Raw genomic sequence first — 45,114 nt, 5'->3', positions numbered from 1 at the left:
AACCCATGGCCTTTCTCCATGACGATTGAACCGGCGATTCAACTGCAAATGCTCGGAACGGGTTCCGCGCAAATTGAGGCGGCCCGCACTCCCGGGACAGTACGGTGTCCGGTAACCGATACATTCGCGTTCGCAACATGTTCGACTCCCGGCTGGCATTCAGGCGTTCGCCGTTGCATTGTTTGTCCCCATGGAGACGCGCGAAGACTACCTGCTTAAGCTAGCGACGGTTTTGGATGACGTCGGGCCGGACCAGAAATTGATAATTCGGGACCGCTACATCGAGCGCGCGTTTGGCGGCACGCGTGCCATCGCGATTGCAGAGGCGGGAGTCTTTGCCCAGGCGCACGGCTGCACGTTTCGTTACGACCGCATCAAGCGCCAAGGGGAGTTCACCCGTGCATATCCGGCAGGCGGCAGGGCGTGAGGTGGCTCGTCGAGAGCGCGGGCTACTGCCGCTCGTGGGTGTGGGAAAAGCCGCCAGCCGGCGGCTGAAGCGGAGGCACGAGGCCCGCCGGTTCACGCTGGCGGGCCTCTACCCCGAGGAAAGACTCGCTGACAAAGTTGGTTTGGGATAGCTTGCCCGAACTACGTTCATCGCGACGTGACGGCTGTTTGAAAATGCATATTGGAGCAGCAAATGTCGATTGTGAGAGCTTTTGCCCTGTTCGTAATTCTCGCATTCGGTGGCGCCGTGATCGCCGCCGGGTTCATGACATCGCCTGCATCGGCTAACAAAATGGATGGCAAGCCTGGGGGCTATGGCGGACGTAACTCAGCCAATTATGGTACCCCGAAGGGCGGCACAGCGAAGCCGCCGACTTCCGTGAAAAAACCACCCGCGCAATGAACGTAGAAAAAGCGGCCCGCCGGTTCACGCTGGCGGGCCTATCGACCATCACAGAATAGCGTCGAGTGGGATGACACAAATGGCGGCGCCATCATCATCGATCACAAAGATCGAATAGCCTTTGCCCACTAGTTCTGGTCGGGTCTCGCGTAGCGAACGAGCGAGCTTGATAGCCTCTATTTGGGCCTCCGTTTCGCTGGGCAAATCATGCGCTCCGAAGCCCGAAACGAAATGCGTATCGATGAGCTTGTAGGTGAAAAGAGGCATAGGGGATTGCCTGAGCCGATGCCAAAGCAAAACCCCCGCCCGCCTAGGGCAAGCAGGGGCTCGCGGATGGATGGCGCGAGGCTCGCGAATGAGGTGTCGCCCCAAGGACCCGCATAACTCAGAACAAACAACCGGCTTAGTAGGCCCGCCGAAACATTGTGCAAGGCGCGCAAATAAGAGGCCCGGTGCTTTCTTGTCCAGAAATACCGGGCCCCCGTCCGATCCGCCAGGGATACGCCGTGCAAATGGCGTGCCGCGGGGCCTCGCCTGAGTGGCGTCCAGGAGCACCTTGACTTGGCTCGCCGTCGCGCCCGGACCAAGGACAATCCCTTTTTTGCGGCATATGCCATTGCTCACGCTCAAAGGAGTGGCTCACCCACTTTGCGCGCCGAGCAGAACTTGACGGATCGCAGATTGCTGATGGCCGACGGGGCTTAGCCTGCGAACAGTCGACCTCAGCCGTAGGCCCCGCTGATGGCCGGCGAGGCCTGGTGGCAACTGCCGCACTCCCAATCCTGTCACCAGGCCGCCCATGTGCGCGGGCCTGTTTCCGACCTCTAGCGATTTTGGAAATGTCCTAATTCACTAAAAGAACAATTCCGGGTCGGCTTCGTTCTCGTCGTATGAAACGGTACTATTTTGACATACGAGAGGGTGATGAGATCATTCCCGATGAGGAAGGTCTCGAACTCTCCACCATAGAGAAGGTGCAAGAAGAGGCGGCTCGCTCGCTGGCGGATATGGCCCGGGATGCCGTCCGCAAGCGGGTGGATGGAGGGTCTCATGGGATGGCCATCGAGGTCCGTGACGACAGTGGCCCGGTGCTGCAGGTCAAATTCACATTCGAGGTCGATAGGCGGAGGCATTGAGCCGCCTCAGTTGGGGGCTCGCTTTCTTGTCCGCATCAAGGGACGGCTGCGCGGGCGTAAGATAGTCCTGGTGGAGGCAGGTTGGTCGTGCGCACCCATCGAACAGCACCGTGATGCCGGTGGTGCGAAGGCTAACTTCGATGACTGTGCCGGTCTTGTTGGTCAGATCCGGGCACCGCAGGGCACCGAGCTTACTAATTTTGAAGCGGGTGCCGACGACAAACCTGTCGCTTTTCTGAGCAAGCATTTCATTAATCCGAATTATGAAATACGCACGCTTGGTAAAGTGGTCAGCATACACTCCCTATGGCCATCTGCAACTTGGCCGTGAAGTCATTCGAAAACCCACGTGTTCCGGGAACTCGACTTCCTTGGCAATAGTCTTTGATTACATTTCCGTAATTGAATTGAATATCAGTGGCTTACGATTATCTCTAGGTTAGGCGGCAGCGTAACAAGCCGCTCCTCAACTGACCTTGCCCAACAGCCCCGGAGCTGGGTCCTTCTTATTCATCACAAGACGTGGCCCGCCTCATTGGTCTGAGAGGCAACGAAGATGGCTGTCCGCACGTATAACCACCAGCGCTGGTCCGAAGAGGACGACAAGCTCTTGCGCACCATGACCGAAACCGGGAAGAGCCTTACGCTGATGATTGTGAAACTGAAGCGGCCTATCGCCTCTATCAGGTCTCGCGCCATCGAGCTGGGGATTTGCCTTCCTGGAACTCGTATCGGCCTAAGACGCAAGCCCAAGGCAAGGCAACGGGCCTGATGCCCCACCACCGTACGGGGCATTATCGCCAGCGGTTTCCATCCCAAATGGAAAGCGCAGACGGATCAATCCTGGTCACATCATTGAGTTGCCAAAATAGCAAAATGAAAACAAGGCTCCGCGCGCATCTGGGAGACTAGGGGTCGGAGGTTCAAATCCTCTCGCTCCGACCATTATTTTCTTAGATAGACCTCAGTCTTGCACGATCTCGGATCGGCAAGTGATCTCCTGTTTTCGGAACGATCCGGTTCCAGCGGCGGACAGTTGGCACGCGCTGCGTGGACACGGCTGCTCCGGAATGGTCTTGCCACGGGCCCACGTCCGAACGGCAAAGGCGAGTTGATGCTTTCCCATCGCGTCGACGATAGAAGCCTGCGCGCTCTCAAGGCGCTCGGTGAACCCGCTGGCGTTTAGGTCCAGTCCCGCATCGACCGCCAAGACGGATACCGAGACGAGCGCAATCGCTGCGGCGACCGTCATTCCCTTCCATTCTGGTGACTGCATCAGCTAACCTTATCAGGTATTCCTCCGCTTGCTCGGATAGGTGGGGCTTTTCCACCGGGTTCAACCCCTCGATGGGCTCACGCACGCGTTCTTGAAGTGCGACAAATCCGTAACAAGGTCGCGCGTGGCGTCCTCGCGGTTGCAGACTGATCCAGCTGGCCGAAGTTCAACTTGACGCCATTTTGTCGGTGGGGGCGCATGTGGCCCTTTGTCGAACAACGAATGCTACGCCGCTGGCCGCAAATACCCCACCACCATCCGCGTCGTCTCGTCCACCAGCGTCCGCACCGTCTTCTCCGACAGCATCTCGGCGTGGTTCAGCACCGTGTTGTGCGCCACCGCCTCGATCGCGCTGACGCAGATGAAGGTGGCCAGCCCCGGGTCGATCTTGCGGATCTCCTTGCGGCGGCTTTCGAGGTAGGCGCGCACGAGGGTGTGGACCTCGCGGTTGAAGGCTTCGACGTCCTTGAGCTGGCCGGTGCGCGGGATCTGTTCGGCGAGCACGCGGTGGAGCCTCGGGTTGATGCGGTGGGCCTCGATCGCGACGGTCACGAGTTTTCGCACGGCCTTGTCGATCGGCAGGTCGGCGACTTCCGCGAGCGCTGCGCGAACGATGGCCATGATCTCCTCGTTGTGACGATCGATCACGGCGGCGACGAGCGCCTCCTTGCTGGGGAAATACTGGTAGAGCGAGCCGACGCTGACGCCGGCGATCTCGGCGATGCGGTTGGTGCTGGCCTTCTCAAAGCCTTCCTTGACCAGAATGCGAGCAGTTGCCTCGACCAATGCGTCGACAGTGGCGCGGGATCGCTCCTGCGAGGCATTTTTTCGGGGTTTTGTGGGCGATTTGCGGGCCACGGCCTTGTGATCTGAATGCGAGTAGGAAAAGCGAGTGAATGCTCGCATTATAGCGGGAAATGGCGGCGGGTCGGCAAGCCCCTTTGTCGCCGTGTCGAAAGAGCCAGATGGGGATGTGGCCATGAGCGTTGCCAGGATCGTGTCGGCCTTGCAGTTCTGTCCGGGCGGCTGCGTCTTCAGTGCGCCGGCCCGGCGCGATCCCGCACCAAGCCTGCAAAGCCGCGTCTTCAACATGCTGCTCGGGCTGCTTCCGTTCAAGCAGCAACTGGCGTCAGCCGAGGCCGTGCAGGCGCATGTGCGCAAGCTCGCCTTGCAGCCGGCCTCGCACGAGCCGACCGGGCTGGGCCGCGGCGTCGAGGCGACCCTGACCAAGATGGGTGGATGGCCGGTCTACTACACCGCGCCGTCCTCGGGCCATGAAGGCTGCAACTACGTCATGTTCCTGCATGGCGGCGGCTTCATCAACGAGATCGTGCCGGCGCATTGGCGCTTCGTCGGCCGGATGACGCGCGAGGCGGGCGTCGTTTGCGTCGTGCCGATCTATCCACTCGCACCCCGCGCGACCGCAAAAGACCTCGTGCCGGCGACGGCCGAACTGCTGCGGATGCTGCTGGAGGATGCCGGGTCCGCGAAGGTCACGGTGGTCGGCAATTCGGCCGGCGCTGGCCTCGCACTTGCCGCTTGCCAGTGGCTGCGCGATCGCGGGCACCGGCAGCCGAATCGGCTGGTGCTGATCTCGCCGGCCGCGGATGCGTCGATCAGCCGTCCGGAGCAGGTCGCGATCGCGGCGCGCGATCCCATGCAGGACATTCCGGGGATCGTCGAGGCGGGGCGGCTCTATGCCGGCGAGCTCGATGTCGGCCACCCCTTCGTCAGCCCCTTGAACGGCGCCTTCCGCTCGCTCGCGCCGATGCTCATCTTCTCCGGCACGCGCGACCTGCTCTATCCCGACAGTGTCGATCTCGCGGAGAGGGCAAGGGCCGCAGGCGTGCCGGTCGAGCTGCATCTGCGGCGCGGCCAGCCGCACAATTACGCGCTGATGCCGACGCCGGAAGGGCGGCAGGCGCGTGCGATGATTCTGCGTGCGGTAGCTTAAGGGGATAAGGTGTGATCATTGTCACAGAGCGCGCCGCCGCGATGGGGTCTGGCGCTGCGAGCCCGAGCGGAGCAAAGGGCGGCCCCGGGCGTTTCCTCAGGTAACGTAGTTTTGCGGGGCCTTAGGCGTGGCCCTTGATCTCGTAGTGACCCGGCACGCATTTGTAGCGCTCGAGGCGCCAGTTGGCGTGATAGATCGGATGCTCGCCCATCCACTTCGCCAAGGGTGCCTGTGCGCCGATCGCACACTGCATCATCGACATTTCGGGCGTCATGTTGCTGTCGGTCACGATTTCCTCGACGCAAGCGCCCGAGGCAGATGCACCAAGCCGGCAGAGCACGGCTACGACGGTCACGAACATTCCTGTCACCTCATCGGTAGTTTCTGACCACGAAGAGGATGCAAGCGGAGTGCCAGAGCCTGTGACACAAACAACACGCTGGCCTGGCCGACTCGACCCAGCGTCCACCCCCATTTGACGATTCGGATTGTAAAAAAATTGCCCCTAACCCGAAGCCGGACAAATACGGGAACCGGAGGGGATGACCACAGGAATGATTGATTGTGAGGGCAGCGCCGCGCCGGGCAGGCCTTCACACGCCCCTCGCAACCGGTAGGCTCACAGGCTGTGGATACCCGCCAAAAGAGCGGGGCCGCCACAAGGGCCACGGAAACGCGAGGGCAGACCATGACAGCACGACCGACCGGCGTGATCCCGCCGATGACGACGCCGTTCCGCAAAGAGGGCGAGATCGACTTTGGGCTCGTGGCGCCTCAGGTCGACTGGATGATCGGCGCCGGCGCGCATGGCGTCGCGGCCGGCGGCTCGACCGGCGAGGGCCACACGCTCGATCACGAGGAATATCGCGACCTGATGGCCGCGACGCTCGAGGCGGTGAGGGGACGCATCCCCGTGATCGCCGGCATCATCGTGGACTCCACGCGCGATGCGATCCGCCGCGGCAAGCTCGTGCGCGACATGAATGTCGCAGCCCTCCAGGTCACGCCGGTGCATTATCTGTTCAAGCCGGACGACGAGGCGATGGTGGCGCATTTCCGCGCCATGGCCGACGAGACCGGCATGCCCATCATCATCTACAACGTGGTGCCGTGGTCCTATCTGTCGCCGGCGCTGCTGGTGCGGATCATGACCGAGGTGCCGCTGGTGGTTGGCGTCAAGCAGAGCGCGGGCGATCTCAAGCTGTTTGCCGACCTCATGATGATGGCACCGGACAAGCTGATCTACAGCGCGGTCGATGCCCTGATGTATCCGTCCTACACGCTCGGGGCTCATGGCTCGATCGCCGCGATCCTGACCGCGGCGCCGCATGCCTCGGTCGCGCTGTGGGATGCGGTGAAGGCGGGCGACCATCCGCGCGCGCTCGACCTGCACAAAAAGCTGCTGACGCTGTGGAATGCCGTTATCGCCGACAATCTGCCGGCCTGCACGCGTTACGCCCAGACGCTCCAGGGCCTGCCGAAAACCTATCCGCGCGCACCGATGCCGGAGGCCTCGCCGGCGCAGCAGGCCGCCATCCGCAAGGCGCTGGAGGCTCTCGGCGCGTTGAACGGGGCGCGCGTCGAGGCGGCCGAATAGTCCGCGGGCCGAAATAACTGACGTGAAGATGGCAGCGCCCATCCGCTTTTACCCGCGGATGCGGTGCTGCTACATTTTGGGTGCGGCTCGCTGAGGTCGCGCAGCGACGAAGAAGCATACCGACAAGGGGAGGGACCGAAGTCCCATGAAGGATTTTGCAGGAAAGATCGCCGTCATCACCGGCGGCGGCACGGGCATGGGGCGGGAGCTCGCGCGGCAACTGGTCGCCGAGGGCTGCAATGTCGCGATGTGCGACGTCTCGGAAGCCGCGATGGCGGAGACCAAGCGGCTGTGCGAGGTCGAGAAGCTGCCGCAGGGCCTGCGCGTCACGACGCATGTCGCCGACGTCTCGATCGAGGATCATTTGAAGCGCTTCCGCGACGAGCTCGCCGAGCAGCAGAAGACCGACCGGATCCATCTTCTGTTCAACAACGCCGGCATCGGTGGCGGCGGCAGCCTGTTCACCAACACGCGCGAGCAGTGGGAGCGCACCTTCAACATCTGCTGGGGCGGGGTCTATCTCGGCGTGCGCACCTTCCTGCCGATGCTGGTGGCGGCCGACGAGGCCCACATCGTCAACACCGCGAGCGTCAACGGCTTCTGGGCCTCGATCGGCATGAACCAGGCGCACACTGCCTACAGCTCGGCGAAGTTCGCGGTGAAAGGATTTACCGAAGCGCTGATCAACGACCTCCGCCTCCACGCACCGCACGTCAAGTGCTCGGTGGTGATGCCCGGCCACGTCGGCACCTCGATCGTCTCCAATTCGCGCAAGGTCCAGAGCAGCGACGGGTCCGACCGGCTCAACGCCGACGAGGTCGCGCTGACCCGCAAGCGCATGGTCGCGGCCGGCGTGCCGGATGCTGACAAAATGTCCGACGACGACATCCAGGCGGCGTTCGCCGAGCGCGCCCGCAGCTTCCTCGAGGACGCGCCGACGACGGCTGCCCAGGCCGCGAAAATCATTCTCGACGGCGTGAAGGCGGAGCGGTGGCGCATTCTTGTGGGCGAGGACGCAAAGCGCCTTGACGAACGCGTGCGCGCAACGCCCGAGCAAGCCTATGACCGGACCTTCTACGAAAGTTTTACGCAGGAGGTCGGCTGGCGGCTTGGCTGACATCGTCAACGAGCGCGCGCGATATGGGTATGATGATCATCATGGCAAGAGGTGCGCAGACAATTTTAAGTGCCACCTCTTGCCAGTGCTGGCCGCCTTATGACGATTTGGAATGTCACACATGCGGCATGCTCCATCGTTCAAGCAATGTTCAAGCGATGGTGATCCTGAACGGGTCGCATTTGACGCAGGGCAGCTTGGTTGTCGAACTAAAATAGTTTAGTCAATTAGGAATAACGCGACGATAGAGCGTAGCTTCCGATGATGCCCGCATGCCTCTCCGACGACTGGATCCTCTGCCCGGAGAGAGAGGATATCTCCGCTGAATTCACCCGGCTGCTCACCGCAGCCCAGGAGGGCGGCGCCGCCATCGCGGAATGCCTGATGATCGCGCGACATCTCAAGCGCGGCGACGAGCAGTCCTGGCACCGCGAGTGGAAGAAGCTGGCGCGGACCAACCGGCACCGTGCCGAGGCCGCGTTCGCTGAAGGCCACATGGCGACCGCGCAGCGCAACTGGCTGCGTGCGATGAACTACTACGGCGCAGCCGCAATGCCGCTCGACCAGGCCGACGAGCGCCGCTGGGTCGCGGTGCTTGCGATGCAGGATTGCGCCCGCCGCTTCCTCGCGGCGCGCAGTCCGGCCGGCGAAGTCGTGACAGTGCCCTGGGCCGAAGGCCATTCGTTGCAGGGCTACTTCCTGCCCGCGTCCGCGAACGGGCGGGCGCCGACCGTGATCTGCATCGGCGAGCCCGGCCACCGCAAGGAGGAATTCCTGTTCAAGCTCGCGCCGCACGCGCGCGAGCGGGGATTCTCGATGCTGGCGCTGGACCTGTTGGGCGACCAGCGCGACGACTATGTCGACGTGCTGCTCCAGCGCCGGGATCTCGAGAGTTCGATCGCCAGCGTCATGGATTATCYGGAAACGCGTAGCGACGTCGATTTCGGGCGCGTCGCCGTGCTCGCCGACGGTTGGGGCTCCTCGTTCGTGGCGCGCGCGGTGTTGCAGGAGCCGCGGCTCGCTGCGGCCGTCTGCGACGGCGGCCTGTGGGACCTGCACGAGCGGGCCTTCTTTGCCAGCCGCTTCGCGATGAGCGACGTCAGCATCGTCCCGGTGCCGCATGCGCCGCTGATGGCCTCGAGCATCGAATGTCCGGTGCTCATTACGCTGGGCGAGGACGGTTGGCTCAAGGCCGACCGGGCGCGTCAGATCGTGCAGAAGTCCCGCTTCGGCAGCTCCGAGATCATGCTGAAAGTGTTCACGGCGGCGGAAACCGGCGCGGCGCAGTCCCATGCGGACAATCCGAGCCTTGCCAATGAATACATCTTCGACTGGCTCGAATCGCAGCTCGGCGCCGCCGGCCGCATCTGAAGCGCTCGCCTCAGAAGTCCAGGGTCAGGCGAACGCAGGCCTTCTCGAGCCGGGTCTTCAGCGTCGCGAGCTTGGTGGTGAATTCCGTCAGCTCGTCCTCGTCGAACTCCTGGAAGACGAATTCCTTGATCGTCTTGTACTGCTCGTTGAGGCTCGCCAGGTGCTTCTGCGTCTTCTCGGTCAGGGACAGCCTGACCACCCTAGCGTCGGTCGGCGAGGGCCTTCGGCGCAACAGGCCTTTCTTCTCCAGCAGCTTGGACTGGGTGGTGACGAAGGAGGGATCGACGTGGAGGAGCTTGGAGACCATATTGACGGGAATGCCGTCGTCCTTGTCGAGGTCGGAGATGGCCATCAGGATCAGCCATTGCGGACCGCTGATGCCGAGCGTCCGGGCCCAGAACTGACGCAGCTCCTCCAGATACATGTTGATCGACGATATCTCCCAGGTGAAGCGCCTGATGATATCCAGATTGCCGATGGAGCGGAGGCGCGCTCCTTCTTTCCTCGTCGCGGACACAGCGTCACTCCCGTGATCTGATTCATTCCGATCGGTGTGGTGCAAGGCCATAGTCCACGCAAGCCTGCTCTGACGCAAGTGCAGAGCAGGGTAATTTTGTCACTAAAATTACAAACATGATCTTCTCAGCCGTTTGGCCCGGCCCGGGTGTTGCGCCAAGGGCACAGGTTTAGTGAAACCACAAAGCTTACCAAATAAACTATTTTGATTAGTGGAACGGCGCAGGCATATTGGCCCGTGACGGTGGGGGGTACTCATTCGTCCCGTTGCAGGTGGTTCGCTCACGTCCCTCGCGTCTCAAGCGGGTGCGTCCGAAAGCGCGAAGCGGCCGAGCGGATTTCAAGAGACGGGGATCTGGGGGGCCTCACGGTCCAGTCTCCGCAAATGAGCAACTTGGAGGTTTATATGAAAGTGGTGAAGAGCCTTTTGCTCGGCACTGCGGCGGGTCTGATCGCCGTCGGTGGAGCTCAGGCGGCTGATCTTCCGGTCAAGGCCAAGGCGGTCGAGTACGTGAAGATCTGCTCGCTCTACGGCGCGGGTTTCTACTACATCCCGGGCAGCGACACCTGCATCAAGCTGGGCGGCTATCTGCGTGCCGAAGTCGCCCTCAACGCCGGCGGCAACTACAGCGCCCAGTACAACGGCGTGTTCGCGGCGAACAACCGCCTGACTAACTACTACTCGATGCGCGCTCGTGAAGACCTCAACATCGACACGCGCACCGCGACCGAATACGGCGTGGTCCGCACCTATTTCGATGCGGTCTTCACCTGGACGACCGGCAACTATGTCGGCACCGGTTCGGGAACGGGCGCCACCCAGTACAGCGGCACGCTCGGTCTCAACGCTGCGGGCACGGGCCTCGTCGGTTCGGGCAGCGGCAACGTCAACGGCACCGACGGTAACCTCTCGGGCGGTTCGCTCGGCGTCTACTACGCCTTCATCCAGTTCGCCGGCTTCACCATGGGTAAGTCGGTGTCGCAGTTCGATGCGCCCTGGATCAACTATCCCGGCAAYAACTTCGACCAGCTGGTCGGCGGCAGCGGCACCACCAACGGCGTCACCCAGTTCACCTACACGGCCGATTTCGGCCAGGGCGTGACGGCCGCGTTCTCGGCGCAGGATCAGACTCAGGTCTTCCAGACCAACATCTGGAATACCGCCGGCATGACCACCGCCAACGTCCTCGGCGGCGCCTACGGCTCGAACGACCTCGGCGGCACCCGCTCTCCCGACCTCGTCGGCATGGTCCGCGTCGACCAGGCCTGGGGTCTGTTCCAGGCCTCGGTTGCCGCGCACGACAACCATGTCGGCTACTACGGCGCGAGCGAAGTCACGGGTCACCCCGAAGACAAGTGGGGATGGGCCGTTCAGCTCGCTCTGCAAATCAAGAACATCCCGACCGGTGCCGGCGACGTGATCAACGTCTCGGGCGTCTACACCGACGGCGCGAGCCGCTACAACTTCCAGGAGCTGGCAGCGACCAGCTACTCGATGTTCGGCAGCTCCAGCGGCGCGTATCAGAGCATCGGCTTCGCCGGCGTGTCTGACGCGGTGTTCGCTCCCGGCGGCGGTCTCGAGCTGACCAAGACCTACGGCTTCCGCGGTGCCTACACCCACAACTGGAGCCCGTACTGGAACACGGCGCTCTACGGCGCGTGGGCTGCGGTCAACTACAGCGGCACGGCGAAGGGCCTGATCTGCGGCAGCGCTGCGTTCGCGACCCTGACCGGCACCTGCAACCCGGACTTCAACATCGGCCAGGTGGGCGTCATCACCCGCTGGACGCCGGTGAAGAACCTGACCTTCTCGGCCGACTTCACCTACAGCCATCTCGACCAGAAGTACTCGGGCGTGATCACGACCCCGGCGCTCACGAGCGTTGCCAAGCCTGCGGCCACGTATGAGCTGAAGGACCAGGACACCTACAGCCTGCTGCTGCGCGCCCAGCGCAACTGGTAAGCTCGGGGTCTTCGGACTTGACCAGGCCCCGGCGAGAAATCGCCGGGGCTTTCTTGCGAGGAGGGGCCTTCGGAAAACCCGGCGGCCCGTGCAGACGACGAAGACGAGCTATGCGATTCGATCGTCCTCAAGCTTATTTACTTACCTGACTTACTAAGCTATATAGCTTTCAGCCGATTACGAAAGTCACGGCTCTTAGCTTGATGCTAAGCCTCCAGAAACCTCCGGTAGTGCCCTGCCGGAGGTTTTTCGTTTCGGGAGTGCAGCGTCAGCCGCGCATCATGCGGGCGCGCGAATTCGGCCGGTAGGCGAGGCGGCTGTGGCCGGCGCAATAGGGCTGGCCGTCGGGCGCGATATTGCCGCAGAAGCAGAAATCCTCCGCGCCCGGCGTCGAGATCGGCCAGCGGCAGCGGTTCTCGGACAGCTCCAGCAGCGAGCAGCGGTTGGCATCGTCGATCGGCCCCACGACCGCGGGCGCGGCGGTCTCGCCATAGAGCGTGGCAAGCATTTCATATTGCAGTCGCGGCACCGCCTTGGGCGCGCGTGCCTGCGCGAGGCTCCTGTCGAGCTTGCGCTCGTCGGTCGACCTGCCGCGCGTCAGATTGAGCCGGGACAGCTTGCCGATCACGGCGTTGCGGCTGACGCCGATATCGGCTGCGATCTCGCGGCAGGACAGCCCGGCCTCGAAGTGCTGTTTCAGAAGTTCGATTCGTTCGTCGGTCCAGGTCTGTGAAGAAGTCGTTGCAAGAACAGGCATGTGTAACGGTCCCAGGTTGCAGATGTCGGCCACCCGCCAGCGAGATCCGTCCGCCTCACGTTCGGCGCGCGTTCACGTCCTGCCATTGTCGCGGATCGACAGAAGCCCGTCCTTGATGGCGAGACGGATGCCTTCCTCGATCAATGTCCGCGCGACGCCGGGAACGCTGGTGCCGTGGGTGCCCTGTCTCACCAGTTTTTCGAGATAGGTGATGGTCGAGAGCGCCAGGGTTACGGGAATGCGGTCAGTCTCGGCTTTTTCGGTGGCCATGGCCCGAACGCTAGCCTCTTACTCGTGTACACAAAAGTAACGATTAAGACTCTATTTAGGTTCAGGGGTGGAAGTCAAATCCGGGCCATGCCGGTGTTTCAGCCCATTGGAATCGCTTGAAAAAATCGGCGTAGCGCGGCGCGCCGCGCCGGAGACCGGGCGGCGGCGGAGCGTGGACTGGTCGGGGAAGGCGGGGGCGGTCAGCCGTGCACGATCGCCTTTTCGATCATGCAATGGATGCCCTTGGAGCCGTTGACGGTCTGCGTCACCCGCAGATCGGCGGCCAGGCTGCACAGCGTGTAGGCGTCCTCGCGCGACAGGTTTCGCGTCTCGCCGAGCAGCGCGATCATGTCGCGCAAGGCCCGCACCACGCACTGGTCGAGGTCCGGATCCATCGCCATGGTCATGTAATGCGTCGGCGTTTCGGCGCGGGGATAATCGAGTCCCAGGTCCTTGCGGAGCGTCAGGCGGAAGCGGCCTTGCAGTGCGGTCTCGATCGCGGTGACGCAGACCTCGCCGTCGCCTTGCACGCCATGGCCGTCGCCGCAGGAGAACAGCGCGCCCGGAACGAACACCGGCAGATACAATGTCGCGCCCGCGCCGAGTTCCTTGTTGTCGAGATTGCCGCCCATCGCGCGCGGAACGAGCGAGGAGATGCGGCCCCAGGCCGGCGGTGGCGAAACGCCCATGACGCCGAAGAACGGTTTGAGCGGCAGGTCGAGCCCCCAGGGCATGCGGCCGACCATCCGGCTCCGGTCCAGCGGGATATTGAGGATGCGCGTCTCGTGGAAATCGTCGGGCAGGGTGCCGGACAACGGCTTGATCATGTTCCAGCCCCAATCCTGCCGGAGCTGGACGTCGAGGATCTCGACCGCGAGCACATCGCCGGGCTCGGCGCCCTCGACCGCGATCGGGCCAGTCAGGATGTGGCCGGGCAGCATGCGCTCGCTTCTGGCATGAACCTCGTGCATTTCCGGCGGAATGTGAAATTTGTCGCGGTCGGGCAGCATGTCGGGGCCGCCGCTGATGGTGTCGACGGTCACCTCGTCACCGCTTTTGATGGTGAGGACGGGCTTGAGCCTGGCTTCGAAGAAGCCCCAGTGGCAGGTTTCAGGGCTTGAATGCAGGTGGTGATGGGTCATTGGCCGCCTTCGGTCGGTTTCATCTGAACTCGCCATGAGAACTTGCGATATGAGAACCTGCGATGCCCGGGCTTGACCAGGCAATCGATCCTCTTCCAAGAAGATTTCTGAAGATGGACCGGCGGGTCAAGCCCGCGCGCGACAAGCTCGACCATTCCAGCGAGGCTCCCCTGCTTTTTGTCCTCTCCAAGACCCTCGGCGCCGCGGTGCTGCCGATCAACTTCATGATCGAGCTCGGGATCGTCTCGGTCGTTCTGATGGCGACGCGCTTTGCCGCGTTCGGCCGCAAGCTCGCCGTGGCCACGCTGATCCTGCTGGCGCTCGCCGCGTTTTCGCCGCTCGGCAATCTCCTGCTCTATCCCCTGGAGTCGCGCTTTCCGCCGTGGGATCCGTCGCGCGGTGCGCCCGATGGCATCATTGTGCTCGGCGGCTCCGTCGACACCGACCTGTCCGCGGCGCATCGCACGCCGGTCGTGTCCCATGCGGCCGATCGCCTGTTCGCGCCGGCCGAGCTGGCGCGCCGTTATCCGAATGCGCGCATCGTTTTTACCGGAGGCAGCGCGAACCTGGTCTCGACAGACGCCAGGGAAGCCGACTACTCCGCGCCGATCCTGGAAAATCTCGGTATCCCGAAGGAGCGCCTGATCCTGGAGCGGAACTCCCGCAACACCTATGAGAATGCCATCTTCACGAAACCGCTGGTGACGCCGAAGGCGGGCGAGCGCTGGCTTCTGGTCACCTCGGCCTTCCACATGCCGCGTTCGATGGGAATCTTCCGCAAGGCCGGATTTGAGGTCGAGGCCTATCCCGTGGACTGGCGGATGGGCGGACGTGACGATCTTTTTTCGTTCACCAATGTGGGCGCGGACGGGCTCGGCCGAACCGAAATTGCCGTACGCGAATGGATCGGCCTCGTGGCTTACCGCCTGATGGGCAGGACGGGCGAGTTGCTTCCGGGACCGGCCAAGGACTAGAACGAGAGCCGCAAAACAAGAACAGCGGCGTAATCGCCGGCCCGGAGGACGCCAATGCAGCAGCAGAGCGCAGACAGGATCGATCTTGCCGGCCTCGTTGCCGATCTCAACAGCCTGTTGCGGCTGAAGACGACGGTGATCGGCATGAAGCTGTTCGCACGCGCCGCGGAGATGGAGGCGATCCCGAAGATCAGGCGGCCGAACGCGATCCACACCACCGACCAGATCGTCAGCATGGCTGCACGTTTGGGCTGGACCGTCGGCATCACCGCCGACGATCTCGTAGGTAGCCAGTGCCGCGCGGTGATCGGGCTCGCGCCGCAAGATGAAAAATGGCTCGCCGGTGAAAACTATGTCGGCGTCTGGCACGGCACGGCGGAGGATGCGCGCAAGCGCCAGGAGGCGCTCGACGTGGTGCCGTTCGGCCAGTACCAGGCGCTCGCGGTCAGCCCGCTCGCGAGCGGCCGGCTCGATCCGCCCGATATCTGCCTCGTCTACGCCACGCCGGGGCAGATGATCATCCTGATCAACGGCCTGCAATATACCGGCTACAAGAAGTTCGAATGGGGGGTGGTCGGTGAGACCGCTTGTGCGGATTCCTGGGGGCGGGCGCTCAAGAGCGGCGAGCCCAGCCTGTCCTTGCCATGCTATGCCGAACGGCGCTATGGCGGCGTGCCGGACGAGGAGATGCTGATGGCGCTGAAGCCTGAGCATCTCGCCAAGGCAATCGATGGCATGAAGGCGCTGGCCAGGAACGGCCTGCGCTATCCGATCCCACCCTATGGTATTCAAAGCGACGTCCGTGCCGGCATGGGCGTGAGCTACGCGAAGAAGTAAAGGCCGCCCGTTATGAGCTCTACGAAATTCGACATCGTCGTCTACGGCGCGACCGGCTTCACCGGCCAGCTCGTCGCCGAATATCTGACTGCGCACTACAAGGACGACCATCAACTCAAATGGGCGATGGCGGGCCGCAGCCTCGGCAAGCTGAAATCGGTCCGCGATGCGATCGGTGCGCCGGGGAACACGCCGCTGATCGTGGCGGATGCGTCGGATGCGGCCTCGCTGAAGGCGATGGCGGAGCAGACCATGTCGGTGATCACCACCGTTGGCCCGTATCAGTTCTATGGTGAGGAACTGCTCGCGGCCTGCGTGGCCACGGGCACGGATTATTTCGATCTCTGCGGCGAGCCGGTGTGGATGCGGCAGATGATCGACAAGTACGAGGCGGAAGCCAAGGCGAGCGGCGCCCGCATCGTGTTTTCGTGCGGCTACGATTCCGTGCCGTTCGAGCTTGGTACGTTCTTCGTGCAGGAGGAGGCCAGGCGTGTATTCGGTGCGCCGGCCCCGCGCGTGAAGGGGCGGGTGCGCGACATGCGCGGCACGCTCTCAGGCGGCACCGCCGCGAGCGCGAAGGCGACCTTCGATGCGGTGGCCAAGGATCTCAGCCTCGTCGCCATTCTCAACGATCACTTTGCGCTGACGCCCGGGTTCACCGGCCCGAAGCAGCCGAAGGGCAACAGGGCGGCCTTCGAGGAGGACCTGCAATCCTGGGCCGCGCCGTTCATGATGGCGCTGATCAACACGCGCAACGTGCACCGCTCCAACATGCTGATGGGATTCCCTTACGGCCAGGAGTTCGTCTACGACGAGATGGTCCTGACCGGCCCAGGCGAGAAGGGCGAGGCCAACGCGAAGCGCGTGATGGCCGTGAATGCCGAGAAGACCGGCCCGAACGCGCCGAAGCCGGGCGAGGGGCCGTCGAAGGAGGAGCGCGAGAACGGTCTCTTCGACCTGCTCTATGTCGCGATCGCGCCCGACGGCCGCCAGGTCCGCGCCGGCGTCACCGGCGACCGCGATCCGGGCTACGGTTCGACCTCGAAGATGATCTCCGAATGCGCGATCTGCATGTTGCGCGACGCGACCGATGTCCCGGCCGGCTTCTGGACCCCGGGCGCGGCGATGCAGCACAAGCTGATCAAGCGGCTGGTCGATCACGCCGGCTTGACGTTCGGGGTGGAAAGCTAGCGGCAGATTGTAGGGTGGGCAAAGCGAAGCGTGCCCACCACTTGCAAAGCGACATCGCGGAGAGATGGTGGGCACGGCGCTTTGCGCCTTTGCCCACCCTACGGCAGTTCATCGCTACACCGCCCTCGCATCGTACGCGTACATGAAATCCATGCCCTTGGCGCCGAGCGGCAATAGCCATTTCAGCATCTGATTGCGGACCCATGCGCCGGTGGCGCTGAATTCGCGCTTGCTGTTGCCGTTGCGGCGCGCCATCGCCACGATCTTCTCGGTGCGCGGGCGGCGCTCGGCTTCGAAAGCCTGGAAGGTGGCGCCGAGCTCCTGGCCGTCCTGCATCAGCCGGGCCAGCCGCATCGCATCCTCCAGCGCCAGCGAGGCGCCCTGGCCGGCATGGGGGCTGGTCGCGTGCGCGGCATCGCCGATCAACAGCGAACGCTTGCGCGACCAGGTCGGCAGCGTCGCGACATCGAGCGTGTCGGTGACCACGATGTTCCTGGCTGCCTCGATGATCGCCGGGATCGGATCATGCCAGCCGCGGTGAAAGTCGCGCAGATGCTGCTTCAGTGTCGCCTCATCGAGCGCCCGGAACATCGCGGCATCCATGCCGCGCGCGGGCTGTGTGCTCCACCACATCACGCCGTCGTTCGGATCGGGACTGCAATAACCGTAGCCGAAGAAGCCGCTCTGTCCGAATGTCGTCTCGACGTGGCGGCCGATCGACCTGCCGTCGAGGACGGCGTGCGGCACGAAGCCGCCGAAGCCGATCAGGCCGGTGTCGAACGGCCGCGGCCCGTCCGGCACGACCTGGCGTCGTGTCACCGAATGCACGCCGTCCGCGCCGATCAGGAAGTCGCCCTCGGCGGTGGTGCCGTCGGCGAAATAGGCGATGATCGGCTGGTCGCCGCGATCCTCGATCTTGATCAGCCGCTTCTCGAAATAGAGCGAGACGCAGGCGCACCAGGCCTTGTCGATCAACATCTCGTTCAGCGCGGCGCGGCACACATTGACCGCGGGCTGGCCGAAGCGCCGCGCCATGTCGCGGTTGATCGAGCCGAGCCTGCGGCCTTCCTGCGAGTAGAAGTCGAAGGAGTCCGCGACGGAGCCGCGGCTGATCAGATCGCCGGCAAGTCCGATCTCGTCCATGACGTGCATGCCGTTCGGCGCGATCTGGAGGCCGCCACCGATGCCCTTGGAGTACGGCCAGGCTTCGTAGATCGCCGACTCGATGCCGGCGCGGCGGAGCAGGATCGCGGCGACGGGCCCGGCGATGCCGGCGCCGATGATCAGGGCCTTGCGGGGACGGTTGGACATTGTCTTGCTCCCGACGTTTCCGTGGTGCTAGGAGGAATTACGGCTGCTAAATCTCTTAGCTGCTAAGATATATATCGACTAAGATATGAGGTCGGCCTTGTCAAGGACGAAGGCGCGCGACGCGCTGTTGCAGGAGCTCGAGGAGGCGATGCGTCGGTCGTCCGCGCAGGGCGTGCTCTATGGCCAGACCGTTGCGAACGTTGCCGGAATTGCCAATTCCGACCTCGAATGCATGGACATCCTCTATCTGGAGGGCCGCGTCACCGCCGGCCGGCTCGCCGAGGTCACGGGGCTGACGACGGGCGCCATCACCGGCGTAGTGGACCGACTCGAGAAGGCCGGGCTGGTACGCCGCGAGCGCGACGAGAAAGACCGCCGCAAGGTCTTCATTTCCGTCGTGCCGGAGACGGCGATGAAGATCGGCCAGCTCTACGTGCCGATGCAGCAGGCGATGTTGAAGGTGTTTGGCGCCTATTCCGACCAGGAGCTGCGCCTGCTGCTGCGCTTCGCGACCGAGGGCTACAAGGGCGTGCTCGCGGCCACGGAAGCGTTGAAGGCGGTCATCGACACGCCGCCGGAAAAGCGGGCCAATTTCAAGATCAGGAAGCGTCCTCGCCGGCCTTGATCTTGTAGGCCTGTGCGGCCGCGATCATGCCCCACATTGCGCCCAGCATCATCCAGAAGTGCCGCCAGTGGTCGGTGTCGATCACAAGACTCTCGCCGACGGTGCCGACGAAGGCGGAGAAGACCGCGAGATAGGCGCGCTGCCAGGGCACGCGGACGAAGATGTGCCGAAAGCCCATGATCACGGTGGTGAAGACCAGCGCGGGATAGCACACGCCGGAGAGCCAGCCGCCGGACATGAAGGCGTTGAGATAGGAGTTGTGGGTGTCCTCGGGGAAGAAGCGGTGGAATTGCAGCGGGCCGATGCCGAACGGCAGGTCGAGCGCCATCTCCGCGCCGAGGATGTGCCGGCCGAAGCGGCCGAAGCGGCCTTCGTCATAGCTCTGGTCGAAGCTGGCGCGCTGCTTGAACATCTCGGCGGTGGAATCGAACGACAGCAGCACCGCGATCAGCGCCAGGCCCAGCACCGCGGCGACGATGGCCATGACGACGATGCGCGAGCGCTGGGCGTTGGTGCGGCTCGTCAGCACCATCAGCGCCAGCATGAAGGCGGAGGTCAGGACCAGGCCGCCCCAGGCGGCGCGGGAGAAGGCAAGCAGGATCGCAAGCGCCATGATGCCGAAGGCGATGACGTTGCGGAAGGCCTTGGCCAGCCGGTCGGAGACCACGCTCTGGAGGCAAAACAGTGCCGGCAGGATCAGGAAGGCGCCGAGCACGTTCGGATCCTTGAAGGTGCCGCGCGCGCGCTCGTACAGCGTCAGCAGGTCGCGGCCGCCGGGAACGAGGTTGAAATACCCGGCGATCGCCGACAGCGACGCGATCATCGCGCCGACCACGAGGCCGCGGCGGAGCATGTCGAGCCGCGCCGCCGTGTCCTCGGAGGTGACCATGGCGAAGAACATGACGGTCACGGCCATGTACCAGGAGGTCGCGATCCAGCTCGCGACCTCGGACTGGTCGAGCAGCGGGATCGCGCTGATGGTGTAGCCGACATTGAGCAGGATCAGCATCAACAGCAGCGGCATCAGCGCAAGCCGCAGGCGCAGGCCGGTGGCAAAGAAGGTGACGGTCGCAAGCAGCGTCACGATCTCGTAGGGGCTCGGCTCGATGAAGACGACCGCGCCGGAGGCGCCGACCAGCCACACCAGCGCGCGCTGCAGCGCCAGCACGCCGGGCGCAGCGCGAACCGCTGCATTCATTCCCCCGGCTGTCGCCGCATACGCCATCACACGCTCACGCTACTGGTAGGCCACAAACACGCTGTCATCGCTCGGCTTGACCGGGCGATCCAGTATTCCGCGGCGCGTTGCAGAAGACGGCTGGCGCCGCGGCGTACTGGATGCCCCGCCTTCGCGGGGCATGACGGAGAAACTCAATTCAGTACGCGTTCTCGTTCTTGGTCAGCAGCGAGATCGGCGTCTTCAGGAGAATGTAGAGGTCGAACAGCACCGCCCAGTTCTCGATGTAGTAGAGGTCGAACTCGACGCGCTTCTGGATCTTCTCTTCGTTGTCGATCTCACCGCGCCAGCCGTTGACCTGGGCCCAGCCGGTGATGCCGGGCTTGACGCGGTGGCGGGCGAAATAGCCGTCGACGGCTTCGTCGAACAGGCGGCTCTGGAGCTTGCCCTGCACCGCATGCGGACGCGGGCCGACCAGGGAGAGATTGCCGGAGAACACGACGTTGAAGAGCTGCGGCAGCTCGTCGAGGCTGGTCTTGCGGATGAAGCGGCCGACGCGGGTGACGCGCGGATCGTTCTTGGTCACGACCTTCGAGGCCGTCGGGTCGGCCTGGTGATGATACATCGAGCGGAACTTGTAGACGTCGATCCGCTCGTTGTTGAAGCCGAACCGCTTCTGGCGGAACAGCGCCGGGCCGGGGCTGTCGAGCTTCACCGCCACCGCCACCAATGCCATCACCGGCAAGGCCGCGAGCAGCGCAAGGCCGCCGACGATGCGGTCGAACAGCCACTTCATCACCAGGTCCCAGTCGGTGATCGGCGCCTCGAACATGTCGAGCGTCGGCACCTCGCCGAGATAGGAATAGGAGCGGGGACGGAAGCGCAGCTTGTTGGTGTGCGCGGACAGGCGGATGTCGACCGGCAGCACCCAGAGCTTCTTCAGCATTTCCAGAATGCGCGTCTCGGCCGAGATCGGCAGCGCGAACAGCACGAGATCGACGCGGGTGCGGCGGGCGAACTCGACGATGTCATCGACCTTGCCGAGCTTGCGCGCGCCGGCGCAGGTGTCGAGCGCACGGCTGTCGTTGCGGTCGTCGAACACGCCGAGCACGTGGATGTCGGAATCCTCCTGCGCCTGCAGCGCCTCGACCAGTTGCTCGCCATTGCGGTCGGAGCCGACGATGATGGTGCGGCGGTCGAGCCGGCCCTGGCGCGCCCAGTTGCGCACCAGCAGGCGCAGCACCAGACGCTCGCCGATCAGCGCGGCAAGCCCGAGGACGTAGAAGGCGGCGAGCCACAGCCGCGACACCTCGCCACCGAGCTTGGCGAAGAAGGAGGCTCCGATGAACAGCAGGAAGACGAACGACCAGGACGAGATCATCCGCGTCATCTGCCGGAGCTGCTCGCGGAAGAGCTGGACCTGATAGATATCCGCGGCCTGGAAGCAAATCACGGCGGCAGCGGCTACGGCGAAGATGGACCCGATATAGTCCCAGCGGAAATCGGTGAGCGGCATGACGTAGCCGACATAAATGGCGATGCCGACGAGGCTCAGCACGACGAAATCGGCCGCACGCACGGCGCCGGCGATCACGATCGGCGAATAGGCACGGGCGACCTTCTGATTGACGACGTCGAGCGCGGCCGGCGTCAGCCGGCGGCGGCGTTCAACGAAGGGCTGATCGGCCGGTTTGGCCGCGGCGCTGGTCGCGGCATCGAGCATCGAGCGAGCGTTGAGCGGTTCCACGGCTGTCCACGTCCATTCCAAAAACCCGCGGGCCACGGCTATGCGCCCCGGGCGTGCATCCCCTGGGCTCATCGGATAACGGACAAATCGGAAGATTCTCTAAAGCGGCCTTAAGAATGGTTAGTGATTGGTAAATGCGTCGCGATATCCCGCGAGCACGCCGTCGACCATCGCCTGCTGGGAGAAATACGCCGAGATGCGCTCACGCAAGGACGCCGCGCGTTGCGCGGTCAGCTGCGCGTTCGCGAGCGCGGCCGCAATCGCGTCCGCCATGGCCTCGGCGTTGCTCGCTGCGAACAGCGCGGGGCTCTCGGTACCGAAGATTTCGGGGATACCGCCGACGCGTGCCGCAATCATGGGAATGCCGGCCGCTCCAGCCTCGATGACGACATACGGCATGGAATCGCCGCGCGAGGGGACGACCAGAAGCCGCCCCTTGGAAAAGCCGTAGCGCGCCTTGACGTGACCGAGGAAGCGGATGGCGCTGCCAAGGCCAAGCCTCTCGACCTGTGCCTTCAGCGCGGCCGTCTCCTCGCCGTCGCCGCCGAGCGTCAGCGTGACCCTGGTGCCCTTCGCGTGCAGGCGCGCGACCGCATCGACCAGGAGGTCGGCGCCCTTGATATGCCTGAACTCGCCGACATAGGCGAGATCGGTGGCATCGTCGGCAACGACGACCGGCTCGAATTCCTCGGGCGTCACGCCGTTGAAGACACAATGCACCACGCCCTTGGGCATGCCGACGATGCGCTGATAGGTGTCGCGGGCAAAGACGCTCTCGAACAGGAACAGGTCGGTCGAGCCCATCAGCGTGCGCTCGAGCCGCGCGTAAAACTCGCCCTTGAGGGTGTTGAGGGGATAGTGCAGCGAGCCGCCATGCGGGGTGTRGATGCGGATGGTGTCGTCGGAACGTCGCCGCATGCGCAGGAAGGCGCCGGCCTTGGCGCCGTGGCCGTGCAGGACGTCGGGCTTGAGCTTGGCGATCAGGCGTCGCATCCGCAGCCACACCAGGAAATCGTCCGGCGACGGTTCGCGGTGAATCGCCATCCGGTGCACGCCGAGCGTCAGCCGCGGTGCAAGTTCTTCAAGCGCCTTGTCCGCGCGCTCGCCGCCGGTGAGGCTGTCGGCGAGGATGCCGACATGGTGACCGCGATCGACCTGGCCGTTGGCGACGTCGAGGATGTGGCGAAAGATGCCGCCCACGGGCGCGCGCACGGCGTGCAGGATTCGAAGCGGCTGGTCGGGAGAGGGGGGCATGATCTAAACCAGCGCTCGACGGCGGATGCCGAACAAAGTTCTCGAAATATCGAGACGGATTAAGAGCCTTCGTGGTTAACAAACGGTGACGACAGCGCGCGCGTCTGTCGCAAGGGTTCACGATTAACCCAGCGGCAACCTTAATGGAGTGTAATCGCCCCGGTTGAGCTAGGTTAGTGGCGTTGCCCTGCGGGAGTGTTCGATGCGTTTAGCGTTCTGGCGTGCCGGCAAGGACAAGGCGCTGGTCGAGCGGGCCGTGCCGAAGCCCAGGCCTGAAGCCAAAGCCAAGGTTGACGCCAGGCCTGCGCCCGCCGCGGTGAAGCAGGCGCCAGCCGAATCCGGTGATATCGATCTGCACGCGCTCGGCGGCGCGCTTGCGCGCAAGCGCGGTTGGATCATCGTGCCGACGGTGCTGGCGCTCGTCGCTTCCGTCGCCGTCGTCAATCTCATCACGCCGCGCTACAAGTCCGAATCGCGCATCCTGATTGACGGCCGCGAGAACGTATTCCTGCGGCCGACCAGCGACCGCAGCACCGAGGAGCGGCAGGCGCTCGACCCCGAGGCCGTCACCAGCCAGGTCCAGCTCGTGCTGTCGCGCGATCTCGCGCGCGAGATCATCAAGAAGAACAAGCTTGCGGAGCGGCCCGAATTCGATCCGGTGCTCCAGGGAATTTCGCCGCTGAAGTCGCTCGCGGCCCTCGTCGGCATCGGCCGCGATCCGTTCTCGATGACGCCGGAAGAGCGCGTGCTCGACGCCTATTACGAGCGCCTGCAGGCCTACGCAGTCGACAAGTCGCGCGTCATCGTCGTCGAATTCCAGTCCGCCGATCCCGATCTTGCCGTGCGCGTCGCCAATTCGATCGCCGAYGGCTATCTCGTGCTGCAGCAGAATGCGCGCCAGGATCAGGCGCGCAACGCGAGCCAGTGGCTTTCGGGCGAGATCGAGAATCTGCGGAAGAAGGTCTCCGAGGCCGAGGCGAAGGCTGAGGATTTCCGCTCCAAGTCGAGCCTATTCGTCGGCACCAACAACACCACGCTGTCGAACCAGCAGATGGGTGAGGTCAACACCCAGCTCAACAATGCGCGCGCGCTGAAGTCCGACGCGGAGTCCAAGGCGCGGCTGATCCGCGAGATGCTCCAGAGCGGCAAGCCGATCGAGGCGTCCGAGGTGGTGAATTCCGAGCTGATGCGGCGGCTGTCCGAGCAACGGGTGACGCTGCGTGCACAACTCGCCGAACAGTCGTCCACGCTGCTCGGCAATCACCCGCGGATCAAGGAGCTGAAGGCGCAGCTCGGCGATCTCGACAATCAGATTCGCGACGAGGCCGCCAAGATTTCACGCTCGCTGGAAAGCGACGCCCGCATCGCCAGCGGCCGGGTCGACGGCCTGACGGCGAGCCTCGAGCAGCTCAAGACGCAGGCGACATCGACCAACGGCCAGGACGTCCAGCTTCGCGCGCTCGAGCGCGAGGCCAAGGCGCAGCGCGACCTGCTCGAGACCTATCTCGCAAAATATCGCGAGGCCAACACCCGCGAGAGCATCGATACCGCGCCGACGGAAGGCCGCATCATCTCGCGCGCCATCGTCTCGAACATGCCGGCCTACCCGAAGAAGCTGCCGATCGTGCTGATCGCCACGCTCGCGACACTGCTGCTTTCTTCCGGTGTCGTCGTCACCGGCGAGCTCTTGCGCCAGACCGCGCCGCGCGCCGTCGCCGCGTTCATCCCGGCGGCGGTCCGCCAAGAGCCGCACGAGCCGCAAGGGCCGCAAGGGCTGCAAGGGCCGCAAGAGCCGCAAGAGCCGATCGTCGTCGCCCCCGTGGTGGCCGAGCCCGCACCGCTCCAGCCGCAGATGACGACCGATCTGGACATCGGCGAAGTCGCCGAAATCGGGCAGCTGGCCGAACGCCTGCGGGCTGCAGGCGCGGCGGCGAAGAAGGTCACGGTGCTCGGCACCGCATCGGGCGAGGCCATCACATTGTCGACGCTGACGCTCGCCCGGCACCTGGCGCGCGATGCGCGTGTCGTCGTGGTCGATCTCGCCGCATCCTCGCCGACGATCGCCGCAATATCCGCCGATCCGATGGCGCCCGGTCTTGCCGAACTGATGCAAAGCGAGGTGTCGTTCGCGCAGGTCATCACCCGGGACAAGCTCTCGCGGCTGCATCTGGTCATGGCCGGCCGGCCCGGCTTCGACCGCAGCCTGCTGCAGTCACCGCGGGTGACGCTCGCGATCGATGCCCTGCTGCGAGCCTATGATCACGTGCTGATCGACGCCGGCAGTGCGTCCGACCTGCCTGCCGAGCTCCTGACGGCGAATGCCCGCGCCGTCGTGGTGCCCGATGCATCCATGGCCACCGATGCGCGCGCCCTGATGTGCGAGCAGCTGAAGGCGGTCGGCTTCAGCGAGGTGACGATGCTGAGCAAGCCGGTGCAGCCATCGGATGCTGTGGACGCGCCGCGCGTGGTCGCGGCGTAGGCGAGGGCGTCGCCGCCGAGTGGTCAGGTATTCGGAGAAGGGTACGGCCTGCTATCCGAACGTCTGCCGCAGCCGCCGTGCCAGATCGAACAGCATCTGGTTCTGCTTCACCAGCCGCTTGCCGCGGTTGAGTGAGGAGATCGCCATCGCCGCGAATTTCCCGCGCGAGGTCAGCGGGACAAAGCTGTCGAAGATGTCTTCGTCGTCCTTGCAGAACATCCGCTTGTACTCGTCCGTGCCGATGCCGAGGTCGAGCGACCGGTAGCCGCGTTCGGCGTAGCGGTCGATGATGTAGCGCATCAGGATCAGGCCGGGGCTGTAGCGGGCGTGCTCCGACAGCGTGTAGGTGTTGAACATCATCGAGAAGCGCTGGCCGTCGGCGATGCCGGCGAAGATCGCGATCACCTCGTCGTCGCATTCGAGGGCATGGATGTCGATGACGCGGCCTTCGCCGCGCGGCGACAGGCAGGCGCTGCGGATGAACTGCTCGACACCCGGCTCGGCGAACACGTTCGGCAGTTTCTGTTCCGCCATCCGCGCCGGCTTGATGCGGAAGAACCAGTCGAGCAGGCGGGTGACGTCCGCGTCGGTGGTGGCGAGGTGATAGCGATAGCCTGTGAGCGCCTGGAGTTTCTTTTCCTTGCTCTTCAGGCGGCGGCGGAAGGAATTGCTGATCCGCGATGCGGGCGGGCCTCCGGGCTCCATCGCCAGCAGCGGGCAGCCGTTGATCGAGCCCTGCCGCGGCAGAAGCGCGAACGGGTTCTGCTGCTCGTACCAGCGCAGCGGCTGCTGCGTCAGCGCCAGCACGTCGATATGCGCGCGCAATGGCGCAAAGAGAGCGTCGAGATCGGCCGCCCCGGCCTGCGCGGCGAACTCGGCGTTCCACAGTCCCATGTTGAAGGTCGTATGCTTGCCGCCCATGAAGCAGGCGGTGCGCACGCCGTGGCTTTGACGCGACGAGAGCGGGAGCAGCGCGAGCGGCCGGCGCTCGGCGTCGCGGGCGATCACGATGAAGGGCCGGGAGCCCTCGTTCTCGCCGACCAACCGCTGCCAGGGGCTCAGGAGATCGAACCGCTGATAGGGCGTCGAGAGATGACCGGGTTCCTCGAAGGCGCGCCAGACCTGCTCCGCACTGTCGAGGTCGCCGACGATGTCGACATGCGCGATGCGGCGCGCTTGCGACTGCGCGGGCGATTCTGCCGTCCGGCTTTGCATCGCCGCAGCCATGGTCATTCACGAAACCTGTCGAGAAACGAAAATATGCGTAATTCGGCCTGTGGCCGACCTTTGCAAAGAAATGTCAACAAAGGGTAATGACAATGGTCGAGGGAACGGGCCGCCGGCGAACGCGAAGGTGGGATATTGGCATCCGACGACAGATGGCTGGAGCGGCTGCGGCTTGAACTGGCCTGGTTCACCGGCCAGCCGCTGCTGCGCAGCCGGGGCGCCGGCGCGATCCTGCGCTTCGAGCGCGTACGGCCGCGCCGGAGCGGCGCATTCCAGCCGCTGCGCGAGAGCGAGATCACGCCAGAATTCCTCGATCGCGCCATCCGCGCGCTGAAGCGGTGGAAGTATGATTTTCTCGGCATGGACGACGTCTGCCGGCGCGCGGTGACGCTGCCCGAGAAGCACCGCTTCGTGGCACTCACCTTCGACGGTGCTGCCAAGGACCTCATCAGCTTTGCCTATCCGGTGCTGGCGCACCACGCCGTTCCCTTCACCGTCTACGTTCCAACCGCCTTCCCCGATGGTGTAGGTGAAGCCTGGTGGCTCGGGCTCGAGCAGGTGATCGCGCGCGAGAGCCGCGTCAACCTGATGATGGGCGAGAAGGAGCAGCGCTTCACCGTCGCCGGCAATGCCGAGAAGCAGGCGCTGTTTTCGCTCCTCGAGGGCTGGTTGCGCTCGCTGCCGCCGGCGGATCTGTCGGCCGCGATCAACGATCTCTGCACGCGTTACCGCATCGATCTCGCGTCGATCTCGCGCGAGGCGTCGATGAATTGGGAGGATCTGACGAAGCTCGCAGCCGACCCGCTCGTCACGATCGGCAGCGCGACCGTGAACCATCCCGTTCTCGCCAACATGAAGGACGCGGCCGCGCTGCGCGAGATGACGATGGGCAAGGCGGTGGCGGAAGCGGCGTTCCGCCGCGAGATCCGGCACCTCGCGTTCCCGTTCGGCGACCGCTTGTCGTTTCGGCGCGGTCACGTCGTGATGGCGGAGGAAGCGGGCTTCGTCAGTGCGGTGTCGACGATCCCAGGCATCGTGGATGCGGAAGGCCGGACCAATTTGCGCGCGCTGCCGCGGATCTCGTGGGACGGCCGGGTGCGCTCGCTACGCTCGATGCGCGTGCTGGTCTCGGGTATTGCCTTCTCGCCGGTGAAACCGACAGGCAGCGCTACGTAGAAGCGTTACGTAGATTTGGCGCGATCCGGCCGCTGCATCCAGCTCACGATCGGCATCGCCGGCAGCACCCAGCCCATGCCGACCACGACGTAATAGATCGCCTGCCGCCAACCGGATTCAGCGATCCACGGCATCTGTGCCAGCGCCATGCCGAGCAGGGCCCAGACCGTGGCCAGCACCAGGAGCAGGATGGCGCCGAGGAACTTGCGGGTGCGGATCGTCATGGCGGAATACTGCGGCTTTCGCGTAACTTGCGCTGCGGAAGCGGGGGACTATAAGGGGCACGCAGTCCGGTTCAAGCATCTTTAGTTCAAGGCTTGGTTTCGTCCCGAATGACGCCGATTTCCGCCCCGTCCGAGCCGCATCGCGCCTTGCGCTGGTGGCTGATTTCCGTGGCCGCGCTGATCGCGCTGATGGTGCTGGTCGGCGGCGCGACGCGGCTGACGGAATCCGGCCTCTCGATCGTCGAATGGAAGCCGGTCACGGGCAGCATGCCGCCGCTCTCGGAGGCGCAGTGGACCGAGGCCTTCGAGGCCTACAAGAAGATCCCGCAATATCGCGAGCTCAACGCGGGCATGAGCCTGTCCGAGTTCAAGGAGATCTTCTGGTGGGAATGGAGCCACCGACTGCTCGGCCGCTTCATCGGCGCCGCCTATCTGCTGCCGTTCCTGTTCTTCCTGTGGCGCGGCGGCCTGTCCGGTGAGTTGAAGCGGCGGCTGTGGCTGCTGTTCGCGCTCGGCGGGCTTCAGGGCGCGGTCGGGTGGTGGATGGTGGCTTCCGGCCTGACGGAACGTGTCGAGGTCTCGCAATACCGGCTGGCGACGCATCTGATGCTGGCGCTGCTGATCTTCGCCGGCATCGTCTGGACGGTGCGGCGGCTCGCCGAGCGGCCGCAGATCGCAGCACCAGCGCGGTTGCGGTTGACAAGCGCGCTGCTGCTCGCCGTGACCTTCGTGCAGATCTACTTTGGCGCGTTGGTCGCGGGCCTGCGCGCCGGGCGCGCCTACAACACCTGGCCGCAGATCGACGGCGCGTTCATTCCGTCGGCGGATCGGCTGTGGTTCGAGACGCCGTGGTGGCGCAATCTGTTCGACAATGTGCTGACCGTGCAGTTCGAGCACCGCATGACCGCCTATGCGCTGTTCGTGCTGGCCGCGCTGCATGCGATCGACTCGTTGCGATCGCGCGCAGGTGCGGCGGCGAGCGGCGCGCTGTGGCTGTTTGCGGCGGTGAGCCTGCAGGCGGTGCTCGGTATCCTCACGCTGCTCAACCAGGTGCCGATTGGATTGGCGCTCGCGCACCAGGCGGTCGCGATCGTGGTGCTCATGCTTGCGGTGATGCAGGCGGAGCGGCTGGCGTCACGGCGATCTGCGCAAGCGCAGCCTCGGGCCGTTCCGGTCGGTCAGCCCGGCTGATCACCATCAGCCCGGCTGATCAGCAATAGCCGTAGACGCCGCACGCGTAGGGCAACCGCCAGAAATAACCGACCTGCGGTCCCCCGTAGTATGGGCCTTGATAATCGTAATCCCAGGGGCGGCCGTAATAGCCCGGCAGCGTGTTGGAGCCGGGCAGGAGCGGCGTACCCGGCAAATTGCGGATGTAGCTGCCGATGCCATAGGCCGGCGAGATCAGCGCGTCCGGATCGGTCTCGACATAGACTCTTGGCGGCTCCGGCGGCGCCGCCGCGCGCCGCCTTGGCGTGGCGGGAAGATCGGCGGCGAGGGCGCCTGAAACCGTCAGCATCGCCGCAAGGGCAGGCACCATCCAGCGCAGCATCGTCGGCTCCGAATCAAAGGGCGATCCAAAGACGATGTATGCGCCAGATATGGTTAATGACTGTTAACTGACGGCGGCCAAAACGGCCGCCGTCATTCCGGGGCGCGCGGGAGCGCTAACCCGGAATCTCGAGGTTCCGGGTTCGCGCTTCGCGCGCCCCGGAACGACAGGCGACTCAAGCCCCCAGCGCCTGCTCGAGATCGGCGATCAGATCTTCCTTGTCCTCGATGCCGATCGAAAGCCGCACCACGTCGGGGCCGGCGCCGGACTTGATCTTGGCGGCATCGTCGAGCTGGCTGTGCGTGGTCGAGGCCGGGTGGATGACGAGTGAGCGGGTGTCGCCGACATTGGCTAGGTGCGAGAACAGCTGCAGTTTCGACACCAGGCTGACGCCGGCGTCATAGCCGCCCTTCAGGCTGAAGGTGAACACGGCACCCGCACCCTTCGGCGCGTATTTGCGCGCGAGCTGGTTGTACTTGTCGCTTGCCAGGCCCGCATAGCTCACCGAGGCCACCGCGGGGTGGCCGGTGAGGTATTCGGCGATCGCCTTGGCGTTGTCGCAGTGCTTCTGCATGCGCAGCGGCAGCGTCTCGATGCCGGTGAGGATCATGAAGGCATTGAACGGCGACAGCGCCGGGCCGAGGTCGCGCAGGCCGAGCACGCGGCAGGCGATCGCGAAGGCGAAATTGCCAAAGGTCTCCTGGAGCCGGATGCCGTGATATTCGGGGCGCGGCTCCGAGAGCATCGGATATTTGCCGCCGGTCGACCAGTCGAAGGTGCCGGCATCGACGATGATGCCGCCGAGCGAATTGCCATGGCCGCCCAGAAACTTCGTCAGCGAGTGCACGACGATGTCAGCGCCGTGATCGATCGGGCGGATCAGATAGGGCGAGGCCAGCGTGTTGTCGACGATCAGCGGCACGCCCGCCTTGCGCGCCACCGTCGAGATCGCCTCGATGTCGGTGATGCTGCCGCCGGGATTGGCGATCGATTCGATGAAGATCGCCTTGGTGCGCGGCGTCACCGCGCGCTCGAAGCTCGCGATGTCGTCGGGATCGGCCCACACCACGTTCCAGCCAAAGCTCTTGAACGCGTGCGTGAACTGGTTGATCGAGCCGCCATAGAGTTTTCGCGCGGCGATGAACTCGTCGCCGGGCTGGAGCAATTGCTGCAACACCACGACCTGCGCGGCGTGGCCCGAGGCCACTGCAAGCGCGGCCGTGCCGCCTTCGAGCGCCGCGACGCGCTCTTCCAGTACGGCGTTGGTCGGATTGCCGATGCGGGTATAGATGTTGCCGAACGCCTGCAGTCCAAATAGCGAAGCGGCGTGGTCGGCGTCGTTGAAGACGAAGGATGTGGTTTGATAAATCGGCGTCGCACGCGCACCGGTGGTGGGATCGGGCTGTGCACCGGCATGCACGGCGAGGGTTGAAAATCCCGGAAGGCGATCGCTCATTGATGGCGTCCTGTTCTTGTGGTCTGAAATCGCGCGGCATGCTGATCGTCACCGCGTCTGGCGTCAAGGCGCCGGTTCACATCGGAGCAATCGTGCTACGCATTGTCGCGTTCGCGAAATGAATCCTTCGCAAGTGCGTCAGCTTTGCTCGCTCTTGTTTTTCGCCGCGCGATCCGATGCCGCGGTGTCGCCGCCGCCGACACTCATCCGATTGAGGGACAGGCGCATGCCCTGCGTCGGTGCCGGCGGACGCTTGGAGCTCAGCGTGCGCGAATTCACGCCCATCCAGGAGATCTCCGACGACAGCCGGCCATATTCGATCTTGGGGCAGCGGTTCATCACCACCTTGATGCCAACCGACTCCGCCTTCGCCGCGGCGACATCGTCGCGCGCGCCAAGCTGCATCCAGATCACCTTTGGCAGCGGATCGAGCGTCAGCGCTTCCTCGACCACAGGCATGATGTGGCTCGAATTGCGGAAAATGTCGATCATGTCGACCGGGCGGCCGATGTCGGAGAGCGAGGCGACGAAGGGCTTTCCGAGCAGGTCCTTGCCGACATGGCCGGGATTGACCGGGATCATGTCGTAGCCGCGCTGCGCCAGATATTTGAACGCAAAATAGCTCGGCCGCACATTGACCGGCGAGGCGCCGACCATCGCGATCGACTTCACGCTGTTGAGGATGCCGCGGATGTAATTGTCGGGATAGGCGTCGTGGTTCATCTTTTTCTTTCGTTCGTCATTCCGGGGCGATGCGCAGCATCGAACCCGGAATCTCGAGATTCCGGGTTCGGCTCTGCGAGCCGCCCCGGAATGACGAAGTGGGTCGAGCAGCCGCGACTCCGCTCATCACTCATCCCGCCATGTCGGCTCACGCTTCTCGATGAAGGCGCCGATGCCTTCCTCGGCGTCGCGCGCCATCATGTTCTCGGTCATCACCTCTGCCGCATAGCGATAGGCATCCGCAAGGCTCATCTCGGCCTGGCGATAGAACGCCTCCTTGCCGAGCTTGACGGTGTAGGCTGATTTGAGCGCGACCTGTTGCGCGAGCTCGATCGCGGCGCCGAGTTCGGTGCCTGCGGGCACCACGCGGTTGACCAGGCCGATCTCGCGGGCGCGGGCGGCCGGGATCGGCTCGCCCGTCAGCAGCATCTCCATCGCCTGCTTGCGCGGCACGTTGCGTGACAGCGCCACCATCGGCGTCGAGCAGAACAGGCCGATGTCGACGCCGGGCGTCGCGAAGCTCGCGGCCTCCGAAGCGATCGCGAGATCGCAGCTCGCGACGAGCTGGCAGCCGGCCGCCGTCGCGACACCCTGGACCGCCGCGACCACGGGCTTCGGCAGATGCACGATCGCCTGCATCATCGCGCTACAGGCGTTCATCATCTCGGCGAAGAAGGCGCGGCCGCGGTCGGGGTCGGTGCGGCGCGCGGTCAGCTCCTTCATGTCGTGGCCGGCGGAGAAGGCCGGACCATTGGCCGCGATCACCACGCCGCGGACGGCCTTGTCGTCGCGGATCTCGTCGAGCTCGGCATGCAGGCTCGCGATCATCGCCTCCGACAGGCTGTTGCGCGCGGCCGGCCGGTTGAGCGTCAGAACCGCGATGCTGCCGACGGCCGCGCGCAGCAGGATCGGCGGTTGCGGGGAGGGGGCGCGGGCGGCCTGGGTGGACATTGAAGCGTTTCCGGTTGGATTATTGCGTTTGGAAGATGCAGATGAATGATGCAGATAACCTAATGCAACAAGAGACCTGAAGCGAGGGCGAGGCAGAGTATGGCGTTAGCGAAAATGAGCGTGGCGGAGCTCGAACAGTTTCTCCGCGCCGAGTTTCCCCAGGCCTTCAGCGGCGACGACATCACGATCGAGAGCGCGGACGGCCAGACCTGCCTTTTGCGGCAGCGCTACGGCGAAAAGATGCTGCGGCCGGGCGGAACCGTGTCCGGGCCGACGCTGATGGCGCTGGCGGATTTTGCAATGTACGTGGTGCTGCTGTCGGCGATCGGGCCGATCGGGCTCGCGGTCACCACCAATCTCAACATCAACTTCCTGCGCAAGGGCCAGCCCGGGCAGGACGTGCTTGCCGAGGCCCGGCTTCTCAAGCTCGGCAAGCGCCTGGCGGTAGGCGAAGTGAACCTGCTGTCCGGCACGTCGCCCGATCCGATTGCCCATGTCACGTCGACCTATTCCATTCCAAATGTTTGAGGTTTTTGCGGGTAATATAGCACCATATTTTTAAGATGTTGATTTTGCTTTACTAATTTCCATCTTCGGGCATTGACCGTTGCGCGTCTCTTCTCTAGAAAACCGCGCAGTCCGGTGCGGTGTTCGCGCCGATGTCTCCCCGTCCACGGAAACTCCGATATGAAAACCTTTTCGGCAAAGCCGGCTGAGGTGACGAAGAAGTGGGTGCTGATCGACGCCAAGGGTCTGGTCGTCGGCCGTCTCGCCACCATCGTCGCCATGCGCCTGCGCGGCAAGCACCTCCCGACCTACACCCCGCACGTTGATTGCGGCGACAACGTCATCATCATCAACGCGCAGCATGCGGTCCTCACCGGTCGCAAGCGCGAGCAGAAGACCTACTACAAGCACACCGGCTATGTCGGCCACGTCAAGGAGCGCACCGCGCGCCAGATCCTCGAGGGCAAGCATCCCGAGCGCGTGCTCGAGAAGGCCGTGGAGCGCATGATCCCGCGTGGTCCGCTCGGTCGCGTCCAGATGGGCAACCTCCGCGTCTATGGCGGCGCCGATCATCCGCACGAGGCGCAGACGCCCGAGAAGATCGACATCGCCAAGTTGAACCGCAAGAACACGAGGGCCGCATAACATGGCCGAATCCATCCAGTCGCTCGACCAGCTCTCGCAGCTCAAGACGGCCGCGCCCGACGCGCCCAAGCACGAGAAGAAGGTCGACAAGTTCAACCGCGCCTACGCCACCGGCAAGCGCAAGGACGCGGTCGCCCGCGTCTGGATCAAGCCCGGCGCCGGCAAGGTCACGGTCAACGCCCGCGAGGTCGAGGTCTATTTCGCCCGTCCCGTGCTGCGCATGATGATCGAGCAGCCGTTCGTCGTGGCGGCCCGTGCCGGCCAGTACGACGTGATCTGCACGGTCGCCGGCGGCGGTCTGTCCGGCCAGGCCGGTGCCGTCCGTCACGGCATCTCCAAGGCGCTCACCTATTTCGAGCCGGAGCTTCGTACCGTTCTCAAGAAGGGCGGCTTCCTCACCCGCGACTCCCGCGTGGTCGAGCGCAAGAAGTACGGCAAGGCCAAGGCCCGCCGGTCCTTCCAGTTCTCGAAGCGTTAATCGCTTCGGTCACATTCGCCGCGAAAGCGGCTTCAATGAGATGCAAAAGGGCGCTGATTTCAGCGCCCTTTTTGTTGTTCGTTTGTATGCAAATTGATGGCGTGTTTCCCGAAAACTTGGGTCCGCGTGAAAACCTGAATGGAACCCGCGGGAACCTAGCGTCGATTTCGGAAGGGCGCGCAAATCGGATGTACCGATCGCGTAACTGCTATGTTTAAGAGGGGGCCGACATGATGTCGCTCGATAGCATCACGCTCTATTTGGTCGCCACAATGGTTGCCGCACTGCTCGGCGCCATGATGGTGTTCTTTGGCAAGCAGGAGAACAGCCCTGCGCTGAAATGGTGGGGCACGGCGTATCTCCTCGGCGCGGCCTCGGTCGCGCTGTGGACGGCGGCAGGCGACAAGCTTGGGCCGCAGCTTTATCTCGCCTTGAATGCCGTCGGCTTCGTCGCCTGCGGCATGGTCTGGAATGCAGCGCGCGTCTTCCACGGCCGCAAGCCGAACTGGCCCGGCCTCGTGCTCGGCGCGCTTGCCTGGGTCGCGGCTGTGACGCTGCTCGATCCCGCGGCGTCGATGCTGCGCATGATCGCCGGCGCCGGCATCGTCTCCGTCTACGCTGCGCTGACCGCGAGCGAGCTCTGGGTCGAACGGCGCAAGAGCCTGCAACGGCGCTGGCCGGCCTTCGTGGTGCCGGTGATGCACGGCTGCGTGTTGATGCTGCCGATCCTGATCGGCAGCTTCCTGCGCCCGAACGATGCCGGCTTCTCCGGCAGCATCTGGGTCACCGTTTTCGCGGTCGAGCTCGTGCTCTATGCCGTCGGCACCGTGTTCGTGATCTTCATGCTGGTGTCGGAGCGTGCGGTCACCGCGCACCGGACTGCGGCGTCCACGGATCCCCTGACCGGCATGCTCAACCGCCGCGGCTTCTCGGAAGCCTGCTCGCGCGTGATCGAGCGCGAGGCCAAGGCGGGGCGTCCCGTGACCGTCATGATTTTCGACATCGACCACTTCAAGTCGATCAACGACCGTTTCGGCCATCCCGCCGGCGACGAGATGCTGAAACTGTTCTCCACCATCGTCGTCAGCAATCTGCGCATCACCGACATGTCGGGCCGCATCGGCGGCGAGGAGTTCGCGGCGCTGCTGCCGTGTTCGCTGGAAGAGGGCGTGCTGGTCGCCGAGCGCGTGCGCGAGGCGTTCGAGACCTCCGGCGTCGTGGTCGATGAGGGTCCGGTCGACACCACCGTCAGCATCGGCGTCGCGGGCGGTCCGGCCGGCACCGAGCTCGAGGTGCTGCTGGCCTCGGCCGACACCGCGCTCTACCAGGCCAAGCGAGGCGGCCGTAACCGCGTCGAGGCGGCGGAGGAGCTGCCGTTGTCGCTGGAGAACTGGCGCCGCCAGAGCGCCGCGCGGATCGGTGCACCGCAGGCGCGGCCGGTCACGGCCTAAGGCCAGGGAAGCCTCGCGGTAATTCTCTGTTTACCATTCGATCCCTACCATTGCGGTTATGGAATCGATCCGTCGACAGAACCCGCAGGCTGCCCTGATGTCGCTGGAAGCCGCTGCGGCCTCGACACGCGGCGGCTTCGCCTGCCTGTTCTCGACCTCGGATGAATACGAGACCGCCGTCATCACCGAGCGCCGCGCGCAGGGGCACTACGCGCAGAGCCGCAGCTACTGGCCGCTGGCGTTGTTCGCCGGGTGCGCGCTCATCGTCGCAGGCACCGTTCTGCTGCTCGCCTGAGAGCGTCCGCATTTCCGGCCGATCAGGGCGCCGTTCCGGCGCCTTTTTCTTTTGCGCCGGCTGCGGTAAACACCCCCATTGAACAAAAGGGTGGAAACCGATGATCACCGAGATCGCGCAAATCGACGTCAAGCCGGGCAGCGAGAAGGACTTCGAGGCGGCCGTCGCCAAGGCCAAGGCCGCCTTCGGCGGCTCCAAGGGCTTTCACGGTTTCGAGCTGCACAAATCGATCGAGAAGCCGCAGCGCTACCGGCTGATGGTGAAGTGGGCGACGCTGGAAAATCACACCGTCGATTTTCGCGGCTCGGAGAATTTCACCGAATGGCGTGGCCTGGTCGGCCAGTATTTTGCCTCGCCCCCGGAGGTCGAGCACACCGAGACGGTGCTGACCACCTGAGGCACTATCTTAGGAGCGTGATCTCCGCGCAAACGCGTTCCGCGTTTGGCGCGAGGGAAAACCGCTTCACACTTTGCGCCAACGCGGCCCTTCGGGTCCGGATCATGCTCTAGGCGGCCTCGGTCCGGGGCGTCGTCTCATACGTCTTGAAATGGTCGATCATGACCTTGGCGATGGCGACCAAGGGCAGCGCCAGCGCCAGGCCCCAGATTCCGAAGACGACGCCGAGCAGGATCTGGAACGCGAACAGCGTGGCCGGCGGAATGTCCAGCGCCTGGCGCTGGAGCAGCGGCGTCAGCACGTAGCTCTCCATCGCGTGCACGCCGAGGAACAGCAGGAGGGCCGAGAGCGCCGGGATCCAGCCCGAGGCGAGGCTCGCCAGCACCACGACGACGCCGGCGATGATGGCGCCGACGGTCGGGATGAAGGCGAGCAGGCCGGCCTGAATCCCCAGGATGAACGAGCCGGGGATGCCGATGATGGCAAGTCCGATCCAGGTCACCGCGCCGACCGCGAGCATGACGATGATCTGCGCGATCAGCCACCGTTCCAGAGTCTCGCTGATGCGGTCGATGATGAGGGTCGCGCGGGTGCGATGCCTGGCCGGTGCGAGGAATAGCAGGCCGTCATGATAGATGCCGGGCTGGGCGGCAAAGGCCAGCCCGAGAAACAGCACGATGAACACATTGCCGACGGCGCTGATGGTGCCGAGCAGCAGCTTGAAGGTCTGGCTCACGATGGCCCCGCCGCTGGAGGCGAGGGCGCCTGCGCCCGGCAATTGGCCACGTGAGGCCGCGCCCGGAGCGGGCGCCGATTCCGCGTCGGAGGTGGAGGCGGGAGCGGCGCTGCCGAAATCGAAGAAGCTGGTGTCGATGCCGTGGTTCTCGAGGAAGGACCTGACATTGGTGATCTGCGACTTGATGGTTTTGCTGAGCAGAGAGGCCTGCTCCGCGATCGTTGCCCCGCCGAGATAGGCAACGCCTGCGAGCATCACGGCAAGCGCGACGCAGACGATCGCAAGCCGCAGCGTATGCGGCAGGTGCACGCGACGGCCGAGCGCATTGGTCAGCGCGTTGAGGCCGACGCCGAGCAGCATGCCGGTGAAGATCAGGAGCAGGGTGGCCGCAAAGTACCAGGTGAAGGCGAGCAGCGCGGTGAACAGCACCACGCCGATGCCGCCGACCGCAATCGCCCAGGCCAGATCGCTGCGGGTCCGGCATCGTTCATCTGCTGGAAGGGTCAAGTCGCATCTTCTTTCTGGCCTTCCGGCCGTGCCTGGATCCGTCCGCCGGGATCGTTTCGTCCGAACCGGCGCGCGAGAGCCAGCTTCCTCGTGGAACCAAAGTCAAGGCGCACCGCGCGATGTCGAGGGTGCGACAAATGGCGTTGCCGAGGGCGATCCACGCCGGCCTTCAACTTGAACGTGAGCTCAATGCCGAACGCCCTTGAGAAACATAGTTCGTCCTGCTAATTCGGCTGCAGGAAAAGGGCAGGTTCCCATGGTCCAAGTCGCTCGTCCACTGCAGGATATCCCAGTCGACGGTCTCAAGACCGGAGCCGATACCTATTCAAGCGCGATAGCGGACGCGCAGAATTACATGAATTGGGTGATCGATCAGTTCCGCCCTCATCTGAGGGGAAAAATCGTCGAGATCGGATTTGGTCACGGGCACTACAGTAAGGCGCTTGGCGAGCTCGGCGACTATTGCGGGGTGGACCACGACCGCGAGAGCGTCGAGCAGGCCACGCGGACCATGCCCGGCCGAAAGTTTGCGGTCTGCGATATCCTGGTCCGGGATCAGTTGCGGTCGCTGTTTCCCGAAGGCGTCGATGCGGTCTTCTCGATCAACGTTCTCGAGCACATCGAGGATGACGCCACGGCAATTGCCAATCTGGTCGACGTGTTGAAACCGGGCGGGCACCTCCTGATCAGCGTACCGGCGCTGATGCTGCTCTATAACGACCTCGATCGCCTGGCGGGGCACTGCCGCCGTTACACCACGACGCGTCTGGGCGGCCTGCTTGCGGATCAGCCGGTCGAACTGGTTCGGCTCAGCTACTTCAATCCCATTGGCGGATTGGGATGGCTTGCCAATCGCCTGAAGCGGCACCAGTCGCTGAACGATGACGCGGTCAACGGTCAGATCGCACTATTCGACAAGTATATCGTGCCGCTGTCGCGGGCGCTCGATCCGCTGTCGCGAAGTTTCTTTGGGCAATCCGTCACCTGCATTGCACGCCGCGTATGATTTCAGTCGTCATTCCTGCACTCAACGAGTGCAACGGCATTGTTGAAACCATTGATCGGGCCAAGGCGGCTCTCAACGGCGCTCAACTGACCCCCTATGAAATCGTCGTCGTCGACGATGGTTCTGCCGACGGGACCGGCGCGCTCGCCGAACAGGCGGGTGCAAAGGTGGTCAGGCATCCCCACAACATCGGCTATGGCCGCTCGCTGAAGGATGGAATTCGCGCCGCGTCCTACGATACGATCGTCATCAGCGATGCGGATGGCTCCTATCCGATGGAGGCGATTCCGGCACTGATCGCACGCTTCAACCAGGGTTTTGACATGGTCGTCGGCGCCCGGACCGGGCCCAACTACCGGGAGTCGATGCTGAAGTCGCCGTTGCGCGCAATCCTGAAGGCGATCGTCGAATTCACCGCCAACCGCGACATTCCCGACATCAACTCCGGCCTTCGCGTGTTCGGCCGGCAGGTTGCCATCTCCTATTTCGAACATGTCAGCGACCTCTTCAGCTTCACGACGTCGCTGACGCTTGCCTACATGATGAACGCGAAGTTCGTCGACTACATCAACATCGACTACAACGAGCGGATCGGCCGCTCCAAGGTGAACCTGTTCCGCGATTCCGTCCGGACCCTGCAATACGTTCTGGAGGCCTGCACCTACTACAATCCGCTGAAGATCTTCGTGCTGCTGGCGATGATGTGCATGGCGCTCGCACTGGTCTCGCTGATCGGCGGGATCATCCTTCAGCTCGTCAGTGCCTTCGTCCTCGGTGTCGGCGCGATCCTGCTCAGCATTCTCGTCGTCGCGATGGGATTGCTCGCGGTGCTTCTGAAGCAAATCATGAACCAGCGACCATGACCTCCCTCGGCAAGGGAACGCGATGTGCGGCATAGCGGGCGTCTTCCATCGTGACGGTCGCGCCGCCGACGGCCGTGCCGTTGCGGCGATGTCGGCGGCGCTGATCCACCGCGGGCCGGACGGCGAGGGCACCTGGCTGGAAGGACCCGTCGGCCTCGCCCACCGCCGGCTCGCCATCCGCGATCTCTCCGATGCCGGGCGCCAACCGATGCTCGATGCCTCCGGCCGTATCGCCGTCACCTATAACGGCGAGATCTACAACGACCGGGAACTGCGAAGCGAACTCGAGCGATCCTTCGGTTTCCGCTTTCGCAGCAGCTGCGACACCGAAATCCTCCCCTACGCCTATCTCGCCTGGGGCGACGCGATGTTCGAGCGGCTGGAGGGCTTTTTCGCCATCGGCCTGTGGGACCGCCAGGAGCGCCGCCTGATCCTTGCGCGCGACGGGATCGGGATAAAGCCGCTGTACTATTTCGAGAGCGCGGGCAGCGTCCTGTTCGCGAGCGAGATCAAGGGAATCACGGCAGGCGGGGAGGTGGCTGCGCAAATCGACCCGGTCGCGTTGCACACATACCTCGCCGCAGGCCACGCCGGCACGCGGCAGAGCCTGTTCAAGGAGATCAAGCAACTCCCGCCCGGCACGACGATTGGCTTCACCGCCAACGAGCGGACCGAGCGATGCTTCTGGCGTCCGGTCCGCGCGCCGGTGATCGACGACCTCGATGAAGCGGTTGGCCGGCTGCAATCGACGATCGAGACCGTGGTAAAAAGCCAGATGGTGAGCGACGTGCCGCTCGCCGTGCTGCAGAGCGGAGGCATCGACAGTTCGCTCATCAGCCTCACGCTCGGGCGGCTCGGATTGAAGCCGCCCCTGTTCACGGCGGGCTTTAGCGAGAAGAGCCATGACGAAACGGCGGTGGCGCGGCAGATCGCGGCCTCCGCCGGCCTCTCGCTCGACGTCATCGACGGGGAAGCGGGCGAGGGTGCCGAGGCGGCGCTGCGGGCGGTCGTCCATCATTTCGACGGTCAATGCGCCGATACCGGCGCGCTCGGCTTCTATCACCTGGCCGGTGCGGTCCGTCAGCATTGCACGGTGGTGCTCTCGGGCGACGGCGGCGACGAATTCTTTGCGGGATATGAAACCTATGCCGCGACCATGATGGCGGAGGGCGCGCGCCACGTCGTTCCGCGCGGCGTTGCCGGCCTGACCGGCCGCCTGGCCTATGCGTCCGTGCGCGGCAACGAGAAGCGGCTTCCGGCGGCGGCGCAACTCGCCCGCTTTGCGCTCGGTCTCGGCGAAGGCGGCAACAGCCCGCATCTGCAATGGCGGCGGCTCGTTCCCCGGTTTCTCGCCGAGAGGATCTATGGCCGCGGGATGGCCGACCTTGCATCGACCGACCCGTTCGCGGAATACGCCGGATATTATTCGGAGCCGCACGAGAAGGTGCTGGATCGGGCGCTGATCGCCGACCAGCGCTTCCATCTGCAAAGCGTTCTCATGAAGGTCGATGCGATGAGCATGGCGCATGGTCTCGAGGTGCGCGTTCCGATCCTGGATCGACGGGTCATGGACCTCGCGGGTGCCATCGATGTCTCGCTGCTCAATCCCTGGCCCAAGGGGGCTCCGAAATACGTGTTGCGTAAGCTGGCCGAACGCCTCGGCATGCCGGGCGAGGCCGCCTGGTCGCGCAAGCGCGGCTTCAACGTGCCGATCGCGCAACTGATGCGGCGGGGCGGGTTGCAGCCGATCTGTGATCGCGTGCTCGACCGTGACGCCGATGTTTTTGCGCCCTTCATGAAGCCGGATGCGATCCGGCTGCTGTGGAAGGATCACCTCGCGCGGAGGAGCGACAACGCGTTCGCGCTATGGCCGATCCTGACGCTGGGCATCTGGTTGACGGGGCTGGCAGCCCCGGCGCCGCGCTGAGCGCATGTGGCCGGGAGCGAACGCATGCCGGACCTGAAGGATCAAACGATCAGCGATTTCGGGGAGCAATGGACCGCGTTCCGCGACAACCCCGGCTATTACGGGTCGGCGGATCTGCTGGCCGACCTGTTCGGTCCGCTGCTCGCCCTGGATGACGTCAAGGGCAAGCGGATCGCCGATATCGGCAGCGGCACCGGACGCATCGTCAACATGCTGCTCGATGCCGGGGCCGGTCGTGTCGTCGCGGTCGAGCCTTCCGCCGCCATGCTGGTCCTGAAGGAAAATACCGCCCCCGCCGCCGACCGCATCGACTATTTGCAGGTGCCCGGCGACCGCTTGCCGCCCGGTCTCGGGCTCGACTATGTGGTTTCGATGGGCGTCCTGCATCATATCCCCGAACCGGCGCCCGTGGTCCGCGCGGCGCATGATGCGTTGCGCCCGGGAGGACGCTGCATTGTCTGGCTCTATGGCTACGAAGGCAACGAGACCTATCTGTCGCTCGCGATTCCGCTGCGCAAGCTCACCGTCCGGCTGCCGCACCGGCTCCTCGTTGCGCTGTCCCATGGTCTCGAGTGGGGGCTGACGGCCTATATCGGGCTGTGCCGGATATTGCCGCTTCCGATGCGGTCCTACATGCTTTCGGTGCTGGCAAAGTTTCCGCGCAGCGTTCGCCGCCTGACCATCTACGACCAGCTCAATCCCGCCTACGCGAAATACTACACGCGCGCCGAGGCGGAGGCGCTGCTGTCGGATGGCGGCTTCGAGGATATCAGGCTCTACCATCGCCACGGCTATAGTTGGACGGTGTCCGGCACCCGGCCGGCATGACGTGATCTCGTTGGCGAACTTGGCGCAGTCAACCCATCCGGAGAATCCATTGCCAGCTACCGACATCGAAGGCGTAGGGGCCCCGCCCACGGGGCGGCCGGCACTCGCTGCATGGGCAGGCCGCATCGCATGGTTCTGGATATGGCTGGGTGTGATTGGCCTCGCGCTGGCGGTTCACCTGGCCTTTCTGGTGGCCTGGCCGGATCATTTCCTGCACGAGGATGGCGGCGCCTATCTGGACGAAGCGGAGTCCATCCTGAGGGGCCATTACCTCGACGATACCGGCAAGCGGCCGTATGGCATGGCGGTCTTCCTGGTGCTGCTGTCCAAGCTGTTCGGCCCGCATATCCTGGTCTTCGTCATGGCCCAGCATCTGATGAGCATCGGTGCGGCCCTGCTCGTTGCCGCGACGGTGCGCTTTGCCGGCGCGCCCCGCATCCTGTCGGTCCTGGCCTTTCTGATCGCCGCGCTCTATGGGCGCACGGTTCACTACGACAACACGATCGGCGCCGAGACCATTTCCAACTTCCTGGTCAGCCTCGCGGCCTTCATCGCCGCAGGCCTCGCCTTCAGGAAGTGGTCGCCATTCATCGCCGCGGCGGCCGTCGGGGTGACCCTCGGGGCCGTCATGACGTGCCGGTCGGCGGCGGTCGGACAAGCTGCGATCATCCTGCTCTGGCTGGCCGTGGTGCTGGATGCCGGATGGGTCCGCCGACTGACCGTGCTCGCGCTGGCGGGCAGCCTCGCCACAGCCGTGTATCTGATCCCGACCGCCGTCAATTACGCGATCGGAAAGCGTCCGGCCGGCAGTGAGAGTCTCGCGGTCATGGCGTTCGTGGTCGGCTATTCCGCCGATTTCGACCACGGTGTCCATCTCGACCGGAAAGCCAACGCGCGGGCGTTTGTCGACAAGATGCGGGCCGCGGACACCCCGACCGGCTGGGCCGATGCGGGCGTCTATCAATGGCCCTTCGGCGCCATCCATTTGCTGGAGAAGCCCGGCGACAGTCCTGCCGACGTCGAAAACGTGGTTCGCGACATCTTCATCGAAACGCTGACGACGCCGTCGACGCTGTATCGGCATCTCACCAGGCATTTCCTGCGCGAGATGTACTTCCTGCTGTTCGACGCAAACAGCGTGGCGCGGCGAACCGTCAATCCGCAGGGCTACGAGTTCTTCGCGCAACGGGACCCGTTCCCGTTCTTTGGAATTCCGACCGGGCTCAAGCCCCGGCAACTGATCTACGACTATTACAAGCCTTATGGGTGGCTGGAGGGGCGGGTCTTGCCGTCGCCGGATCGGTTGCAGCTGGGGCTGAGCTACCTGCTGACGCTCGGCTACCAGCCGCGAGGGGATCGGGCCAGGCTGTGCTGCGGATTGAGCGTCTCGAGCGAGTACGATGACCTCCCGGGACCGATCCGGTGGGTGTCGGCTGCGACGTTGATCCTCGTGGTCGTCCTGCTTGTCGGGGTCGTCGCGGCCCGGTTCGGATTGGCGCCGCCGATCCCTGCGAGCCTGGCGGCTGGCGGCACATTGATGATCCTGCTGGCGCTGATCAGCGCCGCGTTTCCGGCATTCCTCATCTATGGGTTCAACCGCTACGCCTACTACGCCTTCCCCTTCCTCGGCGGCGCGAGCGCCATCCTGGGGGCTGTGCTGTTCGACCGGATCCGGCTGTTCGGCCCCGGGGTGTGGCGGCGCCTGAGGGGCCGCCCGGCCGCCAAGGCGGCGCCATTGGCGCGAAAATAGCATTGCCGTCCCGCGATCCCTTCGGTTGAATTTGTTCCTTCGGAAGGGCATGTTTGGAGAATCTTCTTCGCAAGGAGGTCGGAACGGAAGATGAGAAAGCCGGTCGTCGGCGTGATCGGGAACGCCCATCGCGTCGAAAATCGATTTCAGGTCCAGATGGTCGGCGAGCGTAATTTGCGCGCCGTGGCCGAGGTCTCCGGCGGCTTGCCGGTGATGTTCGCGGGTTCGCCCGACATCACCGATATCGGTGCGCTGCTCGATACCGTCGACGGCATCGTCCTCACCGGTGCCCGCGCCAACGTCCATCCGACCCGCTTCAACGTCGACCCCTGCGAGAAGCACGAGCCCTATGACATCCACCGCGACGAGGTCGCGCTGGCGCTCTCGGTCGCCTGCGTCGCCCGCGGCATCCCGCTGTTCGGCATCTGCCGGGGCCTCCAGGAGATGAACGTCGCCTTCGGCGGCTCGCTGCACCCGGAAATCCGCGAAATTCCCGGCCGCATGAACCATCGCATGCCGAGGCTCGAGAACGGCGAGATCCATCCCGACCCGACCGTGGTGTTCGCCGACCGCCACGACGTCGACCTGACGCCCGGTGGCGCGTTCGCAAGGCTGCTCGGCTGCGAGCGGATCCGGGTCAATTCGCTGCACGGCCAGGGCATCCTCGATCCCGGCAAGCGCGTGCTGATCGAAGGCATCGCCGAGGACGGCACCATCGAGGCGATCCGCATCGCGGAAGCCCCGACCTTCGCGCTCGGCGTGCAATGGCACGCCGAATACGACCCCCAGCGCAATCCGGTCAACCGCAAGCTGTTCGAGGCCTTTGGCGAGGCGCTGACCGAGCGGCAGCGCGCGACGGCGTAACTCACTT

Annotated in this window: 47 protein-coding genes; 27 read left to right on the top strand and 20 right to left on the bottom strand. The window is 64.4% G+C overall.

What is annotated here, in order from left to right; genetic code table 11:
- Positions 1–190: 190 nt before the first annotated feature.
- Positions 191–427: a hypothetical protein gene (locus tag ACXJMY_RS15625; RefSeq protein WP_456620224.1), complete on the top strand. Its 237-nt coding sequence runs from the start codon at positions 191–193 to the stop codon at positions 425–427.
- A 213-nt stretch (positions 428–640) separates the two neighbouring features.
- Positions 641–850 (top strand): hypothetical protein, encoded by a 210-nt coding sequence (locus ACXJMY_RS15620; protein ID WP_456620223.1) that lies wholly within the window; start codon positions 641–643, stop codon positions 848–850.
- A gap of 48 nt (positions 851–898) precedes the next feature.
- Here the strand turns inward: ACXJMY_RS15620 and ACXJMY_RS15615 are convergent, their stop codons facing one another.
- On the bottom strand, positions 899–1,117 hold the full coding sequence (locus ACXJMY_RS15615; RefSeq protein WP_456620222.1) for a DUF6894 family protein: 219 nt from the start codon (positions 1,115–1,117) through the stop codon (positions 899–901).
- A 623-nt stretch (positions 1,118–1,740) separates the two neighbouring features.
- Here ACXJMY_RS15615 and ACXJMY_RS15610 point away from each other — a divergent pair.
- Positions 1,741–1,986, top strand: a complete 246-nt coding sequence (locus ACXJMY_RS15610; RefSeq protein WP_456620221.1) for a DUF6894 family protein — start codon at positions 1,741–1,743, stop codon at positions 1,984–1,986.
- Here the strand turns inward: ACXJMY_RS15610 and ACXJMY_RS15605 are convergent.
- The 3 genes from ACXJMY_RS15605 to ACXJMY_RS15595 form a co-directional block, all read right to left on the bottom strand.
- Complete coding sequence (locus ACXJMY_RS15605; protein ID WP_456620220.1) at positions 1,955–2,233, bottom strand: hypothetical protein; 279 nt, start codon at positions 2,231–2,233, stop codon at positions 1,955–1,957. The genes ACXJMY_RS15610 and ACXJMY_RS15605 overlap by 32 nt on opposite strands.
- A gap of 717 nt (positions 2,234–2,950) precedes the next feature.
- Entirely contained in the window at positions 2,951–3,238 is a 288-nt protein-coding gene (locus ACXJMY_RS15600) for a hypothetical protein (protein ID WP_456620219.1), read from the bottom strand.
- A 249-nt stretch (positions 3,239–3,487) separates the two neighbouring features.
- Positions 3,488–4,120 (bottom strand): TetR/AcrR family transcriptional regulator, encoded by a 633-nt coding sequence (locus ACXJMY_RS15595; protein ID WP_456620218.1) that lies wholly within the window; start codon positions 4,118–4,120, stop codon positions 3,488–3,490.
- A gap of 121 nt (positions 4,121–4,241) precedes the next feature.
- Here ACXJMY_RS15595 and ACXJMY_RS15590 point away from each other — a divergent pair, with 121 nt between their 5' ends.
- Positions 4,242–5,216 (top strand): alpha/beta fold hydrolase, encoded by a 975-nt coding sequence (locus tag ACXJMY_RS15590; RefSeq protein WP_456620217.1) that lies wholly within the window; start codon positions 4,242–4,244, stop codon positions 5,214–5,216.
- Between the two features lie 121 nt (positions 5,217–5,337).
- Here ACXJMY_RS15590 and ACXJMY_RS15585 read toward each other — a convergent pair whose 3' ends face one another.
- Positions 5,338–5,577: a hypothetical protein gene (locus ACXJMY_RS15585; protein WP_027547402.1), complete on the bottom strand. Its 240-nt coding sequence runs from the start codon at positions 5,575–5,577 to the stop codon at positions 5,338–5,340.
- A gap of 327 nt (positions 5,578–5,904) precedes the next feature.
- Between ACXJMY_RS15585 and ACXJMY_RS15580 the strand changes: the two genes are divergently transcribed.
- The 3 genes from ACXJMY_RS15580 to ACXJMY_RS15570 all read left to right on the top strand — a co-directional run bounded on the left by ACXJMY_RS15580 (position 5,905) and on the right by ACXJMY_RS15570 (position 9,301).
- The gene (locus tag ACXJMY_RS15580) at positions 5,905–6,813 is read left to right on the top strand and encodes a dihydrodipicolinate synthase family protein (protein WP_456620216.1); all 909 of its coding nucleotides are present in this window, start codon (positions 5,905–5,907) and stop codon (positions 6,811–6,813) included.
- Between the two features lie 145 nt (positions 6,814–6,958).
- Entirely contained in the window at positions 6,959–7,930 is a 972-nt protein-coding gene (locus tag ACXJMY_RS15575) for an SDR family NAD(P)-dependent oxidoreductase (protein ID WP_456620215.1), read from the top strand.
- 261 nt (positions 7,931–8,191) lie between these two features.
- Positions 8,192–9,301 carry an alpha/beta hydrolase family protein gene (locus tag ACXJMY_RS15570; RefSeq protein WP_456620214.1) on the top strand — a complete coding sequence of 370 codons (1,110 nt, stop codon included), beginning with the start codon at positions 8,192–8,194 and terminating at the stop codon, positions 9,299–9,301.
- Between the two features lie 10 nt (positions 9,302–9,311).
- Here ACXJMY_RS15570 and ACXJMY_RS15565 read toward each other — a convergent pair whose 3' ends face one another.
- Complete coding sequence (locus tag ACXJMY_RS15565) at positions 9,312–9,818, bottom strand: MarR family winged helix-turn-helix transcriptional regulator (RefSeq protein WP_456620213.1); 507 nt, start codon at positions 9,816–9,818, stop codon at positions 9,312–9,314.
- Positions 9,819–10,223: 405 nt separating this feature from the next.
- Between ACXJMY_RS15565 and ACXJMY_RS15560 the strand changes: the two genes are divergently transcribed.
- The gene (locus ACXJMY_RS15560; protein ID WP_456620212.1) at positions 10,224–11,780 is read left to right on the top strand and encodes a porin; all 1,557 of its coding nucleotides are present in this window, start codon (positions 10,224–10,226) and stop codon (positions 11,778–11,780) included.
- 268 nt (positions 11,781–12,048) lie between these two features.
- On the opposite strand, the gene ACXJMY_RS15555 is transcribed toward ACXJMY_RS15560, so the two are convergent.
- The 3 genes from ACXJMY_RS15555 to ACXJMY_RS15545 form a co-directional block, all read right to left on the bottom strand.
- Complete coding sequence (locus ACXJMY_RS15555; RefSeq protein ID WP_456620211.1) at positions 12,049–12,537, bottom strand: GcrA family cell cycle regulator; 489 nt, start codon at positions 12,535–12,537, stop codon at positions 12,049–12,051.
- A 72-nt stretch (positions 12,538–12,609) separates the two neighbouring features.
- Positions 12,610–12,807, bottom strand: coding sequence for a hypothetical protein (locus ACXJMY_RS15550; protein ID WP_007603456.1), 198 nt, complete (start codon positions 12,805–12,807; stop codon positions 12,610–12,612).
- Between the two features lie 200 nt (positions 12,808–13,007).
- Positions 13,008–13,949 (bottom strand): acetamidase/formamidase family protein, encoded by a 942-nt coding sequence (locus ACXJMY_RS15545; protein WP_456620210.1) that lies wholly within the window; start codon positions 13,947–13,949, stop codon positions 13,008–13,010.
- Between the two features lie 224 nt (positions 13,950–14,173).
- Between ACXJMY_RS15545 and ACXJMY_RS15540 the strand changes: the two genes are divergently transcribed.
- From ACXJMY_RS15540 to ACXJMY_RS15530, 3 genes are read left to right on the top strand one after another with little or no spacing between them, the layout of a single operon-like run.
- A complete protein-coding gene (locus ACXJMY_RS15540; RefSeq protein ID WP_456620230.1) occupies positions 14,174–14,923 on the top strand; it encodes a YdcF family protein in 750 nt (249 codons plus the stop codon).
- A gap of 54 nt (positions 14,924–14,977) precedes the next feature.
- On the top strand, positions 14,978–15,760 hold the full coding sequence (locus ACXJMY_RS15535) for a DUF169 domain-containing protein (RefSeq protein WP_456620209.1): 783 nt from the start codon (positions 14,978–14,980) through the stop codon (positions 15,758–15,760).
- Between the two features lie 12 nt (positions 15,761–15,772).
- The gene (locus ACXJMY_RS15530; RefSeq protein ID WP_456620208.1) at positions 15,773–16,951 is read left to right on the top strand and encodes a saccharopine dehydrogenase family protein; all 1,179 of its coding nucleotides are present in this window, start codon (positions 15,773–15,775) and stop codon (positions 16,949–16,951) included.
- A gap of 114 nt (positions 16,952–17,065) precedes the next feature.
- Here the strand turns inward: ACXJMY_RS15530 and ACXJMY_RS15525 are convergent, their stop codons facing one another.
- A complete protein-coding gene (locus ACXJMY_RS15525; RefSeq protein WP_456620207.1) occupies positions 17,066–18,262 on the bottom strand; it encodes an FAD-dependent monooxygenase in 1,197 nt (398 codons plus the stop codon).
- Positions 18,263–18,410: 148 nt separating this feature from the next.
- Between ACXJMY_RS15525 and ACXJMY_RS15520 the strand changes: the two genes are divergently transcribed.
- Positions 18,411–18,887: a MarR family transcriptional regulator gene (locus ACXJMY_RS15520; protein ID WP_456620229.1), complete on the top strand. Its 477-nt coding sequence runs from the start codon at positions 18,411–18,413 to the stop codon at positions 18,885–18,887.
- On the opposite strand, the gene ACXJMY_RS15515 is transcribed toward ACXJMY_RS15520, so the two are convergent.
- The 3 genes from ACXJMY_RS15515 to ACXJMY_RS15505 all read right to left on the bottom strand — a co-directional run bounded on the left by ACXJMY_RS15515 (position 18,862) and on the right by ACXJMY_RS15505 (position 23,065).
- Positions 18,862–20,112, bottom strand: coding sequence for an O-antigen ligase family protein (locus ACXJMY_RS15515; protein WP_456620206.1), 1,251 nt, complete (start codon positions 20,110–20,112; stop codon positions 18,862–18,864). The genes ACXJMY_RS15520 and ACXJMY_RS15515 overlap by 26 nt on opposite strands.
- 151 nt (positions 20,113–20,263) lie before the next feature.
- Positions 20,264–21,811: an undecaprenyl-phosphate glucose phosphotransferase gene (locus tag ACXJMY_RS15510; protein ID WP_456620205.1), complete on the bottom strand. Its 1,548-nt coding sequence runs from the start codon at positions 21,809–21,811 to the stop codon at positions 20,264–20,266.
- A 120-nt stretch (positions 21,812–21,931) separates the two neighbouring features.
- Positions 21,932–23,065 (bottom strand): glycosyltransferase, encoded by a 1,134-nt coding sequence (locus ACXJMY_RS15505; RefSeq protein WP_456620204.1) that lies wholly within the window; start codon positions 23,063–23,065, stop codon positions 21,932–21,934.
- Positions 23,066–23,267: 202 nt separating this feature from the next.
- Between ACXJMY_RS15505 and ACXJMY_RS15500 the strand changes: the two genes are divergently transcribed.
- Positions 23,268–25,544 (top strand): GumC family protein, encoded by a 2,277-nt coding sequence (locus tag ACXJMY_RS15500; RefSeq protein ID WP_456620203.1) that lies wholly within the window; start codon positions 23,268–23,270, stop codon positions 25,542–25,544.
- Between the two features lie 51 nt (positions 25,545–25,595).
- Here the strand turns inward: ACXJMY_RS15500 and ACXJMY_RS15495 are convergent, their stop codons facing one another.
- On the bottom strand, positions 25,596–26,777 hold the full coding sequence (locus tag ACXJMY_RS15495) for a GNAT family N-acetyltransferase (RefSeq protein ID WP_456620202.1): 1,182 nt from the start codon (positions 26,775–26,777) through the stop codon (positions 25,596–25,598).
- Between the two features lie 129 nt (positions 26,778–26,906).
- On the opposite strand from ACXJMY_RS15495, the gene ACXJMY_RS15490 reads away from it, so the two are divergent.
- Entirely contained in the window at positions 26,907–27,947 is a 1,041-nt protein-coding gene (locus ACXJMY_RS15490; protein WP_456620201.1) for a polysaccharide deacetylase family protein, read from the top strand.
- 5 nt (positions 27,948–27,952) lie between these two features.
- Here ACXJMY_RS15490 and ACXJMY_RS15485 read toward each other — a convergent pair whose 3' ends face one another.
- Positions 27,953–28,171, bottom strand: coding sequence for a DUF2842 domain-containing protein (locus ACXJMY_RS15485; RefSeq protein WP_027547383.1), 219 nt, complete (start codon positions 28,169–28,171; stop codon positions 27,953–27,955).
- Positions 28,172–28,279: 108 nt separating this feature from the next.
- On the opposite strand from ACXJMY_RS15485, the gene ACXJMY_RS15480 reads away from it, so the two are divergent.
- Positions 28,280–29,362 carry a COX15/CtaA family protein gene (locus ACXJMY_RS15480; RefSeq protein WP_456620200.1) on the top strand — a complete coding sequence of 361 codons (1,083 nt, stop codon included), beginning with the start codon at positions 28,280–28,282 and terminating at the stop codon, positions 29,360–29,362.
- A 19-nt stretch (positions 29,363–29,381) separates the two neighbouring features.
- Here the strand turns inward: ACXJMY_RS15480 and ACXJMY_RS15475 are convergent, their stop codons facing one another.
- The 4 genes from ACXJMY_RS15475 to ACXJMY_RS15460 form a co-directional block, all read right to left on the bottom strand.
- Entirely contained in the window at positions 29,382–29,723 is a 342-nt protein-coding gene (locus ACXJMY_RS15475) for a hypothetical protein (protein ID WP_456620199.1), read from the bottom strand.
- Between the two features lie 175 nt (positions 29,724–29,898).
- Positions 29,899–31,179 carry an O-acetylhomoserine aminocarboxypropyltransferase gene (locus ACXJMY_RS15470; RefSeq protein WP_456620198.1) on the bottom strand — a complete coding sequence of 427 codons (1,281 nt, stop codon included), beginning with the start codon at positions 31,177–31,179 and terminating at the stop codon, positions 29,899–29,901.
- A 138-nt stretch (positions 31,180–31,317) separates the two neighbouring features.
- Positions 31,318–31,902: a CoA-binding protein gene (locus tag ACXJMY_RS15465; protein WP_456620197.1), complete on the bottom strand. Its 585-nt coding sequence runs from the start codon at positions 31,900–31,902 to the stop codon at positions 31,318–31,320.
- Between the two features lie 126 nt (positions 31,903–32,028).
- Positions 32,029–32,853 (bottom strand): enoyl-CoA hydratase, encoded by an 825-nt coding sequence (locus tag ACXJMY_RS15460; protein WP_456620196.1) that lies wholly within the window; start codon positions 32,851–32,853, stop codon positions 32,029–32,031.
- Positions 32,854–32,952: 99 nt separating this feature from the next.
- Here ACXJMY_RS15460 and ACXJMY_RS15455 point away from each other — a divergent pair, with 99 nt between their 5' ends.
- The 6 genes from ACXJMY_RS15455 (at position 32,953) to ACXJMY_RS15430 (ending at position 36,626) form a co-directional block, all read left to right on the top strand.
- Positions 32,953–33,381: a PaaI family thioesterase gene (locus tag ACXJMY_RS15455; RefSeq protein ID WP_456620195.1), complete on the top strand. Its 429-nt coding sequence runs from the start codon at positions 32,953–32,955 to the stop codon at positions 33,379–33,381.
- 159 nt (positions 33,382–33,540) lie between these two features.
- Positions 33,541–34,005, top strand: a complete 465-nt coding sequence (rplM, locus tag ACXJMY_RS15450; RefSeq protein WP_008137961.1) for a 50S ribosomal protein L13 — start codon at positions 33,541–33,543, stop codon at positions 34,003–34,005.
- Position 34,006: 1 nt separating this feature from the next.
- Positions 34,007–34,483 carry a 30S ribosomal protein S9 gene (rpsI, locus tag ACXJMY_RS15445; RefSeq protein ID WP_354229614.1) on the top strand — a complete coding sequence of 159 codons (477 nt, stop codon included), beginning with the start codon at positions 34,007–34,009 and terminating at the stop codon, positions 34,481–34,483.
- Between the two features lie 230 nt (positions 34,484–34,713).
- The gene (locus ACXJMY_RS15440) at positions 34,714–35,934 is read left to right on the top strand and encodes a diguanylate cyclase (protein WP_456620194.1); all 1,221 of its coding nucleotides are present in this window, start codon (positions 34,714–34,716) and stop codon (positions 35,932–35,934) included.
- Positions 35,935–35,992: 58 nt separating this feature from the next.
- Positions 35,993–36,229 (top strand): hypothetical protein, encoded by a 237-nt coding sequence (locus ACXJMY_RS15435; RefSeq protein WP_456620193.1) that lies wholly within the window; start codon positions 35,993–35,995, stop codon positions 36,227–36,229.
- Positions 36,230–36,329: 100 nt separating this feature from the next.
- On the top strand, positions 36,330–36,626 hold the full coding sequence (locus ACXJMY_RS15430; RefSeq protein ID WP_028155908.1) for an antibiotic biosynthesis monooxygenase family protein: 297 nt from the start codon (positions 36,330–36,332) through the stop codon (positions 36,624–36,626).
- Between the two features lie 109 nt (positions 36,627–36,735).
- Here the strand turns inward: ACXJMY_RS15430 and ACXJMY_RS15425 are convergent, their stop codons facing one another.
- The gene (locus ACXJMY_RS15425; protein WP_456620192.1) at positions 36,736–37,869 is read right to left on the bottom strand and encodes an AI-2E family transporter; all 1,134 of its coding nucleotides are present in this window, start codon (positions 37,867–37,869) and stop codon (positions 36,736–36,738) included.
- A gap of 202 nt (positions 37,870–38,071) precedes the next feature.
- Between ACXJMY_RS15425 and ACXJMY_RS15420 the strand changes: the two genes are divergently transcribed.
- The 6 genes from ACXJMY_RS15420 to ACXJMY_RS15395 all read left to right on the top strand — a co-directional run bounded on the left by ACXJMY_RS15420 (position 38,072) and on the right by ACXJMY_RS15395 (position 45,107).
- Complete coding sequence (locus ACXJMY_RS15420) at positions 38,072–38,875, top strand: methyltransferase domain-containing protein (RefSeq protein WP_456620191.1); 804 nt, start codon at positions 38,072–38,074, stop codon at positions 38,873–38,875.
- Positions 38,872–39,738 (top strand): glycosyltransferase family 2 protein, encoded by an 867-nt coding sequence (locus tag ACXJMY_RS15415; RefSeq protein ID WP_456620190.1) that lies wholly within the window; start codon positions 38,872–38,874, stop codon positions 39,736–39,738. The genes ACXJMY_RS15420 and ACXJMY_RS15415 overlap by 4 nt, the downstream gene beginning before the upstream one ends.
- A gap of 22 nt (positions 39,739–39,760) precedes the next feature.
- Positions 39,761–41,665, top strand: coding sequence for an asparagine synthase (glutamine-hydrolyzing) (gene asnB / locus ACXJMY_RS15410; protein ID WP_456620189.1), 1,905 nt, complete (start codon positions 39,761–39,763; stop codon positions 41,663–41,665).
- 24 nt (positions 41,666–41,689) lie between these two features.
- Positions 41,690–42,493 carry a class I SAM-dependent methyltransferase gene (locus tag ACXJMY_RS15405; protein WP_456620188.1) on the top strand — a complete coding sequence of 268 codons (804 nt, stop codon included), beginning with the start codon at positions 41,690–41,692 and terminating at the stop codon, positions 42,491–42,493.
- A 49-nt stretch (positions 42,494–42,542) separates the two neighbouring features.
- Positions 42,543–44,243: a hypothetical protein gene (locus ACXJMY_RS15400; protein WP_456620187.1), complete on the top strand. Its 1,701-nt coding sequence runs from the start codon at positions 42,543–42,545 to the stop codon at positions 44,241–44,243.
- Between the two features lie 90 nt (positions 44,244–44,333).
- Positions 44,334–45,107, top strand: a complete 774-nt coding sequence (locus ACXJMY_RS15395; protein ID WP_456620186.1) for a gamma-glutamyl-gamma-aminobutyrate hydrolase family protein — start codon at positions 44,334–44,336, stop codon at positions 45,105–45,107.
- The last annotated feature ends 7 nt before the right edge of the window (positions 45,108–45,114 follow it).

The sequence above is a fragment of the Bradyrhizobium sp. P5_C12 genome (assembly GCF_054049735.1).
Note: the sequence above shows the minus strand (reverse complement) of the source record. Positions and strands in the feature narration are given on the sequence as shown.

Coding starts and splice junctions, on each gene's coding strand:
- ACXJMY_RS15495 (WP_456620202.1), bottom strand. CDS start 26,777: ATGACCATGGCTGCGGCGATGCAAAGCCGGACGGCAGAATCGCCCGCG.
- ACXJMY_RS15430 (WP_028155908.1), top strand. CDS start 36,330: ATGATCACCGAGATCGCGCAAATCGACGTCAAGCCGGGCAGCGAGAAG.
- ACXJMY_RS15395 (WP_456620186.1), top strand. CDS start 44,334: ATGAGAAAGCCGGTCGTCGGCGTGATCGGGAACGCCCATCGCGTCGAA.
- ACXJMY_RS15405 (WP_456620188.1), top strand. CDS start 41,690: ATGCCGGACCTGAAGGATCAAACGATCAGCGATTTCGGGGAGCAATGG.
- rpsI (WP_354229614.1), top strand. CDS start 34,007: ATGGCCGAATCCATCCAGTCGCTCGACCAGCTCTCGCAGCTCAAGACG.
- rplM (WP_008137961.1), top strand. CDS start 33,541: ATGAAAACCTTTTCGGCAAAGCCGGCTGAGGTGACGAAGAAGTGGGTG.
- ACXJMY_RS15480 (WP_456620200.1), top strand. CDS start 28,280: ATGACGCCGATTTCCGCCCCGTCCGAGCCGCATCGCGCCTTGCGCTGG.
- ACXJMY_RS15580 (WP_456620216.1), top strand. CDS start 5,905: ATGACAGCACGACCGACCGGCGTGATCCCGCCGATGACGACGCCGTTC.
- ACXJMY_RS15475 (WP_456620199.1), bottom strand. CDS start 29,723: ATGCTGCGCTGGATGGTGCCTGCCCTTGCGGCGATGCTGACGGTTTCA.
- ACXJMY_RS15530 (WP_456620208.1), top strand. CDS start 15,773: ATGAGCTCTACGAAATTCGACATCGTCGTCTACGGCGCGACCGGCTTC.
- ACXJMY_RS15525 (WP_456620207.1), bottom strand. CDS start 18,262: ATGTCCAACCGTCCCCGCAAGGCCCTGATCATCGGCGCCGGCATCGCC.
- ACXJMY_RS15615 (WP_456620222.1), bottom strand. CDS start 1,117: ATGCCTCTTTTCACCTACAAGCTCATCGATACGCATTTCGTTTCGGGC.
- ACXJMY_RS15455 (WP_456620195.1), top strand. CDS start 32,953: ATGGCGTTAGCGAAAATGAGCGTGGCGGAGCTCGAACAGTTTCTCCGC.
- ACXJMY_RS15465 (WP_456620197.1), bottom strand. CDS start 31,902: ATGAACCACGACGCCTATCCCGACAATTACATCCGCGGCATCCTCAAC.
- ACXJMY_RS15585 (WP_027547402.1), bottom strand. CDS start 5,577: ATGTTCGTGACCGTCGTAGCCGTGCTCTGCCGGCTTGGTGCATCTGCC.
- ACXJMY_RS15415 (WP_456620190.1), top strand. CDS start 38,872: ATGATTTCAGTCGTCATTCCTGCACTCAACGAGTGCAACGGCATTGTT.
- ACXJMY_RS15435 (WP_456620193.1), top strand. CDS start 35,993: ATGGAATCGATCCGTCGACAGAACCCGCAGGCTGCCCTGATGTCGCTG.
- ACXJMY_RS15540 (WP_456620230.1), top strand. CDS start 14,174: ATGATCGAGCTCGGGATCGTCTCGGTCGTTCTGATGGCGACGCGCTTT.
- ACXJMY_RS15485 (WP_027547383.1), bottom strand. CDS start 28,171: ATGACGATCCGCACCCGCAAGTTCCTCGGCGCCATCCTGCTCCTGGTG.
- ACXJMY_RS15535 (WP_456620209.1), top strand. CDS start 14,978: ATGCAGCAGCAGAGCGCAGACAGGATCGATCTTGCCGGCCTCGTTGCC.
- ACXJMY_RS15520 (WP_456620229.1), top strand. CDS start 18,411: ATGCGTCGGTCGTCCGCGCAGGGCGTGCTCTATGGCCAGACCGTTGCG.
- ACXJMY_RS15545 (WP_456620210.1), bottom strand. CDS start 13,949: ATGACCCATCACCACCTGCATTCAAGCCCTGAAACCTGCCACTGGGGC.
- ACXJMY_RS15515 (WP_456620206.1), bottom strand. CDS start 20,112: ATGGCGTATGCGGCGACAGCCGGGGGAATGAATGCAGCGGTTCGCGCT.
- ACXJMY_RS15575 (WP_456620215.1), top strand. CDS start 6,959: ATGAAGGATTTTGCAGGAAAGATCGCCGTCATCACCGGCGGCGGCACG.
- ACXJMY_RS15610 (WP_456620221.1), top strand. CDS start 1,741: ATGAAACGGTACTATTTTGACATACGAGAGGGTGATGAGATCATTCCC.
- ACXJMY_RS15600 (WP_456620219.1), bottom strand. CDS start 3,238: ATGACGGTCGCCGCAGCGATTGCGCTCGTCTCGGTATCCGTCTTGGCG.
- ACXJMY_RS15440 (WP_456620194.1), top strand. CDS start 34,714: ATGATGTCGCTCGATAGCATCACGCTCTATTTGGTCGCCACAATGGTT.
- ACXJMY_RS15620 (WP_456620223.1), top strand. CDS start 641: ATGTCGATTGTGAGAGCTTTTGCCCTGTTCGTAATTCTCGCATTCGGT.
- asnB (WP_456620189.1), top strand. CDS start 39,761: ATGTGCGGCATAGCGGGCGTCTTCCATCGTGACGGTCGCGCCGCCGAC.
- ACXJMY_RS15470 (WP_456620198.1), bottom strand. CDS start 31,179: ATGAGCGATCGCCTTCCGGGATTTTCAACCCTCGCCGTGCATGCCGGT.
- ACXJMY_RS15590 (WP_456620217.1), top strand. CDS start 4,242: ATGAGCGTTGCCAGGATCGTGTCGGCCTTGCAGTTCTGTCCGGGCGGC.
- ACXJMY_RS15555 (WP_456620211.1), bottom strand. CDS start 12,537: ATGCCTGTTCTTGCAACGACTTCTTCACAGACCTGGACCGACGAACGA.
- ACXJMY_RS15460 (WP_456620196.1), bottom strand. CDS start 32,853: ATGTCCACCCAGGCCGCCCGCGCCCCCTCCCCGCAACCGCCGATCCTG.
- ACXJMY_RS15550 (WP_007603456.1), bottom strand. CDS start 12,807: ATGGCCACCGAAAAAGCCGAGACTGACCGCATTCCCGTAACCCTGGCG.
- ACXJMY_RS15625 (WP_456620224.1), top strand. CDS start 191: ATGGAGACGCGCGAAGACTACCTGCTTAAGCTAGCGACGGTTTTGGAT.
- ACXJMY_RS15605 (WP_456620220.1), bottom strand. CDS start 2,233: ATGCTTGCTCAGAAAAGCGACAGGTTTGTCGTCGGCACCCGCTTCAAA.